Origin of the sequence: Streptomyces niveiscabiei (assembly GCF_033794345.1) — a bacterium.
GTDB lineage: Bacteria > Actinomycetota > Actinomycetes > Streptomycetales > Streptomycetaceae > Streptomyces > Streptomyces niveiscabiei.
The window spans coordinates 17,772-75,442 of the sequence record NZ_JARAYJ010000001.1 but is presented as its reverse complement, the minus strand read 5'-3'; the positions used below and the strand labels follow the sequence as shown (position 1 = coordinate 75,442).

Sequence of the window (57,671 nt, the reverse complement as noted above, 5' to 3'; positions counted from 1 at the left end):
AACTGGAGGAGGCCGCGATCATCGACGGCGCCGGATACGCGGGCATCTTCTGGCGGATCTTCCTCCCGCAGTCCTGGCCCGTCCTGTCCGCGAGCTTCATCATCGCCTTCACCTGGACCTGGGGCGACTACATCGCACCCCAACTCCTGCTCTCCACCGACCGGACCACCCTCGCGGTCGCCGTGATGACGACCTACGTCAACGACTCGGGGGCGCCGGTCCCCGAACTCCAGGCCGCCGCCTCGGTGATGTACGTCGTGCCGATCCTGCTGGTGTTCCTCGTCGCCCAACGCGGCTTCGTCGCCGGGATGTCGACGTCGGGACTCAAGTAACTCCTTCCTCCGCGCCTTTACCAGGAGCCGCTATGAACACGCCCCTCTCCCGCCGCACCGCCCTCCAGGCCGCCGGCGCCGCCACCCTCGCCGCCGGGCTCACCGGCATGACGGCCGGCGCGGCGGACGCAGCCTCGGACGACGCCAACTCGGCCCCGAAGCTGGTCACTTACCCCCGCCCCACGTCGATGCCGACCAACACCGGCTACAAGGTCCGCGTCCGCACCGCCCCCGACGGCGACTGGCAGACCCTCGACATCTGGCGCCCCCAGCTCGGCGAGATCAACGCGGCCACCGGCTCCGGCAAGGTCTACAACTCCTCCCTGGTCTCCTTCGACTTCCACGGCTCCGTCGAGATCGAGGTGACCTACCTCAAGGGCGGCACCACCAAGGCCCGCGTGAGACCCGACTCGTACGGCATCACGCCCGAACTCCTCGGCGACACCCTCCGGTTCACCCTCGACGAACCGCGCAACGTCGTCGTCCAGATCAACGACGACGTCTTCGACACCCTGCACGTCCTCACCGGCCGCCCCGACCCGCACGCCCCCAAGTCCGGTGACCCGGACGTCCTTTACTTCGGGCCCGGCGTGCACACCGTCTCCGGCGGCACCCTGAAGGTCGCCGAGGGCCAGACCGTCCACCTCGACGGCGGCGCCGTCCTCACCGCGACCGTCCTCTTCCAGGGCGTGAAGAACGCCCGCCTGACCGGCCGCGGGTTCATCAACTCCACCTCCGGGGGCGGGGCGTTGGTGGAGAACAGCGAGAACATCAGCATCGAGGGCGTCACGATGCTGAACCCGAACGGGTACGCCACCCAGCTCGGCAACAGCAAGAACGTCCACATCAAGGGCCTGCGCTCGTTCAGCTCGAAGGGCTGGGGCGACGGCATCGACGTCTTCTGTAGCGAGAACGTCGTCATCGACGGCGTCTTCATGCGCAACTCCGACGACTGCATAGCGATCTACGCGCACCGCTGGAACTACTACGGCGACACCCGCAACGTCACCGTGAAGAACGCGACCCTCTGGGCCGACGTCGCGCACCCCATCAACGTCGGCACGCACGGCAACACCGACAACCCCGAAGTCATCGAGAACCTGCACTTCCAGAACATCGACATCTGCGACCACCGCGAACCGCAGATGAACTACCAGGGCTGCATCGCCCTCAACCCCGGCGACTCCAACCTGATCCGTAACGTCCGCGCCGAGGACATCCGGATCGAGAACTTCCGCTGGGGCCAGGTCATCTACATGAAGGTCATGTACAACACGAAGTACAACACCTCCGTCGGCCGGGGCATCGAGAACGTCTACATCAAGAACCTCACCTACACCGGCACCAACGCCAAGCCGTCGCTGTTCCTCGGCTACGACGCCGAACACGCCATCAAGAACGTGACGTTCGAGAACCTGGTGATCAACGGGCAGGCCATCGCCGACTCGATGAAGAAGCCGGGCTGGTACTACACCACCGACGTCGTGCAGTGGTTCGCCAACGAGCACGTCATCAACCTGAAGTTCATCACCACCGCGGAAGCGCAGGCCCAGCAGTGAGCCCCATCAGCCGCCGCGGACTGCTGAGTTCGTCCGCAGCCCTGTTCCTCGCCGCCGGGACGAGCACCCTGACCGTCCCGGCGGCGAGCGCCACCATCCGTACAGCACAAGGGAGTTCGGGGTTCGCCCACCCCGGCCTGCTGCACACCGCCGACGACCTGGCCCGCCTGACGGCCGCCGTCGCCGCCAAGCAATCCCCGGTGTACGACGGCTACTTGGCGCTCGCCGGGCACGCCCGCTCGCAGAGCACGTACGCCGTCCAGAACACCGGCCAGATCACCTCCTGGGGCCGGGGCCCCACCAACTTCCAGAACCAGGCCGTCGCCGACTCGGCCGCCGCCTACCAGAACGCCCTCCTGTGGGCGGTCACCGGCAACCGGGCCCACGCCGACAAGGCCCGCGACATCCTCAACGCCTGGTCGGCCTCGCTGACGATCGTCACCGGCGCCGACGGACCGCTCGGCGCCGGGCTCCAGGGCTTCAAGTTCGCGAACGCCGCCGAACTCCTGCGCCACACCGGCTACGACGGCTGGGCCGAGGCCGACATCGCGCGCTGCGAACGGTCGTTCCTCGACGTCTGGTACCCGGCGGTCTCCGGCTACATGCTGTACGCCAACGGCAACTGGGACCTGACGGCCGTTCAGACGATCCTGGCCATCGGGGTGTTCTGCGACGAGCCCACCCTCGTCGAGGACGCCCTGCGCTTCGCGGCGGCCGGCGCCGGCAACGGCAGCGTCGCCCACCGCGTCGTCCAACCGGACGGCCAGGGCCAGGAGTCGGGCCGCGACCAGGGCCACGAGCAGCTCGCCGTCGGCCTCATGGGCGACATCGCGCAGGTCGCCTGGAACCAGGGCGTCGACCTGTGGGGCTTCGACGGCAACCGCATCCTCGCCAATGCCGAGTACGCGGCCCGCTACAACCTCGGCGGCGACGTCCCCTTCACCCCCGACCTCGACCGCACCGGCAAATACATCAAACAGACGGTCTCCGCGATCGGCCGCGGCAACCTGCCGCCGATCTACGAGATGTACCTCGCGCACTACCAGGGCGTACGCGGCATCGAGGCGCCCAACGTCCGGGCGGCCGTCTTCCGGGGCGCGAACGGCGCCCGCGCGGTCGAGGGCAGCAACGACGACCTCCCGAGCTGGGGGACCTTCGCCTACGCCGGTACGACGGCCCCCGCGCCGACGGTTCCGGCGCCCCCGGCCGGGCTCACCGCCGTGGGGGAGGAGCGCGCGGTCCGGCTGGCCTGGCTGCCCTCTGTTGCTGCAAGCGGTTACACCATCCGGCGCGCCACCCACCCCGCCGGCCCCTACACGGTGCTCGCGACCGGCGTGGGCGCACCGGAGCACACCGACACCGCCGTCCGGCCCGGACGGGCCTACCACTACACCGTCAGCGCCTCCAACGACCTCGGGGCGAGCGGGAGTTCGGCGGCCGTCGCCGCCAACGCCGGGCTGCCCGGGCCCTGGACGAGCGGGGACGTCGGGGCGGTGAAGATCCCCGGCTCGACCGCGTACGACGGGGAACGGTTCGTGCTGGAGGCGTCGGGCACCGCCGACACCCACCAGTTCGCCCACCTCCCCCTGCGCGGCGACGGATCGGTGACCGCGCGGATCGTGTGGCCGCTCAGCTCGCAGTACTCCAGGATCGGCGTCACGCTCCGGAACTCCACCGACCCCGACGCGGCCCACGCCTCCCTGCTGATCCAGGGACTGCCGCTGCACACCTGGAGCGGCGTGTGGAGCGTACGCCCCGCCCAGGGCGCCGCCGTTTCAGCAACCGGTTCCACACCCGTTCCCCCCACCCAGCAGGAGGCGATCACCACCAAGGCCGCCTTCCCCCTCGCCGGCCTCGGCACGCTCCCCGAGTCGGCGACCCCGCTCGAAGCGCCGTACGTCGAGGGCGCGGGCGACGGATACCGGCTGCGCGCCCCCTACTGGGTACGGGTGACGCGCACGGGCCGCCGCTGCACCGGAGCGATCTCCCCGGACGGCGTCCACTGGACCGAAGTCGGTTCCACGGACGTCGAGTTGGGCCGCACGGTCCGCGCGGGACTCACCCTCACCTCCTGCCTGGGCGTCGACGCGCCGTACGCCGGGACCGGGACCGGCGCCTTCGACAACGTCACCGTGACGGACGGCTCCGGAACCCTCTGGCGCACCCCGCGACCCACCCGCACCGCCACCGACCTCACGGCCGGGCCGAACGGCCTCACCTGGACCGACCCCGACCTGTCCGCCCGGTACACCGTCCTGCGCGCCCCCCGCCCCGGCGGCCCCTTCCGGGCCGTCGCCACCGACGTCGGACCCGTCGGCTTCGGCACCCGCATCCGCTGGACCGACCCGACCGCCGACCCCGGCACGACGTACCACTACGCCGTCGCCAAGACCAACTCCACCGGAACCGGCCCCTGTTCGGCGACCGTGGCGGCCCGTGTCGCGGCGGCGCCCGCACCCGTCGTCCAGGTCCCGCCGAGCCGGGTCCCCGCCCCCTGGACCGCCGCCGACCTCGGCGACACCGTCACCGACCGGTCCGCGTTCGGCACGCTCGGGGCCGTCGCGATCCTCACCCCCGGCAGCACCACGTACGCGGACGACACCTTCACCGTACGCGGCGCGGGCGTCGACCTCAGCGCCAACAACCAAGGGATGACAGGCCAGTTCGTACGGCGACAGGTCAGCGGGGACTGCACGGTCACCGCGCGGCTGCTGTCCCGGGAGGGCGCCACCGCCGACCGGGTCGGGCTGCTGATGGCCAAGTCCGCGAACCCCTTCGACCTCGCCGCCGGGATCGTCGTGACCGGCGGGAGCACCGCGCAGCTCATGCTGCGCCCGACGGTCGCCGGAGCCTCCGCGTTCAGCGGCGCCACGGCCGTACAACTCCCCACCCTGCTACGGCTGAAGCGCACGGGAACCGCTTTCGCCGCAGCCGTCTCCGCCGACGACGGCGCCACCTGGACCACCCTCGCCGAGGGCACGGTCCCGCTCTTCGGTGACGCCCCCTACCACGTGGGCCTGGTGGTCTGCTCGCGCAGCCAACTCGCCCTCGCCACCGCACGGTTCACCGAGGTGATCATCACCTCCGACTAGACGGGAGCCCCACCCCCATGAGCCGCACTCCCCAAAGCACTCCCCAGAGCACGCCCCAACTCCCCAGCCGCCGCACCCTGTTGAAAACGGCGGGCGGCCTCGGCGCCGCCCTCGCGCTCGGCTCGGCGGCCTCCGCGCTGACCCCCACCACCGCGGATGCCGCCCCGGCGACCTTCACCCACCCCGGCATGCTCCACAACGCCGGTGACATCAACCGCGCCAAGGTCCGCGTCGCCGCGGGCACCGACCCCTGGCTGGCCGGCTGGAAGAGGCTGACCGCCAACTCCCACTCCGCCTCCACCTGGACGAACCGGGCCACCGCCACCATCGTCCGCGGCGGCACCGGCGAGAACTACCCCCAGCTGTACAACGACATCGCCGCCGCCTACCAGAACGCCCTGCGCTGGCGGGTCGCCGGCACCGAGGCCAACGCGGCCTGCGCCGCGAACATCCTCAACGCCTGGTCGAAGACGCTGACGTCGGTCACCGGCAACGCGGACCGCTTCCTCGCCGCCGGCATCTACGGCTGGGAGTTCGCCAACGCCTGCGAACTCATGCGCGGCTACCCGGGGTTCGACCTCGCCGCCGCCCAGGAGATGCTGGCGCGGGTCTTCTACCCCCTCAACAACCAGTTCCTGACCGGCCACAACGACGCCTGCATCACCAACTACTGGGCCAACTGGGACCTCTGCAACATGGGCTCCGTCATGGCCATCGGCATCCTCAACGACGACGCGGCCAAGTACGACCAGGCCGTCACCTACTTCAAGTCCGGCGCGGGCAACGGCTCCATCAAGAACGCCGTCCCCTTCCTCCACACCGACTCCGACGGCTACGCGCTCGGCCAGTGGCAGGAGTCCGGCCGCGACCAGGGCCACACCGTCATGGGCATGGGCCAGATGGGCGCGATCTGCGAGATGGCCTGGAACCAGGGCGACGACCTGTACTCGTACGACGACCGCCGGTTCTTCAAGGCCGCGCAGTACGTCGCCAAGTACAACCTCGGCCTCGACGTCCCCTTCACGACGTACACCTGGGGTACGGGGCAGAACTGCGCCCGCCAGTCCCATACGGTCGTCTCCGCGACGTCCCGGGGCCAGGCCCGCCCGGTCTGGGCGCAGCTGCACTTCCACTACAACCGGCGCCTGGGCCTCGACGACAAGTACATCGCCCAGATCTACGCCGCCGTCGCCCCCGAGGGCGGCGGCGGGGACTACGGGACCACGAGCGGAGGCTTCGACCAGCTCGGCTTCGGCACCCTGATGTACGCCAAATAGGGCGATGTACGCCGAATAGCCCCCTGAACGGCTCGTGCACCGGAATACCGGGCGTCCCTGTGGTGCTCTGGTACTACCCGGTGCACGAGTGCGGCGAAGGGCTGGTGGCGAATGAGGCCGGTGGTCAAGACCCCTTACGGCGATGTACGCGGCAGGTATGAGAACGGCGTCTCGGTCTTCCGGGGTATCCCGTACGCGGCGCCCCCCTTCGGGGCCCTGCGGTTCAGGCCCCCGGCGCCGCCCGAGCCCTGGAGCGGCGTCCGGGACGCCGGGGCGTTCGGTCCCACGGCGCCGAAACCCCCGTACTCCGAAGCCTTCGCGCAGTTCCTGTCCGACCCCGACATCCCAGGGGACGACTGCCTCAATCTCAACATCTGGACGCCCGAGCCCGGCCCCGGCGCCCGGCTGCCCGTCGTCGTCTGGTTCCACGGCGGCGCGCTGACCAGGGGCTCCTCCGCCGTGCCGGTGTACGACGGGACGTCGTTCGCGCGGGACGGGATCGTGTTCGTGTCCCTCAACCACCGGCTCGGCGTCGAGGGCTACGGCCTCTTCCCGGACGCCCCCGCCAACCCCGGACTGCGCGACCAGCTCGCCGCGCTCCAGTGGGTGCACGACGCGATCGGCGCGTTCGGCGGCGACCCCGACCGGGTCACCCTGATGGGCCAGTCGGCCGGCGCGATCAGCATCGGCGCCCTCATCGCCGTACCGCGGGCGCAGGGCCTGTTCCGGCGGGCTGTGCTCCAGAGCGGGGCGCCCGAGGCGTCCGACCGGGACAAGGTGCGGCGGATGGTGCGCCGGATGGCGAACCGGCTGAAGGTGCCGGCGACCGCCGAGGCGTTCGCGGCCGTCGACCGGGAACTGCTGCTGCGCACGCAGTACGAGGTCGGGCGGCTCTCCAGCCCCGTCCTCGGCGGGCCCGCGTTCGGCATCGTCACCGACGGCGACCTCGTGCCCCGCGACCCGCTCCAGGCGCTGACCGACGGCGATGTCGCCCGTGACGTGGACCTGCTCGTCGGCTGGACCCGCGACGAGTACCGGCTCTGGCTCGTCCCCGGCGGACTCGTCGAGCGCGTCGACCGGCTCGGACCCGTCGCCCTCGCGGGGGCCATGGCCCGCTGCCACTGTGGCTCCGAGGTACCACGGGGCTACCGGGCCCTCCACCCGGACGCCGGGCCCGCCGAGGTCGTCGGCCAGATGGTCACCGACCACATGCTCCGCCGCCCCCTGCACCGCCTCGCGGACTCCCGCCCGGGTACGTCATACCTGTACGAGTTCGCCTGGCCCTCCGGACGCCCCGGACTCGGCGCCTGCCACTCCCTCGAACTCGGCTTCGTCTTCGACGCCGGCCACTCGCCGGACTCCGTGAAGCTCGCGGGAGGAAACCCGCCGAAGACGCTTGCCGTGGAGATGCACGGGGCGTGGACGCGGTTCGTCAAGACCGGCGACCCCGGCTGGGAGGCGTGGGACGCGACCCACCCCGTGCGGGTCTTCGGGGACGGGGAGACGCGGACGGTGCCCGGCCTGCGGGACGCCGATCTCGCGCTGTGGGACGCCGGGCCGGCCGTGCCGCACCAGGCCGAGGCCGTTGTGGAACCGCTTCCCGCCCGTTCTCTGCGGGGGACCGAGCTGCGGTCGGTGGTACGGAGGCTGCGGCGGACGGGGTCCGGTAAAGCGGGGTAACCGGTTACAGCCCGTTACTGCAAGCCTTTCGGCGGCTTCACCGAGTCCCGGACGACCACATGCGTCCCCAGCAGCAGATGCTCGTCCGACGCGCCCGGCGCGCGCCCCAGGGCCGTGCGGACCGCGACGCGGCCCAGCTCCTCGTACGGCACGTGCACCGTCGTCAGCGCCGGGTACAGGTCACGGGCGTACGGGATGTCGTCGTACCCGGCGAGCGAGACGTCGTCCGGGACCTTCAGGCCCGCCTCGTGCAGCGCCGTCAGAGCGCCCGCCGCGACCATGTCCGTCGCCGCGACGACCGCCGTGAAGTCGAGGCCGTCTGCGAGGGCCCGGCGCATCAGACGGTGGCCCGAGTCGCGGGTGAAGTCGCCGTGCAGGACGAGCGCCGGGTCGACCTCGACGCCGCGTGCCCGGTGCGCGCTGGTGTAACCGCGTTCCCGGCCCTGCGCCGTCGTGTGGTCCGGGCGGCCCCCGAGGAACAGCACCCGGGTGTGGCCCTGCGCGAGGACGTGGGCGACCAGGGCGTGGGCGCCGGACTCGTTGTCGTACTCGATGACCGTGACCGGCGCGCCCGGGTTCAGCGGGGGGCGCCCGCATAGCACCAGGCGCGAGCCCGCCGAGGCCAGCGAGTCGGCCATGCGCGTGGTGCGTTCCCGGTACTCGGGGGTGTCCGCCGTGCCGCCCACGAGGATGACGGCGGCGGCCCGCTGCGCCCGCATCATCTCCACGAACTCGGTCTCCTGGCGTACGTCGCCCTCCGTGCCGCACACCAGGCACAGGTGGCCGTGGCGCGCGGCCTCGCGCTCCACGCCGTACGCCATCAGCGCGAACGACGGGCCGGTGATGTCCTCCAGGACGAACGCGAGCGTGGGGGTGCCGACCCCGGCGACCGCCTTCGCGCGCGCGTCGGCGACGTAGTCCAGGTCCCGTACCGCGCGCATCACCCGCCCGCGCGTCTCCGCGCTCACCGGATACACCCCGCCCAGCACCCGCGACACGGTCGCCGCCGACACCCCGGCGCGGGCCGCGACGTCCCGGATCGTGCTGCGCTCCCCGCTCTTCCTGGTCATGTTCCGCCCCTCTTCGCCCCGTGCTGCGCCCGTGAGACCGGTGGAAACCCACGCAGTAACCGCTTTCCGCCGGGGGCCGGTCCGCGTCCCCGCGCAACTGCGGAAACGGTTCGGGTAAACGGTTCCCAGCGGGGAGGCTAGCAGCGTGCGAGGGGGTGGGGACGGGCCGGCGGGCGATCGGGGCCGGGGCGTTCCACGCGCCCGCCCCGACGGGGCGGCACCGCGCCCGCCCCAGCTAGTCCGCCAGCGTCTTCGCGATCGACGCGATGGCCTCCGGGCCGACCCGGCAGCAGCCGCCGATCAGGCGGGCGCCCGCGGTGCGCCAGCCCTCGACCTCCTCCGGGGCGAACGAGGAACTCCCCGTCCAGGCGCGGGCGTTCGCGTCCCAGCCTTCGCCGCTGTTCGGGTAGACGACCACCGGCTTGCCGGTCACGCGCGCCGCGATCTCCACCGCCCGCGTCGCGTCGCCGGGCGCGCAGCAGTTGACGCCGACCGCGACGACCTCGTCGACGTCCGCCGCCAGGGCGAACGCCTCCTCCAGGGGCTGGCCGGCGCGCGTGCGGTCGCCCTCGACGCTGTACGAGAGCCAGGCGGGGACCCCGAGGCCGCGCACGACCTCCAGGAGGGCCTCGGCCTCGTCGGCGTCCGGGACGGTCTCCAGGGCCAGGACGTCGGGGGCCGCCGCGGCCAGCGTCTCGATGCGGGGGCGGTGGAAGGCGGCGAGTTCCGCGACGGTGAGGCCGTAGCGGCCCCGGTACTCGGAGCCGTCGGCGAGCATGGCGCCGTACGGGCCGACGGAGGCGGCTACGTGGAGGGGGCGCCCGGCATCGGCCCGCCGTGCCGCTTCCCGCGCCAACTCCACGCTCAGGGTGAGGAGTTCGCTCGCCCTCTCCCGCTCGATCCCCCGCTTCGCGAACCCCTCGTACGTCGCCTGGTAGCTCGACGTGATCGCGACGTCCGCCCCCGCGAGGAAGTACGCGAGGTGCGCCTGCGTGATCGCCTCCGGCACCTCCGCGAGGAGCCGCGCCGACCACAGCTCGTCGCTCAAGTCGTGCCCGGCGGACTCCAGTTGGTTGGACATGCCGCCGTCGAGGACGAGGCAACCGGCGGCGAGGGCCTCGGTGAGGAGCGGGGAGGGCGTTTCGCTGGTCATGCTCCGACGCTAGTCGACACGGCGCGGGCGGGCCGATTGTGTCCAGTTCGTGAACGGACTGCCCACGATGTGGGATACGGGGATACGATCACGCCCCCTCGTCCCGAAACCGCCCCTGGAACCACGATGACCTCCGCCAGCGCCCCCGAAGCCCCCGCAGAGACCCCTCCCCGTCCGGCGTCCCCGCGCCGCACCTTCGGCCTCACCGCCGCCACCGCCCTCGTCATGGGCAACATCATCGGCGGCGGCATCTTCGCGCTCCCCGCCGCCGTCGCTCCCTACGGCACCCTCAGCCTCCTCGCCTTCGTCGTCCTCTCGGTCGCCGCCGTCCTCCTCGCTCTGCTCTTCGGCAAGCTGGCGAAGCGCAGCCCCGTCACCGGCGGCCTGTACGTCTATCCGCGCGACGCGTTCGGCCCGTTCGCCGGGTTCCTGTCGGCGTGGTCGTACTGGACGATGTGCTGGGTCTCCATCGCCGCGCTGGCCGTCGCGGTCGTCGGCTACGTCGACGTCCTGATCCCGCTGCACGGCAACCACGCGCTGGAGGGGCTCGTCGCGCTGCTCGCGCTGTGGCTGCCGGCCGCCGCGAACTTCGCGGGGACGCGCTGGGTCGGCACGGTCCAGATCGTGTCCACGGTGCTGAAGTTCGTCCCGCTGCTGCTCGTCGCGACGATCGGCCTCTTCTTCGTCGACACGGACAACTTCGGCCCGTTCAACGCGACCGGCGACAGCGTCCCGGGCGCGCTCGCCGCCTCCGCCGCCCTGCTCCTGTACAGCTTCCTCGGTGTCGAGTCGGCCGCCGTCAGCGCGGGCGAGGTCGAGAACCCGGAGCGCAATGTGGGCCGCGCGAGCGTACTCGGCACGCTGGCCTCGGCGTTGGTGTACATCCTCGGCACGGTCGCCGTCTTCGGCCTCGTCCCGCACGCTCAACTCGTCGAGTCCGGCGCCCCGTTCGCCGACGCGGTGAACGCCGTCACCGGCGGCACCTGGGGCGGCACCGCCATCGCGCTGGTCGCCGTCGCCTCCATCGTCGGCTGCCTCAACGGCTGGATCCTCCTCGCGGCTCAGATGCCGTACGCGGCGGCCCAGGACGGCCTGTTCCCGAAGCCGTTCGCGAAGGTCGGCAAGGGCGGCGTCCCCGGCTTCGGCGTGTGGGCGGTCGCCGTGCTCGGCACCGCGCTGATCGGCCTCAACTACACGGCGGGACCGGACACCACGTTCCGGGTCCTCGTGCTCATCACGACGTTCACCGGCTGCGTGCCGTATCTCCTGTCCGCCGCCGCCCAGTTGTACTGGCTGGCGCGCGGGACGCGTGAGCGCGTACGGCCCGCCGGGCTCGTCCGCGACCTGCTCGTCGCCGGGCTGTCGTTCGGGTTCTCGTTCTGGCTGATCGCCGGGGCGGGCTACGCGGCCGTGTACCAGGGCGCGTTGTTCCTGTTCGCGGGGATCCCGGTGTACGTCTGGCTGAGGGGACGCCAGGAGGGGCCCGAGACGCAGGAGTAGACCGCCCCGAAAGCCCTGGTCGAAAATCTTCGAAACAAGTTTTAGAAAACGCTTTCTCCCGAGTCACGTCAGACCCGTTGACCTTGTCGTAACGCGCACTTACCTTTTCGCCGATCGGAATGTCACGTTCTGTTCGCAGTGTCGAACACCGCTCGTGAGGTGCGCCCCCACATGAACCCCCTCGTCCTCAACCGCGCCGACCCCCAGGCGCTCCGGCACACGGACGGCCACTACTACTTCACGGCGACCCACCCCCAGTACGACCGCATCGTCCTGCGCCGCTCCCGCACCCTCGAGGGTCTCGCCGAGGCCCCCGAGTCGGTGATCTGGAACGCCCACCCCACGGGCGACATGGCCGCCCATATTTGGGCTCCGGAACTCCACCGGGTCGACGGCGCCTGGTACGTGTACTTCGCCGCCGCTCCCGCCGAGGACGAGTGGAGGATCCGCATCTGGGTCCTGGAGAACCCGAACGACGACCCCTTCGAGGGGAGTTGGACGGAGAAGGGCCGCGTCGAGACGGAGTGGGACACCTTCTCGCTCGACGCGACCACGTTCGTACACAAAGGGGTCCAGTACTTGGCCTGGGCCCAGGCGGACCCCACCCGCGAGGGCCACAACACGGCGATCCTGCTCTCCGCGATGGCGAACCCCTGGACCCTGAGGGGCCCTCAGGCGGTCCTGTCCGCACCGGAGTTGGAGTGGGAGTGCCGGGGCCACAAGGTGAACGAGGGCCCGTACGTCATCACGAGGGACGGCCGTATCCACCTCACCTACTCCGCGAGCGCCACCGACCACCACTACTGCGTCGGCCTCCTCACCGCCGACGCGGAAGCCGACCTGCTCGACCCGGCCGTATGGACGAAGTCCCCGCTCCCGGTCCTCGCCACCAGCGAGGCGAACGGCGTCTACGGCCCCGGCCACAACTCGTTCACGGTCGCCGAGGACGGCGAGACGGACGTGATCCTCTACCACGCCCGCTCCTACAAGGAGATCGACGGCGACCCCCTGGACGACCCCAACCGCCACACCCGCATGCAGCCGTTCGGCTGGAACCCGGACGGCACACCGGACTTCGGCGTCCCCAGCGCCGACACCGCTAAGGAGAGTGCGTGAGATGAGACGTGTGTACGCGATCCTGATCGCCCTCTGTACGGCCCTGGCCGGCGCCCTGGCCCTGGCCGGTCCCGCCCAGGCCGCACCCCAGACGCTCCCCAACGGCGTCCAGTTCACCGACACTTCGGGCAACGCCGTGCACGCCCACGGCGGCGGTGTCATCAAGGTCGGCTCCTACTACTACTGGTTCGGCGAGGACCGCAACGCCGACAACACCTTCCGCTCGGTGGACGCCTACCGCTCGACCGACCTGAAGACGTGGGAGTTCCGCAACCGCGTCCTGACCCAGTCCAGCGCGAGCGAACTGGGCACGGCGTACATCGAACGCCCGAAGGTCATCTACAACGCGTCCACCGGCAAGTTCGTGATGTGGATGCACAAGGAGAACGGCGTCGACTACGGCGAGGCCCGCGCGGCGGTCGCCGTCTCCGACACGGTCGACGGCAACTACAGCTACCAGGGCAGCTTCCGCCCCCTCGGCCAGCACATGTCCCGTGACATCACGGCGTTCGTCGACACCGACGGCACCGGCTACATGGTCTCGGCGGCGAACGAGAACTACGACCTCCACATCTACCGGCTCACGGCCGACTACACCGGCATCGCGAGCCTCGTCGCCAACCCCTGGGCGGGCGGCCACCGCGAAGCACCGGCCCTCTTCAAGCGGGGCGGCGTGTACTTCATGCTGACTTCGGGCGCCACCGGCTGGAGCCCCAACCAGCAGCAGTACGCCACCGCGACGAACCTCGCCGGTCCCTGGTCCGCGATGACGAACGTCGGCGACTCGACGGCGTACGGCTCGCAGACCGCGTACGTCCTGCCGGTCCAGGGGACTTCGGGCACCTCGTACCTCTACATGGGCGACCGCTGGGGCAACTCCTTCGGCGGCAAGGTCAACGACTCCCGTTACGTGTGGCTGCCGTTGACCTTCCCGAGCAGCACCTCGATGTCGATGTCGTGGTCCCCGGAGATCACCGTGGACACCGCCGCCGGGACCGTCTCCGGGGTCAGCGCCACCTACAACACCCTGGTCGCGCGCCACAGTTCGAAGTGCGCCGACGTCGCGAACCAGTCCCTGGCGACCGGCGCCGCGATCAGCCAGTACACCTGCAACAGCGGCGGCAACCAGAAGTGGTGGTTCAAGGACCTCGGCACCGGCTACTACCAACTGATCGGCCGCCAGAGCTCGTTGTGCCTCCAGGAGAACGCGAGCAACGTCACCCAGGAGAACTGCGGCAGCGCGACGACCCAGCAGTGGAGCGTCACCGCCTCCGGCAGCTACTGGCTCGTGAAGTCCCGGGCGAGCGGCGAGTGCCTCGACGTGAACGGGGGCTCCACCGCCAACTCGGCCGCGATCATCACGTACACGTGCAACGGCACGACCAACCAGCAGTGGACGCGCGGTAGTTGATACCGAGGAGGGTCCGGAGCCGTCGGCCCCGGACCCTCTCCTCTCACGTCAGCAGATCGATCGCGTCGATCGCCGTCCCCGCGCTCAGGAACCCGGTCGACCCCGACCCGCTCACCACGTTGATCTTCAACTGGTTGTACTGGCTCGTGTCGGTGAGCCACGCGCTCGCCGGAACGCTGTACGTGAACGTGTAGTTGTTCCCCCGGTACGACCCGTTCGTCAGCGACCGCGTGCTCGGCTGGGTGGGCGGCGTGGGGAGCGGCGACGTCCAGGAGTCGTTGACGACGACCTGCGGACGGCCGTTCGCGTACGCGGTGGTGACCCCGATCCGCAGCGTGTGCGCGGCGGCGGCCTGCGCGGCCGTCAGCTTGAAGTACACGATCAGCCCGGAGTTGACGTCCTTCCAGAGGTAGCAGGGGAAGGCGGACGTCTCGCCGCCGCTGCCGATCACGACGTTCCCGGTCCACGCCGAGGCGCGGGTGTCGGAGGGGTGCGCGTACGTCATCAGGTCGGCGTTCTTGAACCCGCTCGGCGTGCCGTTCCAGTCGCCGATGCGCCAGATCGTCCCCGCGTTGGAGGGGTCGTTGGAGGACGGGATCGCGATGGAGTTGAGGGTGGTCGTCCCGCCGGCGGTGACGTTCACCGGCTGCGTGTAGACGGCGAGTTCCCCCTTGAACACCGTCAACGTGTACGCCCCCGGCAGGACTTGCCCGATGGAGAAGAAGCCGTCCGAGGAGCGGACCGAACCCCAGTACTGGGCCGTCGAGTTGGCGAGGCCCACGGTGTACGGGTACGCCGTGTTGCGCCCGGTGATGCCGACGCCCGCGACCTTGCCCCGGCCGCCGGAGCCGACGTACCCGGAGATGCCGAGCGAGTCCGCCCAGGGTGTCGTCAGGGTGCCCGCGTACAGCGCGGAGGAGGGGGCGCCGCCGTCGGTGAGGGCGATGACGTACGGGCCCTGGAGGCCGAAGCGCTCGTTCTCGGTCTGGTTCTGGGCGTAGTGCAGGATCTCGTACAGGCCGCCGCCGTCGGCGCTCTGGTGGCGCAGCAGGGAGCGGTAGAAGGGGCCGCCGGACGCCTTCTCGTGGTTGGAGCGGACGATCCACAGGCCGACGCCGTTCGCGCTCCAGCCGACGTAGTTGTAGTCGATGACCCGCAGCTTCGAGTAGTGCTTCGAGCGGGTCTGGCCGTCGGACTTCCGGAAGACGTCCGACGCCTCGATGGTCGTCGGCGCGTACGTGTAGGAATCCGGCTCGTCGTTGAGGAACAGGCCCGCTTTGACGCGCAGGATGAAGCGGGTCGACGCGACCGAGGTGTCGGCGCGGTTGGTCCACAGGTAGATGTTGTTCTCGCCGCTGCGGGCCGCGTAGTAGTGCCGGAGCGTGCCGTAGGCCACCGAGACGAGGATCGTCGAGCCGGACTGCGCGATCGTCACCGTCGAGGAGCCGAGGCCCGACTCGATGTGCGAGTTCTTGCCGCCGTAGCCCTGGTACTCGGTGCCCTTGTAGACCAGCGAGGACAGGTCGCCGTTGGACTTGCTGACCTTGAAGACCAGGCTGGCGCCGGTGTCCACGACGTAGTTGGAGCCGTCGTCGCTCCAGCCGAAGCCCGCCGCCGAGGCGCCTGCGGCGAGCGGACCCGCGAGGGCGGCGGTCCCGGCGGCGGCTGCGGCGCCGACGACGAAGGCACGGCGGCCGACTCCCGTCGCGGTGGCGGCTCTCGCGTTTTCGGACACGGTGTTTTCGGACATCTGGGGAGCCTCCTGTGGGGTGGGGGGTCGAGATGCGGGGGTGGGTGCGGGTGCCGGGTCCGTGATCGGCTCGACCGGGCTCCGGCTGTCAGCAGAGTGACAGTTGAATCGATTTCGCGAAAGGGCTTTCGCTTGCAGGAGGTTGGCAATCATGTGAAATGGGTCCAGAGTCTAGAAAGCGCTTGCCGAAGCGGGTACGGTCCTGCCGCCAGGCCCTGTCCCACCCATCAGGAGCACCGAGTGAGACGTTTCAACATCGCTGTGCTGGCCGCGCTCACCCTGAGCACCGCCCTGTCCGCGGCCCCCGCCCAGGCCCACCCCGGCGGCCCGCGCCTCGGCCTCGCCAACTGCACCGCCACCGCCTGCCACTTCGACGTCCCGCCGGGCACCTACGACGTACAGGTGCTCCTCGGCGGCAGCGCCGCGTCCGCCACGAGCATCACCGGCGAGACCCGCCGCTCCCTCCTCCCGGAGACGGCCGTACCCGCAGGCGAGCGCACCGCCCGCAGCTTCACCGTCGACGTCCGTACGCCGGAAGGCGAACCGACCGGACCCGACGGCACCCCCGGCCTCGACCTCGCCCTCGGCGGCAGCGCCCCCGCCCTCGCCGGCATCCGGGTCACCCCCGCCCGGCACGCCCGCCAGATCTTCCTCGTCGGCGACTCCACCGTCTGCGACCAGCCCGGCGACCCGTACTCCGGCTGGGGCCAACAGCTGCCCCAGTACCTGCGCAAGGGCCTCTCCGTCGCCAACTACGCGGATTCCGGGGAGAGTACGGTCACCTATCTGTCGAACCCTCAACTCTGGGCCACCGTCCAGCCGTTGATCCGGCCCGGCGACCTCGTCCTCGTCCAGCTCGCGCACAACGACAAGACGACCGACGAGGCCACCTACCGCGCGAACCTGGAGGCCCTCGTCGCCGGGATCCGGGCGCAGCAGGGCCGGCCCGTCCTCGTCACGCCCATCGTCCGGCGCTGGTTCAACTCCGACGGCACCCTCAACAACGGAACCGCCCTGCTGGTCAACGGACTTGGCGTCGACCACCCCGCCGTGATCCGCTCCGTCGCGGCGGCCCAGGACGTCCCGCTGATCGACCTCACCGCCAAGACCAAGGCGCTCGTCGAGTCGCTCGGGCCCGAGGGGTCCAAGGCGGTCTACCTCTACAACGAGAAGCGCGACAACACCCACACGTCCGTGCATGGAGCGACCCTGTACGCGCAACTCGTACGGGACGAACTCACCGCACAACACCTCGTACCGGCGGGCTTGGTGAGGGAAGGGTGACTGGGGTGGCGTTCCCCGGGGAATGAGCCCGTACGAGCCCCTGGGGCGTCCCGACCGGAACCGGGGCGCCCCAGGTCCATGAACACCGCAGAGCCGCAGCCCGAGAAGAGCGTCCGCACATGCACCTCCCCCCTCCCGACCCCGCCCTCAGCCCGGCGACCGGCTACACCCGCGCCCACTGGGAACGCGCCGCCGACACCCTCCTCGCCGCGACCGAGCCGTACGCCACCCCCGACCGCGCCCTCTACCACTTCCCCGGCGACCGCCAGAGCTGGTCCGGCCGCCTCTCCGACGGCCTCGAAGGCTACGCCCGCACCCTCCTGCTGGCCGCGTTCCGCCGCGACGAGACAGCCCTCGAACGCTACGCGGACGGCCTCGCCGCCGGCACGGCAGGCGCCTGGCCGAAGATCGAACACCGCGGCCAGCCCCTCGTGGAGGCCGCCTCCATCGCCCTCGCCCTGCGCCTCACCCGCCCCCTCCTGTGGGACCGCCTCGACGACGCCGTACAGCAGCGCGCCGCCGCCTGGCTCACCGACGGCCTCACCGCCGAACCCTGGCCCTGCAACTGGGAGTTGTTCCCCGTCACCGTCGGCGGCTTCCTCGCGTCCATCGGCCACGAACCCGACGCCTCCCGCCGCGCCATCGACCACGGCCTCGAACGCGTCGAGCAGTGGTACGTCGCCGACGGCTGGTACACCGACGGCGACGGCCGCAAGTTCGACTACTACAACGGCTGGGCGATGCACCTCTACCCGGTCCTGCACGCGTGGCTCGCGGACGACGAGAAACTCCTCGACCTCTACGGAGGCCGCCTGGAACGCCATCTCGCCGACTACGCCCGCCTGTTCGGCGCCGACGGCGCGCCCATGCACCAGGGCCGTTCCCTCACCTACCGCTTCGCGACGACGGCCCCCCTCTGGCTCGGCGCCCTCACCGGCCGCACCCCCCTGAAGCCCGGCGAGACCCGCCGCCTGGCCTCCGGCGCCCTGAAGTACTTCCTGGACCGCGACACGGTCTCCCCGCAGGGCCTCCTCACCCTGGGCTGGCACGGCCCCGACTCCGGTGTCCTGCAAGGCTATTCGGGCCCGGCGTCCCCCTACTGGGCCAGCAAGGGCTTCCTCGGCCTCCTCCTGCCCCCGGACCACGAGGTCTGGACGGCCGTGGAAACCCCGTCCCCCTCGGAGCGCGAGGACGCCCTCACCCCGCTGCCCGCCCCCAACTGGCTGCTCCAGTCGACCCGTTCGGACGGCATCGTCCGCCTCCACAACCACGGCAGCGAGGACACCCGCTACGACCCGTACTACACGCGCCTCGCCTACTCGACGATCACGACCCCCGCGCCTGTTCCCGACAACAGCGTGCTCATCGGCGACGACCCCACCCGCACGGACATCACCCCCCTCGGCACGGGCCCCGACTGGATCGCGTCCCACCACACGACGGCCACGGACGCCCGCGTCACGAGCGTCACCCTCGCCCAAGGGGCCGTGGAAGTACGGGCGTTCCTGGTGTCGGGCGCCCCCGAAGGCACCCCCGTCCGCATCACGGGCTGGCCCGCGTCCGAAGGCACCCGCTCCGAACTCGTGACGGTGAAGGGCGAGCGCACCGGCCCCGACCCGACCCTGTTCGTCGCCCTGGCGAGGCTCACCGGCGAGGCGGAACCCGGGGAGTTGAGCGAGGCGGTCGACGTGGAGACCACCGGAGAAGGGGAGTTGACGGTCCGGTGGGCCGGAGGCGGTTCGGTGAACGTCCGGATCGGCGTCGGCGAGGTCACCGTCAGCCGCCGGGACCATCCGGCTGCCGGAGCGTGATCGCTTCGCTACAGTGGTCGATATCGCGGACGGGGGCCGGAGGTTGGCGATGCGGGAGGGTCGGCGTTTCTTCATCGCCCTGGGCGTCGAGCGCTACCTGAACCTTCCCGAGCACGAACAACTCGGGAGCGTACCCTCCGACATCCGCGCGGTAGGCGAACTCCTCGCCGGGTTCGGCTACCAGCACGTCCTGCCCGGACTCGGCGAGTACGCGAGCGCGGACCAGATCCGGCAGAAACTCCGCCACTGGTCCGCGGACGCCGCCCTCACCCCCGACGACGTCGTCGTCTTCTACTACGCCGGACACGGCCTCGTACAGGACCGGGACCGCCACTACCTGCTGTGCTGGGACTCACGGGACGACGAGGACGCCGCGACGACCGCCCTGGCCACCGAGGACCTGGTCCGTATCCTGTGCCGGGGCGACCTGAGCCACCTCCTCCTCGTCCTCGACACCTGCGCGGGCGCGGCGGGCAGCGCCGACGCGACGGCCCTCGCCCTCCAGACGATCGCCTACCGGCGCGGCGGCTCCGGAACCGCCGGCGGACTCTGGTTCCTGGCCTCCGCCCGCCGCAAGGACCTCGCCGAGGAAGGCCGGTTCGCCACCGCGCTGCCCGCCGCCGTCCAGGTCACCACCGAACGCACCGGCCAGCGCCAGCAGTTCCTCGACCTGACGGAACTGGTCAAGGCCGTCAACGAACGCTTCGAGGCCGACGGCACCGGCCAACGCGCCGAACTCGCCAGCGGGTTGGTCACCGGACTCGCCCCCTTCCTCCCCAACGCCGACTACCGCGAGGCACTCCCGCCCATCGGCACCGACCTCGAACTCCAGCGCAGAGCCGCCACGCTGGACCTCGTCGACCACTTCGGGCCCCGCTCGCGCGGCGTCGAGTTCGAGTCCGAGCACGGCCTCTACTTCAGCGGCAGAACCCGCGTCCTCACCGAACTCACCCAGTGGCTCACCGCCCCGGAGGGCGACGGCCGGGGCCGCGTCGTCACCGGACCGCCGGGCTGCGGCAAGTCCGCCGTACTCGGCCGGGTCGTCGCCCTCTCCGACCCCGGCTACCGGGCCCGCTTCGACCTCGACGCCCTCGACCCCGCCACCGTCGTCCCCGAGAGCTGCGTGACGGCCGCCGTGCACGCCCGGCACAAGCGGCTCGACGAGATCGTGGAACGCATCGCCGTCCACCTCGGCATCGACGCCGACGGCACGGCCGCGCTCCTCCAGGAACTCACCCGGCGCGGGCGCGCGGGCTCCCCGACCGTCATCGTCGTGGACGCCGTCGACGAGGCCGGCTCCGACACCGCCGCCGACGCGGGCGGCCACGGCGAACCCCGCCGCATCACCCGGGAGTTGCTGCGGCCCCTGTCCGAGATCCCCGGCGTACGGCTCCTCGTGGGCACCCGCCCCGAACTCGTCGGCCCGCTCGGCGCCACCTTCCACCCCATCGACCTCGACCGCCCCGGCTACCGCGCCGAGCGCGCCGACGTCGCCGGGTACGTCACCAAGATGCTCCTCGCCGAAGAGGAACCCCACGTCCTCAGCCCCTACCGGGACCGGCCCGCACTGGCCCGAGAAGTCGCGGCCGGAGTCGCCGCCAAAGCCGCCGGAGTCTTCCTCTACGCCCGCACCACGGCCCGCACCCTGCGCTCCGACCTCATCCCCGTCGACGTCCACCGCCCCGGCTGGGCCGACGACCTCCCCAGCGAGATCGGCGAGGCGTTCGACGACTACCTCGCCCGCTTCGGCCCCGACGAGACCCGGGTACGCCGCATGCTCCTCCCCCTCGCCTTCTCCGAAGGCACCGGCCTGCCCCGGGGCCGGATCTGGACGTCCCTCGCCACCGCCCTCTCCGGCAGAGAATGCACAGAAAGCGATATCACCTGGTTGCTGGACGTCGCCGGCGCGTACGTCGCCGAAGTCGTCGACGACGACCGGCGCTCGGTGTACCGGCTCTACCACAAGGCCCTCGCCGAACACCTGCGGCGAGCCGCCGCCGGGCGCACCACCTCGGAGGTCCAGGCCGCCGTCCACCGCGCCCTCACCGACGTCGTCCCCGCACTCCCCGACGGCGGCCGGGACTGGTTCTCCGCGCCGCCCTACGTACGCCAGCACCTCGCCACCCACGCGGCGGCGGCCGGGCTCCTCTCCGACCTCATCGGCGATCCCGGGTTCCTGCTGGCCTGCGAACCCCTGGGCCTGCTACGGGCGTTGGCGTCCGTCGACGGGGACGCGCCGCGCCGGATCCGGACCGCGTACGAACAGGTCGCCCACCGCCTCACTCCCGACCGGCCGTTGGGCGACCGGGCGGCCGACCTCCAGCTCTCCGCGCGGCGTTGCGAAGCCGACGAACTCGCCGAGCGCATCGACCGGTTGGGGGTCTCGCTGCCCTGGACCGCGCGGTGGGCCTGGTGGTCGGCCAGCGGTACGCATCGGTTGCTCAGCGGGCATGCGGATCGGGTGGACTGTGTCGCGGTCGGGGACCTCGACGATCGGCCCATCGCCGTAACCGGCAGCCCTGACGCGACAGTTCGGGTGTGGGACCTCACGACACAGCGGCAGATCGGGGAGCCGTTGCGGGCAGGGGTGGCGGTGGGGGCGGTGGCGATCGGTGAACTCGGGGACTACACCGTTGCGTTGGTGGGGCGGGTGGATGGGGTGATTCAGGTGTGGGATCTGTCTGCGGGACAGTTGTACGGGGGTGCGCTGACCGGACACACCAACAACGTTCAGGCGATCAGCATCGGGCTGCTCGGGGATCTGCCGGTGGCGCTGAGCGCGGGGAACGACGGGACGGCGAGGGTGTGGGACCTTGTCGAGCGGCGGCAGTTGGGGGAGGTGCTGCTGGGGCATCGCCGGACTGTGCGAGGGGTTGCGCTCGCGGAGGTCGAGGGGAGGGCGGTGGCGGTTACGGGTGGAGACGATCGGGCTATTCGGGTGTGGGACCTGAGCGGATTGACGGCGGGGCAGAGCGCTCGCCCTATTGGCAGCCCTTTGATCGGGCCGGCGGAGTTGGTCACCGCGCTGTGCGTGGGAGAAGTTGACGGCCGTACAGTCCTGTTGGCCGGAGACCGTAGCGGACTACTGGGCCTGTGGGACCTGGCACAGCGGCGTCAGATCGGCCAAGCTGTCGTTGCGCACCGGTACTTCGGGGCCAGCGGGGTTGAATCCGCAGTGCTCGGCCGCTTCGGCAGCCGGATGGTCGCGCTCACCTGCGGACGTAAAGAGGCCAGGTTGTGGGAACTGCCCGCCCTGCGCCCGGTCGGTCCGCCGCTGCGTGGACACGTGGACGACATCCGGGCCGCCGCGCTGGCTACCCACGGCGAGACCTCGCTCGCGGTCACGGTCGGCCGCGACCGCACCGCCAGGATCTGGGACCTTTCCTCCGATCAGCCGGAGGAAGGGCACAGCGGAGAGGTCCATAGCGTTGCCCTGTACCAGGCGGGTGATATGCCGGTGGCGATCACCGGAGGCGGCGACGGCACGGCCCGGCTCTGGGACCTTCGCGGGCACGTCCCGGTCGGGGTGCCTATGGCAGGGCACTTCGGGCGGGTCCGGGCAGTGGCTCTCGGCAGCGTCGAAGGACGACTGATCGCGCTCACCGGGGGAGAGGACACGGAAGTCAGGATCTGGGACGCGCTGACAGGCATGCCCGTAGGGGAGCCGCTGACCGGACACACCAACTCTGTGCGACGCGTAGCTCTGGGGGTCCTGCGTGACACGCCGGTCGTCGTAAGCAGCAGTGGGGACGGCACGATTCGTGTCTGGGACTACGTGACCGGACGCCTGCGGACACCCCCGCTGTCGGGACACATCGGCGGAGTGCACTACATGGCCGTACGCGCGGTCGGCCAGGGTATGGAGATCGCCGTCGCGACCGCCCTCGGACATGCCTACCTCTGGCGGGTTACGGGTCCTCGGATCGATTCGCCGGAAGCCCACTTCGACCTCAAGAAGCTCTCCCTGAATGCCGACGCGATTGGAGTGGCTTTCCTCGACGATCGCCCCGTGGTTCTGTCGACGTATGAGGGAAACGGCGTCCACATCTACGACATCGTGACCCGGGAACTCGTGGGGCCCCCGCTCCTTGGACACACTGCCTGGGCCTTGCGCGCGAATCTCGCCAAGGTCCAGGGCCGCACCCTGGTCGCTTCTGTGGGCTCCGACGACACCGTGCGGGTGTGGGACCTGGCTACAGGGAGCCCACTGGGGCCTGCGCTCGAAGGTTCGACCAGGGTGTCGGAGGCGAAGACGTGTCCCGCACCGGCTCTCGGGACGGTCAACGGCACACCGGTTGCCGTGAGCGCCGACAACCGGCAGGTGCGCGTGTGGAACCTGGCGACCATGCTTCCTTCAGGCGAGCCGCTCAGCGGCGCCGATCGGAGCCTCGTCTCGGCGGACATCGTCCAGCTTTCAGGCGGCCGTTCAGTTCTAGTGACCGGCAGCCGATTCAGCGGTGTACGACTGCACGCTCTTGAGGACGGGCGGCAGGTCGCGCCGCACATCACCTCCGCCGGCTCCGGGCTCTACGGCGCGGCGAGCGCGAGGGCGGGGGACCGCCCGGTGATGGTCACGAGCAGTTGGTCGGGCGTCGATGTATGGGCACTGGAGCCACGCGAGCGGTTGATCAGGCGCTTCGGCACCACGTGGGGAGCCTTGCCGCACACACTTGGTGGCGGAACGTTCGTGGTCTCCGTAGCGGGTGATTTCACCCTGCACGCCTGGGAGTTGGACACCCAAGCCCCGTACGGCCCTCCCATGACGGGTCACACCGCCCGCGTCACCGCCCTCCGCAGCGGCCCACCCGGCGCCGAACACCTCCTCGCCAGCGCCTCCCTCGACGGCACAGTCCGCCTCTGGGACCTCCGCACCGGCGCCCCCGCCGCACCTCCGATGGCCGACCACGCCATGGGCGCCCACAGTGTCGACTTCCTCCGCCTCGACTCCACCGACCTCCTCGTCTCCGGCGCGGGCGACGGCACCCTCCGCTTCTGGCACCCCCTCACCGGCGAACCGGCAGGCCACCACCTCGCCCCGTTCCCGTCCCCCGTCCGAGCCCTGGTCTGCGCCGAGGTCCACGGCACGCCCCTCCTCGTGGCTGGCGACGGCTTCGGTCTCCTGCGGATCTGGAACACCCGGGACCCCGGCTGGACGACGGAGTTGGACGTCGGCAGCGGCATCAACGACATCGCCGTTGCGGAAACCGGTTACGTCTGTCTCGCCACCGAGATGGGAGCCGTAGCACTGGGTCTCGCCTCGGCCGACCCCGGAGAGAGCCCATGACCCGTGTCGTCCTGGTCCACGGCATAGCCCAGCAGCACAAGGGCCCGGAGAGCCTGCTCGCCGACTGGTACCCGGCGCTCAGCGACGGAGTCACCCTGAACGGCGGCGAGTTGGCCCGCGAAGACGTGGCCATGGCCTTCTACGGCGATCTGTTCCGCCTCCCGGGCCACCGGGGCGTGGGGGTGCCGGACTGGGACGCCTCGGACGTCGAGGCGGGCCTGGAGGAAGACCTTCTGCTCGCTTGGTGGGAGGCGGCGGCGAAGGCCGAACAACCCGTACCGGGACCGGAGTTGGCGGCCAGAGCCCGCACACCCCACCGGGTGCAGCGGGCCCTGGACGCCCTGAGCCACTCGGCGTTCTTCGCCGGACTCGCCGACCGGCTCCTGATCTCGGACGCCCGCCAGGTACGCCGCTACTTCACGGAACCGGACGTCCGCACAGCGGTCCGCGCCCGTCTCCTCGACACGCTCAGCGAGCGGACGGAACTGGTGATCGCGCACTCCCTCGGCTCGGTCGTCGCGTACGAAACCCTGTGCGCGCACCCGGAGTTGCCGGACCTGGTACTGATCACCCTCGGCTCGCCCCTCGCCGTGCACGGCCTGGTCCTCGACCGCCTCGATCCGCCCCCGTACGTGGACCGGGCCCGCTGGCCCGCCTGTGTCATCCGCTGGACGAACATCGCCGACCGGGGCGACGCCGTCGCCCTGAACAAGGAACTCGCCCCGGTCTTCGGCCCCCGGGTCACCGACCGCCTCGTGCACAACGGCGCGAAGGCGCACGACGTACGGCCGTACCTCACGGCACGCGAGACCGGTGAGGCGGTCGCGACGGCGCTGCGGCGTCAGGGCTTCGGCCGCGAGTGGGGAAGGGGCCGCCGCTGAAAAGGAGTTCGCGCTCGTCGCCGCGGTGCACAAGGATCTCCGGCATGACCTCACTCATACGGCACACCACGATCGACTCCCAGGACGCCTTCGCCCTCGCGACGTTCTGGTCCCAGGTGCTCGGCCATCCGCTCCAGGACGAGGACCGCCCCGGCGACCCCGAGGCCCTCATCGCCGGCGCGGGGCTTCTCTTCCTCGCCGTTCCCGAGGGGAAGTCCGTCAAGAACCGCGTCCACTTCGACCTCCAGCCGCAGGACCGGACCCGCGACGAGGAGGTGGAGCGGCTGCTCGGACTGGGGGCGAAGCTGGCGGAGGACCACCGGAAACCCGACGGGACCGGGTGGGTGACGCTGCTGGACCCCGAGGGCAACGAGTTCTGTGTCGAGCGGAGCGCCGCCGAACGCGAGAGCTGACGCCGGAACGGGGCTGATGCCGAAGGGGGACTGACGACGCGCGGCAAGGCTGATACGGAAACGGCGTAGAAGGCGGTTACTGCGGGCACTCACTCACCCCTGTGCTCTCACGCCCGCGTCCCCTCACCCCCTGCCCTCTCGCCCCGCGGCCCCTCCCCCCGAGGCCAGTTCACCAGCGCCGAATGCAGCGCCTCCACCGCCCGGTCCCAGGACTCCCGGACGTCCCGCGACGCCCCGAACCCCCCGGCTGCCTCCAGCACGCAGTACCCGTGGAACGTACTGCGCAGCAGCCGCACGGCGTCCGTGAGGTCGGGCTCGTCGAGGTCGTACGCGCGCAGCATGCCGTACGTGATCTCGGCGGTGCGCCGCAGCGCGGGGGCCTGGGCGACGAGGTCCTGGTCGACGGGGATCTGTGTGGCCGCGTACCGGCCGGGATGGCGCAGGGCGTACTCCCGGTACGCGCCCGCGAACGCGACCAGCGCGTCCTTGCCGGCCCGCCCCGCGACCGCCGCCGAGATGAGGTCGATCATCTCGGCGCCGGCCAGGAACGCGAGGCGGGTGCGCAGCTCCTGGAGGTTCTTGACGTGCGAGTAGAGGCTCGCGTCCTTGACGCCGAACCGCCGGGCCAGCGCGGACAGGGTGACGTTCTCGAACCCCACCTCGTCGGCGAGCTCGGCGGCGGCCCCGACGAGCCGGTCCACCGTGATTCCCGCGCGTGCCATGGGGTGCCTCCGTCTGTGTCCTAGGCAGGATCCTAGGACACTTAGGCAGGCGGCGCGGGACCGCTCACGGCAACGCCGGGCAACCGGTTGCGGCAACGCCCCGGAAAACGGTTGCAGCAACACGGGCGTACGGCGCTTTCAGGGGTGCGGCGCCGCTCAGCCGATCGGCGCGTACAGGACGCCCAGCTTGTCGACCTCGTCCCCGGAGCGCCCGGTGAACCCGACGATCTGCCACCCGGCCGGCGCCGTGAACGTCCGCGCGTCCGACGTCGCCGTACCGGCGGACAGCGAACGCCCCTTGTCGGTGCCGAAGGACGCCGAGAAGAGCCGCGTACGGCCGTCCTTCTGACCCTGCGTCAGCTTGACGGAGGTCAGGTGCTCGCCGCTCGCGAGGGTGAGGGACGTGGCCGTGCCGCCGGTGCCGCCGTGCGTGAGGGCGGTGCCGTCGGAGAGGCTCAGGGAGACCGCGTCCAGGCGGGAGGCGCCGCGCAGGGTGAGCGTGCGGGGCGCGGGCGCCGAGGGCAGGTCGTCCGCGTCGTTGAAGGCCGTGCCGTGCGGGCCGCCGGTGAAATCACTCGCCCGCAAGGAGGAGTTGAGGGTGTAGGAGAAGTCGACCGCGTGCGGGAAGTGGTCGGAGAGGTTGCCGCCCGCCGAGTCCAGGAACTTCGCCCAGTCGTTGCTGTAACGGGTTGCTGCAAGGTCCACCAGCCGGCTGCCCCGGTACAGGACCTTGTCGACGACCTCGCAGGTGTTCGGCGGCGCGCTCGTCGGGCACACGATCGCGTCCGCGCCCTGCGTCGGGGGAGTGCCGCCCTTGACCAGCTGCACCCACGCGTCGGTGAGGCCGTTCACGGACGTCAGGGTGCGGATGTTGTCCCCGGCGCGGGTGTAGCGCGTGTTCGTGTCGCCCATCACGATCACCGCGTTGCCCGCGGAGTTCGCGGTGATGAAGTCGGACAGCTGCGTGATGTTCGCGCGGCGCGCGGCGAGGGCGTCCGCGGAGTCGTCCGCGTTGGTGTGGACGTTGTACAGGTCCACGAAGACGCCCTCCGCGAGCCGCACCCGGGCCAGCGAGAAGCCCTTCGGCGTCAGGCAGTTGGTGCCGGTGCACTGGTTCCACCGGACCCGCTCGAAGTCCTCGAAGGGTACGTCGGAGAGCGTGTTGAGCCCGTCGCCGAACGGTACGCCGCCGCTCGTCGGCGTGCGGTACGCGTGGTCGTCGTTCGCGTACAGCGCCGCGTGGTAGTTGAAGTCCTCCTGCACGTTCACGATGTCGTACGCGCCCAACCGGGGCGAGATCAACGGCGTGTTGGTGGCCGGCTTGCTCGAACTCAAGGGCTCCGGCAGGCCCGCGACGTTGTACGTCAGGACGTTGAACGTCCCCGAGGGCGCGGCCTGCGCGGGTGCCGCCGAGGCGACGGTGAGCCCGGCGAGGCCGAGCACGGTCGCCGCGAGGGTGCCGATGATGCGTCTCATGGTGGGGGAGTCTCCGGTCGACGAAAAGAAGACGGAAAGGAAGGGGAAGTGAAGCGTAAAGAGACTTGAACAATGCTCAGGTTGGAGGCGGCCGGTGTGACGCACAAGAGTGACGGATGAAACGCCGGAAAACTGTGAGCAAGCGGTTACTGCAACGCGCCTGGTTTCCGCTCTTTACGCCGCTTACGCCGGTCCCGGCGAGACATCCGACGAACCGGCAACTCCCCTACGGCGCCCCGCACATGACCGCCACCACCGCTGCACCACCACACCGCGCGCCCCGCCTCCTCTCCCTCCCACACGCCGCCGCAAGCTGAATTGTCCGTCCGACTCTGAGAGTTGACTCTCACAGTTTCTGAGAGAACACTCTCAGACCATGGATTCGGGAAACCGCCTCGGCGACCTCCAGCTCACCGACCCCAAAGCGATGCGCGCGCTCGCACACCCCGTCCGGCTCGCGGTGCTGGAGCGGCTCCAGCGGTACGGCCCGGCCACCGCCTCGCAGCTCTCGCCGCACGTCGGCGCCACCCCCTCCGTCACGAGCTGGCACCTGCGCCACCTCGCGGGCTTCGGCCTGGTGCGGGACGCGGAAGGCGGTACGGACCGCAGGGAGCGGCGCTGGGAAGCGGCTGCCCGGGGTTTCCGGTTCACGGTCCCGCCGGACGGCGAAGGCCGCTCGGCCGCACAGCTCCTCGCCGGTGAGGTGTTCACCCGCACCGCCGAACTCCCCCTGCGCTGGCTGACGGAGACGGCCCCGGAGCTGGAACCGGAGTGGGTCGAGCTGGCGGGCGGCCTCAACACGAGGATCGCGGTCACCGCCCCCGAACTCGCCGCCCTCCGCGACGCGATCGAGGCCCTCGTCGCCCCCTACGTCCACCGCCCCGCCGCCGAACGCCCCCAAGGCGCCCGCCACGTGGCCCTGTTGACCAACGCCCTCCCCGAACTCCCCGAAGACGACCCCACCTCCCCCCGATGACCGCCCTCCTGCGCGCCAACCCCGGCTTCCGCCGCCTCTGGACCTCCCAGGCCATCTCCCAACTCGGCGACAGAATCACCGAGTTGTCCCTCCCCCTGACCGCCGCGACCACCCTCGAAGCCACCACCTCCGAAGTAGCCCTCCTCACCGCCCTCACCTCGGCCCCCAACCTCTTCGCCCTGCTGCTCGGCGTCTGGGCCGACCGAAGATCCAAGCGCCGCCTGATGATCGCGACGGACCTGGTCAACGCGGCGACCCTCCTCACCCTCCCGATCGCCTACGCCCTGGGCGCCCTGACGATGACCCAGCTCTACGCGCTCGCCGTCATCACCGGCACCTCGTCCGTCGCCGGCGGCACCGCGACGTCCGCCGTGTTCGCCCGCCTGGTCCCGCCGGAGGCGTACGTGGAGGCCAACAGCCTGCTCAGCGCGGGGCGTTCGGCGACGTACGTGGCGGGCCCGGCGGCGGGCGGGGCACTCGTCCAGGCGCTCACCGCCCCGATCGCCGTTCTCGTGGACGCGCTCTCGTTCCTCGTGTCCGCGTCCCTGATCGCGAGGATCGGGATGGACGAACCGCCCCCGGCGAAGGGCGACCGGCAACTCCGCGAAGGCGTGCGACTCGTGCTCGGGGAACCGGTGTTGAAGTACGGCCTGGCCTGCACGACGACCGTCAACTTCTTCACCTACCTCACGGGCACCGGCATGATCGTCCTCTACGCCGACCGGGAACTCCAGCTCGCCCCGGGGATCATCGGAACGGCGTTCGGCGTCGGTGCGCTCGGCGGGCTCGGGGGCGCGTTCGCGGCCCCGGTGCTGGCCCGAAAGTTCGGTTCGGGCAAGGGAGTTGTGATCGGATCCGTTCTCTTCCCGCTCCCGTTCGCGCTCGGGGCCGCGGCCGGCGGCCCGCCCTGGGCGAGGGCGGTCATCCTCTCCGCCTCCCTCTTCCTCTCCTTCTTCGGCGTCATGCTCTTCGACGTGAACCTCAACTCCCTCCAGGCGGCGGCCGTTCCGGACGGCATGCGGGCGAGGGTCGCCGGCGCGTACAGCACCGTCAACTACGGGGTCCGTCCTCTCGGCGCACTGGCGGGCGGCGCACTCGCGAGCGCGGTGGGGCTGCGAACCACACTGATCGTCGCGGCAGTCGGCGGCGCCCTCTCCGTGCTGTGGCTGCTCCCGTCACCGATACCGAGGGCGCGTGAGCCGCACCTCACGCCCTCGCGCGGTGGAAGCGGCGACACGGACGACGGCGTGGGCCTCGATACGCGCCCCGCGCCGTAGGGTTCGACCCGATGGACGACGCCCGCAGTGAGCAACCCCTCTGGAAACAACGCGACTTCACCGCCTTCTGGCTCGCCCAGACCCTCTCCGTCCTCGGTGACTCCTTCGCGCTGATCGCCCTCCCCCTCCTCGTTCTCGAAGCCACCGGCTCCATCGCGAGCATGGGCCTGCTCACGGCGGCGGGCGGCGCGGCGCTCGTGCTCTCGGCGGTCTTCGCGGGCGCGGTCGTCGACCGGGTCGACCGGCGCAAACTCCTCATCGCCTGCGACCTCGCGCGCATGGCCCTGTACGGGGTGATCCCGCTGGCCTGGCTGGCGGGACCCCAAGTCTGGCTCCTGTACGCCGTGTTGCCGGTCTGCGAGGCCATCGGCATGCTCTTCGCGGTCGGATACGTCACCGTCGTGCGCGGGCTCGTCGGCACGGGCCGCCTCACGGAGGCGAACGGCCGCCTCAACGCGACGGCCGCTGCGGCCGGGGTGCTCGGGCCGCTCGGCGCGGGCGCGGTCGCCGCGTGGACGGGGCCCGCGGCGGCCGTCGGCGTGGACGCGGCCAGCTTCGGTGTCTCCGCCGCGTGCCTCATGGCCGTACGGATCGAGAAGGTGCCCCGCGAGGACGTACAACACCCCGGGATCTGGCGGGACTTGAAGGCCGGCGTCGCCTTCCTCTACAGCCATCCGGTGCTGCGCTCGGTCACCGCCCTGCTGTTCCTGTTCAGCTTTCTCACCCTCGGGCTCGTCGACCTGCTGATCTACCACCTCAAACACGATCTCGGGCAGGACGACGGGACGGTCGGTGCCGTGATGGGGGCCGGCGCGCTCGGTACGGTGACCGGGTCCCTCCTCGTCGCCCGCCTGCGCCGCCGCCTCGGCTTCGGGCCCGTGTGGACGGCGTCGGTCGCCGTGTCCGGGCTCGCGGTCGTCGGGCTCGGCCGCGCGGACTCCGTGCCTCAAGTCGCCGTCCTGGCCGCCGCGTTCCTCGCGTCCGTCGCCGTCGGCGGCACCTGCTCGATGTCCCTGCGCCAGGAGGTGACCCCCGAACACCTCCTGGGCAGGGTGACATCGGCGTTCTGGACCCTCCAGTACTCGGCGGCCCCGATCGGCGCGGCCGTCCTCACCTGGACGGCGGAACACCACGGCACGGCCAGGGCGGCGGCGGTGGCGGGCTGCTGCTGTCTGCTGATCGCCGGGGCGGCCCTGTTCACGCCGATACGACGGGCAGGCCACGACAACACGCGAACACACCCCAACGGGGCGATCCCGCCACCCCACGAACCGGCCGACACGAACGCCGCTCGACCGGCAGGCGTTGACGCACCTCGCCGTCCGGCCCCGGCGCCAGCCGAGCGGCCTATCCCGGTTCTGCCGAGCCTGGCCGATACGAACGCCCCTCGACCGGCAGGCGCCGACGCGCCTCGCCGTCCGGCCCCGGCGCCAGCCGAGCGGCCTATCCCGCCACCCCACGAACCGGCCGACACGAACGCCCCTCGACCGGCAGGCGCCGACGCGCCTGGCCGTCCGGCCCCGGCGCCAGCCGAGCGGCCTATCCCGGTTCTGCCGAGCCTGGCCGACACGAACGCCGCTCGACCGGCAAGCGCCGACGCACCTCGCCCTCCGGTCCCGCCCCCCGCCGACCCGCCCGCCCCGGCTCCCCCGAACCCGGCCCAAACCGACGCCCCCGCCCCACCACCCCGGCCAACTCCCCCCGGTCCCGCCCCGATCACATCCCCCCACCCCGCCGCCCCGGCAGTCTCAGCGCTGGAAGTACCGCCAGCGCAGGCAACCCCGCCGCCACCAGGAACACCGTCCTGAACCCCGAGGGACTCACCCCCGCCGCGCCCAGCAGGACCGACAGGAACGCCGTCCCCACTGAAGCCGCGACCTGCTGGTTGATCGCCAGCGCCGTGCTCGCCGCGCCCAGCCGCTCCTTCGGCAGGTCCCGGCTCGCGACGGTCATCGTCGGCATGATCACCATCCCGACGCCGACGCCCATGAGCAGGGATGTCGCGAGGATCCGCCAGGCGGCCACGCCCTCGATCCCGGCCTGAACTCCCGTACCGGCCATGCCCATCGAGGCCAGCACCGCCCCGCACACGATCATCGTCCGGGGCGACACCTCGTCCACCCGGCGCGAGGCGATCTGCATGGTCCCCCCGATGGCCAGCCCGACGGGCACCCCCAGCAGCCCGGTCCCGGTGGCACCCCAACCCCGCACCTGCTGCCAGTACATGGGCCCGAGCAGCGCCGACCCGAAGTACCCGCAGGCGAAGAGCGCGAGCGTCCCGATCCCGAGGGCGAACGTACGGTCACCCAACAGCCGCAGATCCAGGAGGGGTTGATGGGCCGTCAGGGCGTGCCGCACGAACGCCGCGACGAGGACGCCCCCGACCGCCACGAACCCCAGCACTTCCGGCGACGCGAACTCCCCGCGCTCTCCGCCCCGGGCGAGCCCGTACAGCAGCAGGGCCAGGCCGGGCGGCAGCAACACCAGCCCCCGTACGTCGAGTCGAGGCACCTCACCCCGGGGCGTGTCGGCGCGCAGCAGCCGTACGGCGAGCCCCAGGGCGACCGCCCCGACCGGCAGGTTGACCAGGAAGATCCAGTGCCAGGACGCGGCGTCGATCAGCCACCCGCCCAACACCGGCCCGGACACGGGGCCGATGAGAACCGGCAGCCCGATCAACGCCATCGTCCGCCCGAACCGCTCCCGGTCGGCCAGCCTCAGCGCCATCGCCATGCCGACCGGCATCAACAGCCCGCCCCCGAGGCCCTGTACGACCCGGAAGGCGATCAACGACCCGGCGTCCCAGGCGAACGCGGCGAGCCCGGAACCGAACGTGAACAGCGAGAGCGCCAGCAGATACGCCCGCTTGGCCCCCAGCCGGGCCATCACCCACGCCGCCGTGGGGATCACGGCGGCCAGCGCGAGCGTGTACCCGGTGAGCGTCCACTGGATCGTCCCCAGCGAGGCGCCGAACGCGCTCGACAGACTCGGCAGCGCGACGACGACGATCGTCCCGTCGAGCACGACCATGAGCGAGCCGACGAGAATCACCCCGAGCGTACGGTTGAGCGCGCCGGCATCGGAAACCGGCGCCGACGACATACCGACCGTCATGACCCCCCACCCCTCACAAGCCCCACCCCTCCGCGAGCCCGGCCTCCCAACAGCCGCACCCCGTCACGAGCCCCGCCCCTCACGACCCCCACCCCTCAGCCCTGGTAAGGGTGTTCGGCCCGCGCGCCCCGCAACGCCCGTCCCCACCACGACAGTTGCCCCAGCATCCCCTTCGCCGCCCCCTCGCACACCGCACTGTCCCGCGGCCCCCCGTCCTCCCCGAGCCCGGACCACGGCGCGTGCAGACTCACCGCGTCGCGCATGCTCACCGCGTGCAACTCGGCGAAGACCTGCCGCAGATGCTCGACGGCCCGCACTCCGCCGGCCAGGCCCCCGTAGGAGACGAACCCGACCGGCTTGGCCTGCCACTGCGGCCCGTGCCAGTCGACGAAGTTCTTCAGCGAGGCCGGGAAGCTGTGGTTGTACTCGGGCGTGACGACGACGAACGCGTCGGCGGCGGCGAGCCGGGGACCGACCTCGCCGAGCACGGCGGCGACGGCGTCGCTCACCTCGCCGCCCCAGCCCGGCATCACCATCGGCAGCTCGATGTCCGCGAGGTCGACGACGTCGATGTCCAGCCCCTCGTGCTGGGCGGCGACGCCGAGGAACCAGTCGGTGACGGCGCGCCCCTGGCGGCCCTCGCGGACGCTGCCGACGATGACGGCGACGCGCAGTGGAGTGGTGTAAGCAGGCATGGGTGTCCCCCTGTTCGTGCCCCGGCTCGACTGCCGGGGTCGGCTCACATCCGGTAAAGTACAACGTGCGTTGTCTGAAGCACAACGGGCGTTGCACACAACTGTCAGGCACGAGGAGAGCGCGTGGGTACGACCAACGAAGCCCGGTGGGAGGCCGCCCTCAAGGACCACCCGCCCCGCAAGGTCCAGAAGTGGGCCGCGATGGCGGGCGCCGCCTGCACCCTCTTCGGCCGCGAGGGCTACACCCGCGCCTCGGTCGACGCGGTCGCCGCAGCCGCCGGCGTCTCGACCCGCACCCTCTACAACCACTTCCCCGGCGGCAAGGCGGAACTGTTCCGCACGGTCGTCACCTGGACGTCGGCCGAGGTGAAGGATGCCCAACTCGCCTGCCTGGCCAGCGTGCTGCCCCCCGGCAGACCCCCGCACCCCGACAACCTGGAACGCGACCTGACCGCCCTGGCCGAAGGCTTCGCCGACCTCCTGACGAGGTACGCCGACCACTTCGCCCTGGTCCGCCACATCCACGCGGAGGCCGACCACGTCCCGCCCGAGGTCCTGAGGTCCTGGCAGGAGGCGGGCCCGATCCCGGTCACCGCCGCACTCACCGAGGCGTTCCAGACCCTCCACGACGAGCACCTCATCGACACGCACGGCGACACGGCGCTCGCGGCGGCCCACTTCGTCGCCCTGACCTCTCAGACCCTCACCCTCCGCACCCACTACGGCGTACTCCCGCTCCCCGAGGAGGACGCCCGGCACCTGCTCCGCGGCGGGGTCGCCGCGTTCGTACGCGCGTACCGGGCCGCATGAAGAAGCGGGGGGTCCCGAGAAAGGACCCCCCGCACGCACCCGCACGGATCAGCCGTTCACCCCGCTGTAGTGCCGCAGGCTCCACCGCCACAACACCCGCGTCCCCACATACGCGAGCAGCCCCAGCAACGGCGACGCGGCGGCCACCCAGTACGGCACGGCGGTCCCGTGCCCGTGCCCCGTGAGCACGGCCGCCGGGAAGTACGCCACGAACGCGAGCGGCAGCCCGTACGTGAGCATCCCCCCGACCGCCTTGGGCAGCACGTTCAGCGGGTAGCTCCCGAACGTCCCCAGCAGCTCCTCCAGCCACCGCCCCCAGTAGTCGGCGGCGGGGAACCGCAGGGACGCGCACGCGATCAGCGTGAACAGCGACGCCTCCAGCAGCATCCCCCCGAGCACGGCCGCCACCAGGTACCCGACGCGCGCCAGGTCCCAGTCCAGCTGGCTCCGGCTGAGCGCCCCCACCATCAGCCCGACCGCGACCGTCAGATCCCCGATCGCGTTGGTGGGGAAGTACTCCAGCTGCACCTGCCGGTAGACAGGGAGCGGACGCAGCAGATAGGCGTCGATCTTCCCTTCCTGAATGTGCCGGCCGAGTCCGTGGACCCGCCCGAGGAACAGCACGAACAGCCCGTGCGCCAGCATCCGGATCGCCGGGATCATCAGCACGTCCTGGCTGTCCCACCCGCCCATCCCGCTGAACCGCGTGAGCAGTACGGTCGCGAACACGATGACCGACACTTGCCACACCGCGCCGATCGCGATCATCAGCAGGAACTCTGCGCGATACTCCAGCTGCGCACGGAAGTTGAGCCGCGTGACCTGCCACATGATCCGCGTGGCCTTGAGCAGGGAACCCATCCGGATCAGCCTCCTTGCGCGACGACCCGGCGGGCGGCGCGCGCCCACAGGAACCGGGTGAACAGGGCCAGCACGACCACCCACCCCGCCTGGACGGCGAGCTGGAAGCCGGCGTCGGACAGCGGGATGCGCCCGATGTAGAGGGAGAGCGGCACGCTCAGCGTCGCCTGGAACGGCAGGTAGGAGCTGAGCGTGACGAACCAGTCGGGGAAGAACCACAGCGGCGCGTACACCCCGGACAGCAGGTTCTGCGCGAACACGAGGATCAGCAGAGCGGCCCCGTTGCGCAGCGCCCAGAAGCACCACTGGTCGATGACCAGCATGATGTAGTACAGCACCCACTGCCCGAGCAGCAGACTGAGCGCGAACACCCCCGCCACGGCGGCCGACTCGGGCGGATCGACGACACCCGCCGCGAGACACACCGCGTACCCGAACAACGCCCAGGCCAGCCCGTACAGTTGCTCGCCCAGCGCCCGCAGCGCGTAGTACCGGCGCGGCGGTATCGGCCGCATCCACCAGTACACGATCGTCCCGAAGTGCATGTGCTGCTGGACGGTGTCCCGCCCCGAGTACTGGTCCAAGTCCCGGATCCGGGAGCTGAGCACGGCCAGCACGGCGTACGTCACCGCCTGCCCCCGGTCGAGCCCGGCGGTCGTCCCGGTCTGCGCGTACAGCCCGTGCCACAGCGAGGCGACCAGCACGATCTGGACGGCGAGCCGCAGCAGCGCCCCCGTCATCCGGGGCGGCGTGTACAGCTCGCCGAGCGGCGTGACCCACGCGGCCCGCCAGGCGTACCCGCTCATCGCTCGCCCTCCGCGTGGACGTACGCGGCCCGCATGACGTCTTCGAGGTCGGCCTCGTCGAGGGCGACGTCCGTCACCTCGTACCGTTCGATGACCGCCTTGAGGGCCTGGTGGACGGTCGGCGCGTCCGGGCCCTCGGGGCCGAACACGACGACCGGGCCATCGTGTTGGACGACGGCTATCCCGCGCAGCGGTGTGACCTCGGTGTGCGGGTCGGCGAGCGTGGCCCGCACCTGCCAGGTCGAGCCGAACTTGCGCCGGATGTCCTCCAGCGGCCCGTCCAGCACCAGACGCCCGTGGTTGATCAACACCACGCGTTCCGCGAGGCGTTCGACCTCCGTCATGTCGTGCGTCGTCAACAGGACGGTACGGCCCCGCTGTTCGACCTGGTGGCGCAGGAACTCCCGGACCTGTTCCTTCACCACGACGTCCATGCCGATCGTCGGCTCGTCGAGGAACACCACGGCCGGGTCGTGCAGCAGCGCCGCCGCGAGGTCGCAGCGCACCCGCTGGCCCAGGGAGAGGTGACGCACCCGGGTCGACCAGAACGAGGACAGGTCGAGCAGGTCGTCGAACTCCTTGAGGCGCGCGGCGTGTTCGGCCCTCGGCACCTCGTAGATGTCCCGCAGGATCATGAACGACTCGCGCACCGGCAGGTCCCACCACAGCTGGGTGCGCTGCCCGAACACCGCGCCGATGTTACGGGCGTTGCGCTCGCGCTCCCGGTACGGGACGACGCCCGCGACCCGCGCCTCGCCCGAGGTCGGGGTGAGGATGCCGGTGAGCATCTTGATGGTCGTGGACTTGCCCGCGCCGTTCGGGCCCAGCAGGGCGAGGAGTTCACCCTCGGCGACGTCGAAGCTGATGTCGGACACGGCGTGCTTGGCGACCCGCTCGGGGTCGACCAGCGAACGCAGCGCGCCCGCGAAACCCGGCCGGCGGACGGTGGTGTGGAAGGTGCGGGACAGCCCGCGCACCTCGATGCTGCCGCTCACTCGATGAGCCTCCATACGACGGGGACGGACACGAAGGGGGAACGAGCACACCGAGGCCGGCCCGGAGAATGCCGGACCGGCCTCGAAGGGGAAGAGGGGAGAGCGGGACGACCCTAGAAACTCTCGGTGAACACGAACGAGAACTCCGCGGGCGCGGCCTCCAGTACGTACTGCGGGAGCGGACCGGGACCGCACGCCTGCGTTCCCACGCCGTGCACCGCGTGGTCCAGGTGGACCCACACGGTCTCGCCCGGCACCAGGTCGGTGCGGTGGCGCGCGGCGTCCAGCTCCTCGGTGGTCCAGCGGCGTGCCGTGAACCAGAACTCCGGGTCGCCCTCGACCTGGAGCCCGCCCAGCGTAGCCCTGCGCACATCGGCCCGCGAGCCGTTTTCCTGCGGGAACACGTACGGCGTCTGGAGCGCGTCCACCGTCGACTCGTACCGCCCGATCGCCGACGCCTCCCGGGTGTCCGGGTACGCCTCCAGCGGCCCGCCGCCGAACCAGCTCACCGCGTCCGTCGTCCCCGGCAGCCCGAACCGGACGCCGAGGCGCGGCAGCGGGATCGTCCAGCGCCCCTCGGGCGTCACGGACACCGTGAGCCTCAGCCGCGAACCGTCGGACGTCCAGCGGTAGACGGTCGCGATGCCGATGTCGGCGGCGGCCGGCGCGACCCGGGTCCGCACGGTCAGCGCGTCCCCCTCGACCTCCACCGCGTCGATCCGGTGCCGCATCCGGTGCAGGCCCGCCTTGCGCCACAGCTCGCTGTAGTTGGTCCCGGAGAACCACTCGGTCCCGTTGTCGTTGTCGGTCGTCGCCCGCCACACGTCGAGCCGCAGCCCGCCCGTCACCGGCACCGACCCGATCGAAATCAGCTCACCGGTACGGGAGTCGAAGACGCCAGGCCCGAGCGTGATCCCGCCCTCGCCGACGACCGGCGCGACCGACGCGCCCAGCGTCGGCAACGCCCGTGCCGCGACCGGCACTTGACCCCACGCGACGACGTGACCCCGCGCACCCCACAGCGTGTCGGCGGCCAGCGCGGCCCGCACGGTCCACGCCGTCTCCACGCCCTCGGGCGCCTGCACCGGCACCGGCGGCAGCTTCACGTCCGCCGACGCGCCGGCCGGAAGCGCGGGCACCTCCAGCGCGCCCGACGCGACCTCCTCGCCGTCCACCTGGAACGCCCAGCTGAACTCCAGCGCCGAAAGGTCCGCGAAATCCTGCTTGTTGGCGATCCGGACACCCTCGCCACACGGCACGACCGAGACCGGCTCGATGACCTTCTTGAACTCCAGGAGCCCGGGGGAGGGCGTGCGGTCCGGGAAGATCAGCCCGTCGCAGACGAAGTTCCCGTCGTGCAGCTCCTCGCCGAAGTCGCCGCCGTACGCGTACCCGAACTCGTCGTGCACGATGCCGTGGTCGATCCACTCCCAGACGAACCCCCCTTGCAGGCGGTCGTACTTCTCGAACAGCCGCTGGTAGTCGGCGAGTCCACCCGGGCCGTTGCCCATCGCGTGCGCGTACTCGCACTGGATGAAGGGGAGTTCACGCCGTTTCGCGGCGCCCCCGTCGAGCCGCTTGCCGATCTCCTCGGTCTCGCCGTGGAAGGCGTACATCCGCGAGTAGACGTCGGTGTCGCGTGAGGACCAGTCGCCCTCGTAGTGCACGAGCCGGGAGGAGTCCCGGCCGTGGATCCACTCGGCCATCGCGGTCAGCCCGCGCCCGGTGCCCGCCTCGTTGCCCAGCGACCAGAAGACGATCGAGGGGTGGTTCTTGTCGCGCTCGACCATGCGCTCGGCGCGGTCCAGGAGGGCCGGGGTCCAGCGGTCGTCGTCGACGGGGTTGTCCCGCCACTTCTGCTCGACGAAGCCGTGCGTCTCCAGGTCGCACTCGTCGATGACCCACAGGCCGTACTCGTCGCACAGGTCCAGGAACGCGGGGTGCGGCGGGTAGTGGGAGGTGCGCACCGCGTTGACGTTGTGCCGCTTCATCAGCAGCACGTCCTCGCGCATCGTCTCCAGGTCCAGCGCGCGGCCCGTCTCGGGGTGCCACTCGTGGCGGTTGACGCCCTTGAAGAGGACCGGCGTCCCGTTGACCTTGATCAGACCGTCCTCCAGGACGACGGTCCGGAACCCGATCCGCAGCGGGACGCGCTCGCCGGAGGTGGCCAGGACGGCGTCGTACAGCTTCGGCGTCTCGGCGGTCCACGGCTGGACGGCGAGGGAGACGGCCTCCCCAGTGGAAAGGTCCAGGTCCAGCTCCGGGACGGTCACGCGGCCGGGTACGTCGGAGTCGACGCGCAGGGTGCCGGTGCCGGTGAGGTGGTCGTAGGAAGCGGTTACAGCAAAGTCCTGGACGGCGCCTTCGGGGCGGTGCAGGAGGGTGACGTCACGGAAGATGCCCGGGAGCCACCACTGGTCCTGGTCCTCCAGGTAGGAGCCCGCCGACCACTGGTGGACGCGGACCGCGACAACGTTGCCTTCGGGGCGCAGCAGGCCGCCCACCGCGAACTCGTGGGCCAGGCGCGAGCCCTTGAACTCGCCGAGTTCCGTGCCGTTCAGCCAGACCCGGGCGCAGGACTCCACGCCGTCGAAACGCAGGACGGCGTCCCCGCCCGCCGGCCAGTCGCCGGGGAGGTCGAAGACGCGCAGGTGGTCACCGGTCGGGTTCTCGGTCGGGACGTGCGGCGGGTCCACCGGGAACGGGTACAGCACGTTGGTGTAGATGGGGGCGCCGTGGCCCTGGAGCACCCAGTGCCCCGGGACCGAGACCTCCGCCCACCCCCCGGCGTCGTATCCGGGCGCCGCGAACGCGTCGTCCTCGGCGCCGGCCGTCGGCGACAGCCTGAAGCGCCAGCGGCCGTTCAGCGACAGCGTGGCCGCGTCCGAGGCCGCGTACCAGGCGCGGGGCGGGAGTGCCCCGCGGCCCGGCGAGACGTCCTCGACGTAGGCGACATCCGTGGAGGTGGTGCGGAAAGACATCGGTCTCCAGCTCTTCAGCGGTGGTTCAGCCCTTGATGCCCGTCTGTGCGATCCCCTGCACCAGCCAGCGCTGGAGGAAGAGGAAGACGAACACCAGCGGCAGGATCGACACGGCGGTGGCCATGAAGATCAGGTGGTAGTTCACGGTCTGGTTGGTCATGTACGAGGACAGCGCGACCTGCACCGTCCACGAACTGGGATCCTGCCCGATGACCAGGGGCCAGAGGAAGGAGTTCCAGCCGTTGATGAACGTGATGGTCGCCATGGCCGCGAAGAAGTTCAGCGAGTTCGGCACCACGACACGCCAGTACGCGCCCCAGTAGCCGAGCCCGTCCACCCGCGCCGCCTCCTCCAGCTCCTTGGGGAACCCCAGGAAGTACTGCCGGAACAGGAAACACGTGAAACCGCTGAACAGCCCCGGAACGATGAGACCCCGGTAGGAGTCCACCCAGCCGAGGGACGACACCAGGACGAAACTCGGCACGAAGGTGACGGCCGTCGGCACCATCAGCGTCGCGAGGACCAGGTAGAACACCTTGTTCGCGTGCTTGAACGGGATGCGCGCGAGGCCGTACCCGGCCAGCGAGCACACCAGCAGGATGCCGGCCGTCGACAGGACCGCGACGACCGTCGAGTTCCACAGCGAGCGCGCGAAGTCGACCGTCGGGTCGTCGAACAGCTCGCTGACGTTGCCCCACTGGATGCTGGTCGGGAACCACTTCCAGTTCTCGCCGGTGATCTCCTGGTCCGTCATCAGCGCGTTGCGGATGATCAGATAGAAGGGGATCAGGAAGAGGAACGCGGCCACGGCGGTGGCTATGTACAGTCCGGTGTTGCCGAGGACAGAGCCACGCTTACGACTGCTCACTTCGACTCCTCCCCCCTTCCGAAGCCCATGATCTTGCCCTGCACCAGCGTGACGACGCAGATCAGGAGGGTCAGGACGACCGCCCCCGCGCTGCCCACGCCGTAGTTCTGGTTCTCACCCAGCGCCATCTTGTACAGCTCGACCAGCGGCGGCTGGCCCCAGGTGGCCTTGGTGAGCAGGTTGAAGAACTCGTCGAACGCCTGGTACGCCGCGATCAGCAGCAGCAGGATCACCGCGGTCGAGGTGGCCCGCAGCTGCGGCAGCGTGATGTACCGGAACGTCTGCCACCCCGGCTTCGCGCCGTCGATGGCCGCGGCCTCGTACAGCTCCTTGGGGATGTTCTGGAGCGCCGCGATGAACAGGATCATGTAGAAGCCCGACTGGAGCCACAGTCGTACGGTGACGATGACCAGCCAGTACCACGGCGGGTCGGGGCTCGCGAGCCAGGCGATGTTGTCGATCCCGAACCAGCCGATGACCGTGTTGGCGAGGCCGAAGCGCACGCCGTTGAAGAGGGACATCTTCCAGATCAGCGAGGCGGCGACGTAGCTGACCGCGGTCGGCAGGAAGAACGCCGACCGGAAGAACGCCCGCGCGATCTTGATCCGGTTCACCATCAGGGCGAGTCCCAGCGAGACCGCCCAGGTCAGCGGCACGATGAACGCGGCGAAGACGGTGAACGTGACGAGCGAGTTGCGGAAGTCGACGTCGGTGAGGATCTGCTTGTAGTTGTCGAAGCCGACGAACTCGCTCGGCGTGACGGTGAAGCGCGCCTCGAAGAAGCTGAGCCAGACGCTCCAGCCGATCGGCACGAAGACGAAGACGATCAGGCCGATGAGGAAGGGCCCGGTGAAGAGCCAGAAGTTCGCGGTGGGGGAGGCGGCGAACCCCCGCCTCGGCCGCCGGCCCGAGGGGGCCGGGACCGGGGCGGAGGAGCCGGCCTTCCGCGTGGTGGTGGTCGACATGTCGTGGTCTCTCCGCGGCCTATCCGAAGAGCTTCTTGAGCTCGGCGTCGACCTTCTTCTCGGCGGCGGCGAGCTGGGCCTTCGGGTCGTCGTCCTTACGGATGGTGTTCGCGATCACGTCGTTGATCGCGGAGATCATCGCCTGCGTCCAGCCGATGTTGTCGAAGTGCCCGAACTGGTTGAAGAGCTTGACGCCCTCGGCGGGCAGGCCCGTCTTCAGCTTGGTCGCGCTCTCGGCGAGCGAGGTGCGCGGCGGGATGTGGAAGCCGTAGGAGGTCGCGAAGTCCTCCTGGTACTCCTTCTGGTCGATCCACAGCCACTTCACGTACTCCTTGGCCGCCTCGACGTTCTTGCCCTTGGCGTTGACGAACATCGACCAGCCGCCGTTGATCACCGACTCCTTGCCGGCCGCGCCGATCTTCGGGAACGGGAAGATGCCGATGTCGTCGCCGAGCGCCTGCTGCATCGCGGGCATCGCCCACATGCCGCACCACTGGATCGCCGTCAGGCCCTGCGTGAACGCCGACGGGTCCCACCAGTCGGTCGGCGCGCCGAGCAGCAGGTTGCCGCTGGTGAACAGCCCGCGCATCTGCTTGAGGCCGGCCGCGACCGCGTCCGTGTTGAACGCCGGCTTGTTGTCGGGGGTCAGCGTGTCCGCGCCCGCCGACCAGATCAGCGGCGACTGCACCGGGGTGATGTCGTTGCCGAGGTACGCGCCCTTGACCTTGCTCGTGGTCAGCGCCTTCGCGGCCTCTATGAACTCGTCGAGCGTCTTCGGGACCTCGACCTTCGCCTTCTCGAACATCGACGGGCGGTAGAAGAAGAACTGCGGGTCGTCGATCATGCGGACGCCGTAGATCTTGCCGTCGACCGTGTGCGAGGTGATGTCGGCCTGGTTGAAGTCGCTCTTGACCGGCGCGATGATGTCCGTCAGGTCGGCCACCTGACCGCTTTTGACGAGCTGGATCTGCGGGTGGAACTCGAAGACGTCGGGCGCGTTGTCGGTGAGCAGCGCGGCGAACAGCTTCTGCTCGAAGTTGTTGCCGGTGATCCACTGCGTGGTGACGTTCGCGCCCTTGTACGCCTTCGCGTACTTCTTCACGGCGGCCTCGACGCCGTTCTCGCCGTACGCGTGGAAGTACTGCACGAGGTCCTTGCCGGAACCGGAGCCGCCGCCGCGGCCGGTGTTCCCGCCGCACGCGGCCAGTCCGCCGGCGGCGGCCAGGCCCATCGCGGCGCGCAGCACGGATCGACGGTTCCAGTTGCTCATGTTCGATGCCGACATGCTTGACGTCCTTGTCTTGAGTGCGGCTGCGACGCAACGGCTCAGGCACGGTGGCTCGAAACCGGTTGCGGAGCGGGACGTTAACCTTCGGCTAAGGCTTCGGCAAGGGGTTGAACAAAGTCTGTTCGAAGCGTTGTGACTGTTCGACCGGACGAACAAGGCGCCGGAGCAGGGGTGTTGGGACCGCCGGACCAGGCACCCGGCGGCCCCGGGTCAGGGCCGTGCCCCGTCGCCCGTCATGCGGACGGCGCGATACGGCTCCTCGCCGGGTTCGCGCGCCTGCCCCCGCTCTGACCTGCGGACCGCAACGCGTCCTCCAGGGCGAGCGTCGCCGCGCCGAGGCAGACCGAGTCGGTGAGGATCGGGGACAGGACGATCTCCGTGGCGGCCATCGGCCGCTTCAGCGCGTGCCGGGCGACGGCCTCGCGGACCTCGCGCACCAGGGGCTCACCGAGCCGCAGGGCGACCCAGCTGCCGAGCACGACGACCTCCGGGTTGAGGACGTTCACCAGGTCCGCGACGGCCGCGCCGAGATACCGCGCCAGATCCCGGACCACCTTCACCGCCACCGGGTCCTGCTCGGCCAGCCCGGCGGCCAGCGCGTCCAGCGTGGCCGACTGGTCCTCGGGGTGCAGCAGCGCGCTGCGCGGGCTGAACTCCCGGATGTTCTGCATGATTCCGGGCGCTCCGACGTACGTCTCGACGCACCCGTGGTTGCCGCAGTGACACAGCCGCCCGTCCAGCACCAGCGTCGAGTGCCCCCACTCCCCGGCGCTGGAGCTGACCCCCCGGTGCACCGCCCCGCCCAGGATCAGCCCGGCGCCGACGCCCGTCCCGAGGATCAGCACGACCGCGTCACCGCGCCCGCGCGCCGCCCCGAACCACAGCTCGGCGACCGCGCAGGCGCGCAGCGGGTTGTCCAGGTACAGGGGGTACGCGATGTGGTCGGAGAGCAGGTCGAGCAACGGCACGTCGTGCCAGTCCCAGTTGGGCGCGTACTCCGAGACGCCGGTCGTCCGGTCCACCTGGCCCGGCATGCTCACCCCGACGCCGAGCACCCGCGCCGCGTCCACCCCGGCCTGGGCGACGACCGAGCCGGTGGCCGTCGCGATGAGCGCGACGACCTCCTCGGGGCGGCTCTGCCCCGGGCGCACCTGCTCCGTGGCCCGCGCCAGGACGTTCAGACCGAGGTCGTACAGCTCGACATGGACGTACGTCTCCGCGATGTCCACGCCGATCAGCGCGCCGCCCTGGGCGTTCACCGCGACCAGGCCGCGCGGCCGGCCGCCCGCCGAGTCCTCGAAACCGACCTCCGTGATCATCCGGAGGTCGAGCAGCTCCCCGACGAGGGTCGCGACCGTGGCGAGGCTCAGGCCGGTCTCGGCGGCGAGCTCCTGCCGGGAGGTGGGCGAGCGGGCGATGATCTGGCGCAGCACCTCGTAGCGGTTCGCGGTGCGGATGTCGCGTGATGTGCGCTTCACCGGAGTTGCCCCCATCCCTTCCACCGGCGCGGGAGCAGCGTCGCTCCGGCGCCGCGCCAGGCTATGGGGGTGCCCTGTGATTCGACAAGGGTTCGGAAAGGGGGTTTATAAAGTCAGCCCGCCAGCACCTCGCGAACGAACGCGTTCGTGAACTTCCCGGCCGGGTCCAGCTCGTCCCGGAGCGTCCGGAAGGCGTCGAGCCGGGGGTAGCGCTCGCGCAGCGCCGCCGGGGCGGTGGTGAAGACCTTGCCCCAGTGCGGGCGGGCGCCGAAACCGTCGAGAGCGCTCTCCACCGCGCGTACGGCGGGGAGTACGGCGTCCATGTCGTCGATCCACGTGAAGTGCAGGGCCACCGAGTCGTGGCCGTACGCCGGGCTGAGCCACTGCTCGTCGGCCGCGATCGTGCGGACCTCGCAGACCTGGAGCACCGGGGAAACCGTTTTCCGGACGTTTCCGACTGCACTGAGCGCGGCCGTCGCGTGCTCGCGGGGGAGCAGGTACTCCGACTGGAGTTCGTCGCCGCTGCTGGGCGTGAACTCGGCCTTGAAATGGGGGAGCCGCTCGTGCCAGGGGCCTGCCGCGCCGAACTGGTCCGTGCAGTTCTCCGCCGGCATCCCCGGCACCGGGTGCAGCTTCTCCGTCGCCGGCGCGGCCCACGGGAAGCCCGCGTACGGCTCGTCGGTCCGCCGCTTCACCCACACCTGCCGGAACCCCGCCTCCCGCCAGTCCGTGAACAGGCTCACGCTGTACGCCGCACCCGCCACCGCCTCGAAGTCCAGCCCCTCCATGGGGAGTTCGGTGAACGTGTACTGCTCGACGCCGTACGCCGGTTCCAGGTCCAGCGTCAGCGCGACGACGACACCGAGGGCGCCCAGCGAGGTGACGGCGCCGGGGAATCTCGCGTCCCCTCTGCCGATCGTCACCAACGAGCCGTCGGCGGTGAGGAGTTCGACCTCACGGACGGGCGCGGCGAGGGGGCCGTTCCTGACGCCGGACCCATGCGTCCCCGTCGCGACGGACCCGGCGACCGAAATATGCGGCAGAGACGCCATGTTGGGCAGCGCGAACCCCGACTCGTCGACACGCCGGGCGAGTTCGGCATACCTCACACCCCCACCGACCCGCACGGTACGCCGCTCCGTGTCGACGTCGATCACCTGCGGCAGAGCGTCCAGCCGGACGAGCACCCCCTCGCCCCCCGGCTCGGCGATCCGGTTGAACGAGTGCCCGCTCCCCAGCACCCGCACCCGGTCGTTCCCCGCGACCGCCTTCCGCAGCGCCTCGACGCCGTCCGGCCGCACCACATCCTTCGCCACGAACCTGATGTTGCCCGCCCAGTTGGTCACGCTCGCGGTCATACGTCGTCCTTCCGGCTTCCGAGGGGATGCGGGGGAAACCTACCTCGCCGGACCGAACGCCGGGGCTGGCGGACCGCTTCTTGCGAAAGGGTTGCAACTACTTGGTAATAGGTGCAAGGCTCTTGGGGTCGTTACGTCGATGTGGAGCCCCATGCCCCGACTCCTCCCCGCACCCGGTCCCCGGCGCGTCCTCGCCGTCTCCAACCTCGTCTACACCCTCGGCAGCGGCCTCTACCTCACCGCCGGTGTCCTCTACTTCACCGAGGCCGCCGGAATCCCGCCCGGCCGGGTCGGCCTGGGCCTCGCCCTCGCCGGGCTTCTCGCGCTGGGTGCCGGGATCGTCGTGGGGCACCTTGCCGACCGTCTCGGCGCGCGCGGCGTCTACGTCGTCACCCTCGTCGCCCAGGCAGCCGCCACCGCCGGCTTCCTTCTCGCCGACTCCTTCGCCGCGTTCGTCGTCGCCGTCTCCCTCGCCGGGGGTGCGAAGGCCGCCGGGATCGCGGCGCGGGGGCCACTGATCCGGGCGTTCGGCGGGGAGCGGCCCCAGGAGTTCCGGGCGTATCTGCGGGCCGTCACCAACGTCGGGATCTCCGTGGGGGCGGTCGGGGCGGGGTGGGCGGTACAGGTCGGGAGTGTCGGGGCGTATCAACTCCTCGTCGTGGCCAACGCGTTGGCGCTTGCCGGGTCGGCGGTGGTGCTGGTGTGGCTGCCCCCTGTGCCGCCCGCGAAGACGCCCCTCGGTGGCCCTCGCTGGATCGCTCTGCGCGACAGGCGGTACCTGCTGGTCACCCTCCTCGACGGGGTCATGGCCGTCCAGTTCAAGGTGCTCACCGTCGCCCTGCCCCTCTGGCTCGTCGGCGCGACCAGCGCCCCGCACTGGCTTGTGGGCGCGTCGATGGTCGTCGGGACCGTGATCGTCGTGGCGTTCCAGGTGCGGGCGAGCCGAGGGATCGACACGCCGAGGGCCGGGGGAAAGGCGTACCTGAAGGCCGGGGTGGCGTTTCTGGTCGCCTGCTTGATCATTTCGGCGGCGGCCGGAGTTCCGGGGTGGATCGCCGGGATCTTGATCATTTCCGGGGTCGTCGTGCATACCGTCGGGGAGCTGTGGCATTCCGCCGCCGGGTTCGAGGTGTCGTTCGCGCTCGCGCCGGAGCACGCCACCGGCCAGTATCTGGGCGTGTTCGGGCTCGGCGCGGGGCTCGCGGAGGCGTTCGGGCCGGGGGCGCTGATCGTGCTGTGCGTCGAGTGGGGGAGGGCGGGGTGGGTGGTGGTCGGGGGGATGTTCGCGGTCACCGGAATGCTGGCGCCGCGTATTGTCGGCGGGCGGAAAGAAGGGCGGGGAATTACGCGGGAGGGTGCGCGGAGCGGCGTATAGGAAACAGGTGCGTGGCCTATGAAATCGTTTGCCGGAAAACCTTGCCGGTTCCGTAGACGGACCCCGCCCCCGCGTCACTTCTCGCGGGGGCATACCGTGAGGAGTCGTACGTGTGTAGCGGGAGGAGTGACGGGATGGGCAGCCGTACCGCGCTGGTCGAGGATCTGATGGAGCGGTTTCCTGAGGTTCCTCGGGAAGCCGTCTTCAAGGAGGACCTGCTGCGCGGGGGAGTGGCCTTCGACCCCTCCGCGCTGAGCGACAACGAGGGCGGGGAGGTGAAGCCGAAGTCGTACTTCATCTTCTCGTTCGACCACGGGACCCTGCCCGAGCTGGGGGAAGCCGCGCTCAGGAGGCCGCCGGAGGAGATCATCCTCACCGGAGGACCGTACGACCTGCGGCGGACGGTCGTGTCCGTGCGGGTCAACCCCGCCTCGCCGTACCGGGTCGCGGCCGACGACTCGGGGATGCTCGGGCTGTACCTGGACGGGAAGCGGATCGCGGACGTCGGGGTGCCGCCGATGCCGGAGTACTACCGGCACAAGCTCTCCAACGGGAAGTCGGTGATGGAGGTCGCGCCGACGATCCAGTGGGGTTATCTCATCTACCTGACGGTCTTCCGGGTGTGCCAGTACTTCGGCGCCAAGGAGGAGTGCCAGTACTGCGACATCAACCACAACTGGCGCCAGCACAAGGCGGCCGGCCGCCCGTACACCGGGGTCAAGGACGTCGAGGAGGTCCTGGAGGCGCTGGAGATCATCGACCGGTACGACACGGCGAAGGCGTCCACCGCCTACACGCTGACCGGCGGCGCGATCACCAAGACCGTCTCGGGCCGCGACGAGGCCGACTTCTACGGCCACTACGCGAAGGCCATCGAGGAGCGCTTCCCGGGCCGCTGGATCGGCAAGGTCGTGGCGCAGGCCCTGCCGAAGGACGACGTCCAGCGGTTCAAGGACTACGGCGTGCAGATCTACCACCCCAATTACGAGGTGTGGGACGAGTACCTGTTCAAGATGTACTGCCCCGGAAAGGAGCGGTACGTCGGCCGTGACGAGTGGCACCGCCGCATCCTGGACTCGGCGGAGATCTTCGGCGCCCGCAACGTGATCCCCAACTTCGTGGCCGGCGTGGAGATGGCGGAGCCGTTCGGCTTCAAGACGGTCGACGAGGCCATCGCCTCCACCACGGAGGGCCTGCGCTTCTTCATGTCGCAGGGCATCACCCCCCGGTTCACGACCTGGTGCCCGGAGCCGACGACCCCGCTCGGCAAGGCCAACCCGGCGGGCGCCCCGCTGGAGTACCACATCCGCCTGCTCCAGGCGTACCGGCAGACGATGGAGGACTTCGGCCTCTCCTCCCCGCCCGGCTACGGCGACCCCGGCCCCGGCCGCGCCGTCTTCTCGGTCAGCTCCTTCATGGACAGCCTCCCGGCGAAGGACGAACTTCCGGCGCAGGACGGAGCAGCGGTACGGTAAGCGCTTGCCGTGCCGGGTCTGTGTAACGGATGGGGCACGAGGTGAGCATCGGCGCGGCCGGCGCCGTATGGAGGACCGGAAGTCGGGTCTCTCGTACGGCGTCGGCCGCGCTTTTGAATACCGCGCTTGTCAGTTGTGCGGATGACGTGAAAAGCTTCGGCCCTGCCGCGAGGTTCCCCCCAACTCCTTTACCGCTATGGTGAGTTGATCTCGCATTCGAATGCAGGAGACCCATGCCCGACCTGCCGACCCCGAAGGACGCCGCGGAAGCCGCGCTGTTCTCCGAGTGCTGGGACGCCGTCCTTTCGTACGCCGACCTGTGCACGGCCGGCTCCACCGCCGCCCACCAGCTGGCCCGCGAGGCGTTCGCCCTCGGCATCCGCGAGGCCCGCGCCGCCGAGGACGGCACCCGCAGCATGGGCCGCCGCTCCGCCCGGCTGCCCCGCATACCCCTGCTGCTGACGGCCGTCCGCACCACCGCGGCCGGCTGGGAGGCCGGCGGCCACGGGCACCGCCTCGACCCCGACCTGCGCCTGTGGCTCAACTCGGACAAGGCCGCCCGCTACACCGGCCCGCCCCTCAGCCGCCCCATCGCCCTGCGCGGCCTGCGCGACATGCAGGAACCGGACGCCGCGCTGCTGTGGCTCGCCGAGGTCGAGGCGCTCCCGCTGCGCGCCGTCGCCCGCCGCCTCGGCCTCGACCCGCAGGACGCCGCCGAGCAACTCGGCGAGGTACGCGGCCTGTTCCGGGACCGCTGCCACCGCAACCACCTCGACACGCCGCTCGACGCGGAGTGCCGCTCCTACGTCCGCCTCCTCGACGCGGTCACCCGCTCGACGACCGCCGACACGCCCGAGGACCTCTCCCGCCACCTCGCGACCTGCGTGGAGTGCGCGGAGGCCGCCGCGTGTCTGCGCCTGCACGGCGGCGGACTGCCCGCCGCGCTCGCGGGCGGCGTCATCGGCTGGGGCGGCCTCGCCTACCTGGAGCGCCGCCGCCGCGCCGCCGAGGTGCGGCTCGGCGCCGGACGGCCCGACCTGAACGACTCCGAGAGCGAGGCGGCCCAGGCCGCTGCGGCCAAGGCGAAGGCACTGCGCGGCGGGCTGCTCGTGGCCGCCGTCCTGGTGTCGGTCCTGGCGCTCGGCGTGTCGCTGATGCCGTTCGGCGGGGGCGACACGCGCGACGAGAAGGCCTCGCGGGGGACGCCGACCGACTCCACGCCGGTCGTCGGGGGCGTGGGGGGCGTGCCCTCCTTCGAGACGCCCACGCCGAAGTCGGACAGCCCCTCGCCGTCCGGCGCGGACGGGCGCACCGACCCGGAGCCGCAGGGGACCTCGTCGGCCGCGGCGAGCGTGTCCCCGAGCCCGTCCGAGGGCGGCGGCGGGGCCGGCGGGTCCTCCGGGGGCAGCGGCGCGCTGTGCGCGGTCACCTACGACCTCGTCAACCAGTGGCCCGACGGCTTCCAGGCGACCGTCACCGTCACGACCGTCGAGAAGCTCACCGACTGGCACGTGTCCTGGTCCTTCAAGGACGGCCAGCACGTCGACCAGATGTGGGACGCGTCCGTCGCGCAGATGGGCTCGCGGGTCATCGCGACGGCCGCCGACTACAACAAGTCGGTCGCCGGGGGCGGCACGCTCTCCTTCGGGTTCCTCGCGTCCTGGGAGGGCAAGAACACGGCACCGTACGGGTTCACGCTGAACGGCCACCCCTGCGACTAGGGGGTCGAGCAGGGAACTTCGCGAACGCCCCGGACCTGTGACGGTCCGGGGCGTTCGGCCGTGTGGGGCCTGCCTCTGGCAAGTTCAGTTACTCATCGGTATGTGTGACGATACGTTGCGTAGATGTTGATAACTCAAGCACGGAGGGGCAGGACATGACCACCCCTGTCTCCGCGCGCATCCTCGTCGTCGACGCCGAGGACAGCGTCCGGGGCATGCTCACCATGGCGCTGGAGTTCGCCGGGTTCCGGGTGAGCGCCGCTTCGACCGGCCGGCAGGCCCTCGAACTCATCGCACGCGCGGCACCCGACCTCGTCCTGCTCGACGTCCGCCTCCCCGACATCGACGGCTTCCAGGTCTGCCGCATCCTGCGCGCCCGGGGCGTCACCGTCCCCGTCCTCTTCCTCGCCGGACGCGGCGGCGTCGACGACCTCGTACGCGGCCTCGACCTCGGCGGCGACGACTTCGTCACCAAACCCTTCGAACTGCGGGAAGTCGCCGCGCGGGTACGGGCGTTGCTGCGGCGCAGCGGCATCCGGGGGGCCGCCCCGGGGCCCAGCCACCTCAGCGCCGGGGAGGTCGAGATGGACCTCGACGCGCACCAGGTCCGGGTGTCGGGGCGGCCTCTGGAACTCACCGGCACCGAATTCGCCCTGCTGCGCTGCCTGTTGGAGAACCCCGGGCGGGTGCTGACCCGGGAGCAGCTCCAGGACCGGGTGTGGCAGCGCAGGACGGAGTCGGGGAGCGTCGAGACGTATGTCTACTACCTGCGGCGGAAGCTGGGCGACCCGGGGCACACGCTGATCAGGACGGTACGCGGAGTCGGCTACCGGCTCTGCGTGGACTGACCCCGGCCGTACGGGACGTCACCGGTAGAGCCCCTCCACCTCCGCCGCGAAGTCCCCCAGCACCCGGTCCCGGCGCACCGTCCCCGTCGGCGTCAGGTGCCCCGACGTCTGGGTGAACTCCCCCGGCAGCACCGCGAACCGCTGGATGCCCGCGCCCGTCGCCGTGTTCGTCTCGTCCACCGCCTCCTGGAGCACGGCCCGCAACTCGGCGTCGTCCAGGAGCAGTTCGTACGGTGTGGCGGTGCGCTTCGCGGTCCGGCGCCAGTGGGTGAGGCCGGGCGGGTCGAGGGTGAGCAGCACGGTCACGTACGGGCGGGCCTCGCCGATCAGGACGGCCCGGGAGATCAACGGGTGGGCGCGCAGCCGGTTCTCGGCGGCCAGCGGCTCGACCCGCTGTCCGCCGAAGGTCGTCAGCGTGTCCGAGCGCCGCCCCGTGACGATCAGGTACCCCTCCTCGTCGAGCCGCCCCAGGTCGCCGGTCGCCAGCCAGCCGCCCGGCGCCGCGGGCAGCAGCTTGGTCGCGCCGGGATCCCAGCGGCCGTGCAGGACATGACGGCCGGAGAGGTGGATCTCTCCGTCGTCCGCGATCCGTACGGCCGTCCCCGGCAGCGGGTGGCCGACCGTGCCCAGGCGGGGCCGCAGGGGCGGCGCGAGGGTCGCGATGCCGGTCGCCTCGGTCAGCCCGTACGTCTCGTACACGGGGACGCCCGCGCCCGTGTAGAACCCCGCCAGCTGCCGCCGCATGGCCGAACCACCGCACACCACATGCCCCACCCGGCCGCCCAGCGAGGCGCGCAGCCGCCGGTACACGCTCTGGTCGTACACCGCGCGCGCCGCCCGCAGCGTCCGCCCCGGACCCTCGCCCCGGCCCAGCCGGTGACGCTGCTCCGCCTCCGCGAAGCGCGACGCGATCCGCGCCGACCGGTCGAACGCGGTCAGCTTCCCCGACTCCTGCGCCCGCGCCCGCAGATGGTGGAACACCCCCTCCAGCACCGACGGCGTCGCGAACACCGCCGTCGGCCTGAACTCCTCGCACAGCGGGAGGAGTTCCTCCGGTACGGCGCTCGGCGCGTGCCCCGTCCGCACCCGGGCCCGGACGCAGGCCAGCGCCGCGACCCGGCCGAACGCGTGCGCCGACGGCGCGCACAGCAGGGCCGAAGTGTCCCGGCCCGCCGCCGACTTGAACGCCGGGAACAGCAACTCCACGACGTTGTCGACCTGCGCGAAGAAATTGCCGTGGGTCAGCGCGCAGGCGGTGGGCCGTCCCGTCGTGCCGGACGTGTACACGAGCGACGCGGGCGTCTCCGGGCCGAGCATCCCGCGCCGCACCCCGACCTCCGCGTCCGGCACGTCCTCGCCCAGCTCCGCGAGCCGCTCCAGGTGCCCCCGGTCGATCACCCACACATGCCTCAGCCCCACCGACTCCGGTGCCACCGCCGTGACCTGGGAGACGCTCTCCGCCACCAGCGCCGCCGCGCCCGAGTGCCGCAGCACCCACTGGATGCGGCGCGGCGAGAACGACGGGTGCACCGGCACGGTCACCAGACCCGCCGCCCACGCCGCGAAGTCCGTCAAGGTCCACTCGTACGAGGTACGCGCCAGCACCGCGATCCGGTCACCCGGCGAAAGCCCTTCCGCGATCAGGCCCTTGGCGAGCGCCGTCACCTCGCGCGCGAATTCCTCCGCCGACACGTCCAGCCAACGGCCGTCCCCTGTACGCCTGCTGAACACCACGTCCCGCGGCGCCCGGGTCGCGTTGTCGAACGGCAGGTCCGCGAGCGAGCCGTACCCCACCGCCGGCACCAGCGCGGGCACCGAGACCTCCCTGACCTCCCCGCCGTCGTACCGGACCAACTCCGGCTCCACGACCGGCGGTTCGATCCCGTCGATCAGCGTGGACGCGAGCGGATAGAGCGAGGACACGGGCAGCTCCGGGGGGAGAGCGGTGGGGGGGAGTGGATCGTACGGTCGCCGTGTGATGAACTCGTGCCGTTACCCGGGGTATTGGAAGGGGAGGCCCGGCGCGACAGGGCGCCGACGGCAAACTCCGAGACGATTCTGACGGGGCTCTGATGCGGCTCTGAGGAACCGGGTGCGCGCGTGGAAAACCAGTGGTGAACGCATTCCCCGGTTCTCTACGCTGTGCCGGTCTCGTACAGGACGTCGACGAAAGACCGGGAGGTGGGAGTCATGGCTGCTCTCCAGGCGGGTGTGTCCCGCGGCAACCAGGTGTTCTTGCTCCACTTCCGCGGTCGTCGGCTCACTGTCTAGCGCTCAACGAGCGTCGCCGGGGCCGCCCTTGTGAAGGGTTTCCCTTGAGTTTCTCCGTTTCTTCCGACGTTTCCTCGCATCCGCTCGCCGCCTATGGGTGGGACGCGGACTGGGAGGACGCTTTCGCGCCCCACCGTTCGATGGGCGCTGTTCTCGGGCGCGTTGTGCGTGTCGACCGGGGCATGTGCGACGTCGTCACCGCCGAGGGTGTCGTGCGCGCCGACACCGAGTTCGTCGTGCCGCGCGATCCCATGAAGGTCGTGTGCACCGGGGACTGGGCCGTCGTCGACCCCGCGGGTGAAGACCCGCGCTACGTACGGACGTTGCTGCCCCGGCGGACCGCGTTCGTGCGGTCCACGTCCTCCAAGCGGTCCGAGGGGCAGGTCCTCGCCGCCAACGTCGACCATGCCGTGATCGCCGTCTCTCTCGCCGTCGAGCTCGATCTCGGGCGTGTGGAGCGGTACTTGGCCCTGGCCTGGGAGTCCGGGGCGCTGCCCGTCGTCGTCCTCAGCAAGGCCGACCTCGTGTCCGACCCCGTCGTCCTCGCGCACCTCGTGAAGGACGTCGAGAGCACCGCGCCGGGGGTGCCGGTGCTGACGGTCAGCGCGCTCGCGGGCGAGGGGGTGTCCCAGCTCGCCGGGCTCGTCGGGCGCGGCACCTGCGTCCTCCTCGGCGCCTCCGGTGCGGGCAAGTCCACCCTCGCCAACACCCTCGCCGGCGCCGACATCATGGACGTCCGGGCCGCCCGCGACGTCGACGGCAAGGGGCGCCACACCACGACCACCCGCAACCTCCTCACGCTCCCCTCCGGGGGCGTCCTCATCGACACCCCCGGCCTCCGCGGCGTCGGCCTCTGGGACGCGGGCAGCGGTGTCGGCCAAGTCTTCGCCGAGATCGAGGAGTTGGCGGCCGGCTGCCGCTTCCAGAACTGCGCCCACGACGCCGAGCCGGGGTGCGCCGTCCTGGAGGCCCTCTCCGAGGGCGCCCTGTCCGCCCGACGCCTCGACAGCTACCGCAAGCTCGTCCGCGAGAACCAGTGGATCGTCGCCAAGTCCGATGCGCGGCTGAGGGCGGAGATCCGGCGTGAGTGGAAGGCGAAGGGGGCAGAGGGGCGGGCCAAGAGGGCGGCCAAGCGGGGGTGGGAGGGGTGAGGGGGCGGTAGCCCGGCCGGGAGAGGGCGGGTGCGGCCGGCCGTCGGGAAGCCCGGCCTCCCGCCGAACCCCATGTCGGATTTCTGCCAGCGGTGGGCTTCCTCACCGCTCACACTGGACGGTACGAAGGCCCGGATCGGGTCGTTCCGTTCGACATGAGGAAGTGCGATGCGTACGTACACCAGGATCTCCAGCCCGCTTGGGGAACTGCTCCTCGTCGCCGACCCCGATGGCGTCATCACGTCCCTCTCGGTGCCGGGGCAGAAGGGCGGGCGTAGCCCTGAGGCGGGGTGGCGTGAGGATGCCGGGCCCTTCCGTGCCGCCCGGGAGCAGCTCGATGCCTACTTCGCGGGGGAGCTGAAGGACTTCGAGCTGCCGATGCGGGCCGAGGGGACGGAGTTCCGGGAGCGCGTGTGGAAGGCCCTGGACGGCGTGGGGTACGGCACGACCACGACGTACGGGGAGATCGCGGCCGGGATCGGGGCGTCGCGCGCCGCCGTACGGGCCGTGGGCGGGGCGATCGGGGCGAATCCGTTGCTGATCCTGCGGCCGTGCCATCGGGTGATCGGGGCGGACGGGTCGCTCACGGGGTACGCCGGGGGGCTGGAGCGGAAGGTGAGCCTGCTGACGCTGGAGGGCAGCCTGTAGCGATGCCGGTGCCGGTGACCGGACCTTCCGGAACCCCCGGAATCCCGGCGCCCCCCGCGCGTTGCCACCCCCCGGCCTCACCCCCACAACACCGCCCCCACCCAGGCCCCCGCGATCAGCAGACACGTGAACAACTCCGTCAGCACACTCGACCCGCCCGCCCGCATCACCGTCCGCAGCGCCGCCCTCGCCTCCCCGTGCCGCCCCAGGCGGAGCCGCTCGCTGAGGTAGACGCCGCCGAGGAAACCGGGGATCGCGCCCAGCACGGGGACGAGGACGAAGCCGAGAAGGGCACCCACCCCCGCGTACACGGCCATCCGCGGCGTCGCCCCCGACCCCCGCCACCGGCGTGGCGGCAGGGCCCAGCGGATCACCTGGGCGAGGAACAGCGCGACCGTCGCCCCCACCAGCACCGCCCACGCGACCGGCTGGGGATCCTTCAGCGCCCACCACAGGACCCCGGCCCACACCAGCCACGACCCCGGTACGCCGGGCACCAGTACTCCGCACAGGCCGAGCAGGATGACCAGACCGACCAGCAGGAGTTCCCACACTCCCATCTGCCCAGGGTGCCGGAGGCGGGTGCGCGGCGCAGGTCAGGAAGTGCTCGCGGCGGATTGTCAGCGGGAACCCGCGGACGCGGCACGGTTCCCGCGACGTCGCCGGGTGGCTCTCCCGTGGGGGTGGGACCACCCAGCGGCCCACGCCCCCGAACGCCCGTCCGTATCCCCTCCCGACACGCCGCGTCTTCCGTTCCTCATGGCTCGCATTTTCCCGTTGCCCCGTTTTCTTCCGGCCCTCGCGGTGGACAATTAGGGGCATGAGCCAGCAGGGGGGAAGTCCCACGGGTCACCAGGACGACTGGTGGGGCCAGCTGTACGACGACACCGCCGACACGGGCCCCGCACCCACACCCGATTCCCTGGACGACCGCTTCGCCTCGGCGTCGGACGCGGTGCGGACGGGGGAGCGGCGGCAGGCACCGGGCCCGCGAGGAGCCGTACCACGCCCTCGCAACGAGCCCAGCGCCCCCGGGGAGCCCCCAGAGGCTCAGGCCCCCGACCCGTACGACACCGCCGAGCCCGGCCCGCCACCGGAAGACACCGCACCGGAGCAGCAGTGGGAACCCGCGGGCAAGTGGGAACCCACCGGGCTGTGGGAACCGACGGGGGAATGGGAACCGGGAGAAGCCCACCCGAACCGCCCGACCACACCGGGCACGCCTGAGGCGTGGGGGGACCCGGGCCCGCTGGGAACGCCGGAAGAACGGCGGGAGCCGGGAACGCCGGAGACGCCGGAAGCGACGGAGACGCGTTGGGGACCGAGGACGTCGGAAACCTCGGGGACGCAGGCTCGACGGGGGGCGTTGCAGGAGCCGGGAGCGCCGGGAGCGCCGGGAGAGGCGGGAGCGCCGGGAGAGGCGGGAGCGCCGGGAGCGCGGGGCGCGTCGGGTCGGCCGGGGGAGTCATGGGGGCCGACGACGCCGGAAGAGTCGAGCGGGCCGGGAACCCAGGAGCGCCCCGGGGCTGTCCAGCAACCGTGGGCGCCGGAGAAGTCGGCGCCAGCGCAGCGATCGGCGGAGCCCCGAACGCCGGAGGAGTGGAGGGAGCCGGGCGCGCCGGAGGATCCGGGAGCCACGGTCCAGCTGATCCCGCCCCGGCCTAGTTCACCGCCCTCGACCCCACCCCGGCCCTCTTCGTCTCCCTCCGCTTCAGCCCAGCCCGCACCGCCCTCGACCACCCACCTGCCCCCAGTTCCACGTCAGCCCGCTTCCGCGCAGCCCCCGACACCCTCGGCCGCTTCCGCGCAGCTCTCGTCGCCTCCGGCAGACTCGCCCCAGCCCTCGCCGCCGCCGGCCGCTTCTGTGCCGCCCTCGGTCGCTTCCGCGCAGCCTTCCTT

40 protein-coding genes and 1 pseudogene (1 of these 41 only partly in view) are annotated in these 57,671 nt (G+C 71.2%); 23 read left to right on the top strand and 18 right to left on the bottom strand.

The window, feature by feature from the left end; all coding sequences use genetic code 11:
- The 5 genes from PV682_RS00285 to PV682_RS00265 all read left to right on the top strand — a co-directional run.
- Positions 1-332, top strand: the end of a protein-coding gene (locus PV682_RS00285; protein ID WP_109362767.1) for a carbohydrate ABC transporter permease. The gene continues 505 nt to the left of window position 1, outside the view; the window shows 332 of its 837 coding nt (coding positions 506-837); its start codon lies off the left edge, out of view; its stop codon occupies positions 330-332.
- A 32-nt stretch (positions 333-364) separates the two neighbouring features.
- Positions 365-1,891 carry a glycosyl hydrolase family 28 protein gene (locus tag PV682_RS00280; RefSeq protein ID WP_319722694.1) on the top strand — a complete coding sequence of 509 codons (1,527 nt, stop codon included), beginning with the start codon at positions 365-367 and terminating at the stop codon, positions 1,889-1,891.
- Positions 1,888-4,983, top strand: a complete 3,096-nt coding sequence (locus tag PV682_RS00275; protein ID WP_319722692.1) for an alginate lyase family protein — start codon at positions 1,888-1,890, stop codon at positions 4,981-4,983. Before PV682_RS00280 ends, PV682_RS00275 begins: the two co-directional genes overlap by 4 nt.
- A 17-nt stretch (positions 4,984-5,000) precedes the next feature.
- Positions 5,001-6,260 carry an alginate lyase family protein gene (locus PV682_RS00270; RefSeq protein WP_319722689.1) on the top strand — a complete coding sequence of 420 codons (1,260 nt, stop codon included), beginning with the start codon at positions 5,001-5,003 and terminating at the stop codon, positions 6,258-6,260.
- A 120-nt stretch (positions 6,261-6,380) separates the two neighbouring features.
- Positions 6,381-7,940, top strand: coding sequence for a carboxylesterase/lipase family protein (locus tag PV682_RS00265; RefSeq protein ID WP_319722687.1), 1,560 nt, complete (start codon positions 6,381-6,383; stop codon positions 7,938-7,940).
- Between the two features lie 14 nt (positions 7,941-7,954).
- Here the strand turns inward: PV682_RS00265 and PV682_RS00260 are convergent, their stop codons facing one another.
- A complete protein-coding gene (locus PV682_RS00260) occupies positions 7,955-9,010 on the bottom strand; it encodes a LacI family DNA-binding transcriptional regulator (protein ID WP_319722685.1) in 1,056 nt (351 codons plus the stop codon).
- A 235-nt stretch (positions 9,011-9,245) separates the two neighbouring features.
- Positions 9,246-10,163: a homocysteine S-methyltransferase gene (gene mmuM / locus PV682_RS00255; RefSeq protein WP_319722683.1), complete on the bottom strand. Its 918-nt coding sequence runs from the start codon at positions 10,161-10,163 to the stop codon at positions 9,246-9,248.
- A gap of 126 nt (positions 10,164-10,289) precedes the next feature.
- On the opposite strand from mmuM, the gene PV682_RS00250 reads away from it, so the two are divergent.
- The 3 genes from PV682_RS00250 to PV682_RS00240 all read left to right on the top strand — a co-directional run bounded on the left by PV682_RS00250 (position 10,290) and on the right by PV682_RS00240 (position 14,190).
- Entirely contained in the window at positions 10,290-11,663 is a 1,374-nt protein-coding gene (locus tag PV682_RS00250) for an amino acid permease (protein WP_319722681.1), read from the top strand.
- Positions 11,664-11,792: 129 nt separating this feature from the next.
- Positions 11,793-12,779 (top strand): glycoside hydrolase family 43 protein, encoded by a 987-nt coding sequence (locus tag PV682_RS00245; protein WP_319723323.1) that lies wholly within the window; start codon positions 11,793-11,795, stop codon positions 12,777-12,779.
- A 1-nt stretch (position 12,780) separates the two neighbouring features.
- The gene (locus tag PV682_RS00240; RefSeq protein WP_319722679.1) at positions 12,781-14,190 is read left to right on the top strand and encodes an RICIN domain-containing protein; all 1,410 of its coding nucleotides are present in this window, start codon (positions 12,781-12,783) and stop codon (positions 14,188-14,190) included.
- A 43-nt stretch (positions 14,191-14,233) separates the two neighbouring features.
- On the opposite strand, the gene PV682_RS00235 is transcribed toward PV682_RS00240, so the two are convergent.
- Positions 14,234-15,940 carry a rhamnogalacturonan lyase B N-terminal domain-containing protein gene (locus PV682_RS00235; RefSeq protein WP_319722677.1) on the bottom strand — a complete coding sequence of 569 codons (1,707 nt, stop codon included), beginning with the start codon at positions 15,938-15,940 and terminating at the stop codon, positions 14,234-14,236.
- A 240-nt stretch (positions 15,941-16,180) separates the two neighbouring features.
- Here PV682_RS00235 and PV682_RS00230 point away from each other — a divergent pair, with 240 nt between their 5' ends.
- The 5 genes from PV682_RS00230 to PV682_RS00210 all read left to right on the top strand — a co-directional run bounded on the left by PV682_RS00230 (position 16,181) and on the right by PV682_RS00210 (position 25,613).
- Positions 16,181-17,224, top strand: a complete 1,044-nt coding sequence (locus tag PV682_RS00230; RefSeq protein WP_319722675.1) for a rhamnogalacturonan acetylesterase — start codon at positions 16,181-16,183, stop codon at positions 17,222-17,224.
- A gap of 119 nt (positions 17,225-17,343) precedes the next feature.
- Complete coding sequence (locus PV682_RS00225) at positions 17,344-19,035, top strand: DUF2264 domain-containing protein (protein WP_319722673.1); 1,692 nt, start codon at positions 17,344-17,346, stop codon at positions 19,033-19,035.
- Positions 19,036-19,084: 49 nt separating this feature from the next.
- Positions 19,085-24,319, top strand: a complete 5,235-nt coding sequence (locus tag PV682_RS00220; RefSeq protein WP_319722671.1) for a caspase family protein — start codon at positions 19,085-19,087, stop codon at positions 24,317-24,319.
- Positions 24,316-25,200, top strand: coding sequence for a hypothetical protein (locus PV682_RS00215; protein WP_319722669.1), 885 nt, complete (start codon positions 24,316-24,318; stop codon positions 25,198-25,200). Before PV682_RS00220 ends, PV682_RS00215 begins: the two co-directional genes overlap by 4 nt.
- A gap of 44 nt (positions 25,201-25,244) precedes the next feature.
- The gene (locus PV682_RS00210; RefSeq protein ID WP_319722667.1) at positions 25,245-25,613 is read left to right on the top strand and encodes a VOC family protein; all 369 of its coding nucleotides are present in this window, start codon (positions 25,245-25,247) and stop codon (positions 25,611-25,613) included.
- Between the two features lie 107 nt (positions 25,614-25,720).
- Here PV682_RS00210 and PV682_RS00205 read toward each other — a convergent pair whose 3' ends face one another.
- Complete coding sequence (locus PV682_RS00205) at positions 25,721-26,335, bottom strand: TetR/AcrR family transcriptional regulator (RefSeq protein WP_319722665.1); 615 nt, start codon at positions 26,333-26,335, stop codon at positions 25,721-25,723.
- A 156-nt stretch (positions 26,336-26,491) separates the two neighbouring features.
- Positions 26,492-27,811, bottom strand: a complete 1,320-nt coding sequence (locus tag PV682_RS00200; RefSeq protein WP_319722663.1) for a jacalin-like lectin — start codon at positions 27,809-27,811, stop codon at positions 26,492-26,494.
- 376 nt (positions 27,812-28,187) lie between these two features.
- Between PV682_RS00200 and PV682_RS00195 the strand changes: the two genes are divergently transcribed.
- The 3 genes and pseudogenes from PV682_RS00195 to PV682_RS00185 form a co-directional block, all read left to right on the top strand.
- Positions 28,188-28,787 carry an ArsR/SmtB family transcription factor gene (locus PV682_RS00195; RefSeq protein ID WP_319722661.1) on the top strand — a complete coding sequence of 200 codons (600 nt, stop codon included), beginning with the start codon at positions 28,188-28,190 and terminating at the stop codon, positions 28,785-28,787.
- On the top strand, positions 28,784-30,064 hold the full coding sequence (locus PV682_RS00190; protein ID WP_319722659.1) for an MFS transporter: 1,281 nt from the start codon (positions 28,784-28,786) through the stop codon (positions 30,062-30,064). Before PV682_RS00195 ends, PV682_RS00190 begins: the two co-directional genes overlap by 4 nt.
- An 11-nt stretch (positions 30,065-30,075) precedes the next feature.
- A pseudogene (locus PV682_RS00185) lies at positions 30,076-31,353 on the top strand (MFS transporter); the annotation flags it as partial.
- Between the two features lie 427 nt (positions 31,354-31,780).
- On the opposite strand, the gene PV682_RS00180 reads toward PV682_RS00185, so the two are convergent.
- Positions 31,781-33,178 (bottom strand): DHA2 family efflux MFS transporter permease subunit, encoded by a 1,398-nt coding sequence (locus tag PV682_RS00180; RefSeq protein ID WP_319722657.1) that lies wholly within the window; start codon positions 33,176-33,178, stop codon positions 31,781-31,783.
- A gap of 95 nt (positions 33,179-33,273) precedes the next feature.
- A complete protein-coding gene (locus tag PV682_RS00175) occupies positions 33,274-33,873 on the bottom strand; it encodes an NADPH-dependent FMN reductase (RefSeq protein WP_109362782.1) in 600 nt (199 codons plus the stop codon).
- A 123-nt stretch (positions 33,874-33,996) separates the two neighbouring features.
- Here PV682_RS00175 and PV682_RS00170 point away from each other — a divergent pair, with 123 nt between their 5' ends.
- Positions 33,997-34,683, top strand: coding sequence for a TetR/AcrR family transcriptional regulator C-terminal domain-containing protein (locus tag PV682_RS00170; RefSeq protein WP_319722651.1), 687 nt, complete (start codon positions 33,997-33,999; stop codon positions 34,681-34,683).
- Positions 34,684-34,731: 48 nt separating this feature from the next.
- On the opposite strand, the gene PV682_RS00165 is transcribed toward PV682_RS00170, so the two are convergent.
- The 9 genes from PV682_RS00165 to PV682_RS00125 form a co-directional block, all read right to left on the bottom strand.
- Positions 34,732-35,544 (bottom strand): ABC transporter permease, encoded by an 813-nt coding sequence (locus PV682_RS00165; RefSeq protein ID WP_319722649.1) that lies wholly within the window; start codon positions 35,542-35,544, stop codon positions 34,732-34,734.
- Between the two features lie 5 nt (positions 35,545-35,549).
- Positions 35,550-36,350 (bottom strand): ABC transporter permease, encoded by an 801-nt coding sequence (locus PV682_RS00160; RefSeq protein ID WP_319722647.1) that lies wholly within the window; start codon positions 36,348-36,350, stop codon positions 35,550-35,552.
- Positions 36,347-37,345, bottom strand: a complete 999-nt coding sequence (locus PV682_RS00155) for an ABC transporter ATP-binding protein (protein ID WP_319722645.1) — start codon at positions 37,343-37,345, stop codon at positions 36,347-36,349. The genes PV682_RS00160 and PV682_RS00155 overlap by 4 nt, the downstream gene beginning before the upstream one ends.
- A 113-nt stretch (positions 37,346-37,458) precedes the next feature.
- Positions 37,459-40,326 carry a glycoside hydrolase family 2 TIM barrel-domain containing protein gene (locus tag PV682_RS00150; RefSeq protein WP_319722643.1) on the bottom strand — a complete coding sequence of 956 codons (2,868 nt, stop codon included), beginning with the start codon at positions 40,324-40,326 and terminating at the stop codon, positions 37,459-37,461.
- Between the two features lie 25 nt (positions 40,327-40,351).
- Positions 40,352-41,194 carry a carbohydrate ABC transporter permease gene (locus PV682_RS00145; RefSeq protein WP_319722641.1) on the bottom strand — a complete coding sequence of 281 codons (843 nt, stop codon included), beginning with the start codon at positions 41,192-41,194 and terminating at the stop codon, positions 40,352-40,354.
- Entirely contained in the window at positions 41,191-42,159 is a 969-nt protein-coding gene (locus tag PV682_RS00140; RefSeq protein ID WP_319722638.1) for a carbohydrate ABC transporter permease, read from the bottom strand. Before PV682_RS00140 ends, PV682_RS00145 begins: the two co-directional genes overlap by 4 nt.
- Positions 42,160-42,178: 19 nt before the next feature.
- The gene (locus PV682_RS00135; RefSeq protein ID WP_319722636.1) at positions 42,179-43,444 is read right to left on the bottom strand and encodes an ABC transporter substrate-binding protein; all 1,266 of its coding nucleotides are present in this window, start codon (positions 43,442-43,444) and stop codon (positions 42,179-42,181) included.
- A 236-nt stretch (positions 43,445-43,680) separates the two neighbouring features.
- On the bottom strand, positions 43,681-44,925 hold the full coding sequence (locus tag PV682_RS00130) for an ROK family protein (protein ID WP_319722634.1): 1,245 nt from the start codon (positions 44,923-44,925) through the stop codon (positions 43,681-43,683).
- Between the two features lie 113 nt (positions 44,926-45,038).
- Positions 45,039-46,283: a D-arabinono-1,4-lactone oxidase gene (locus PV682_RS00125; RefSeq protein ID WP_319722632.1), complete on the bottom strand. Its 1,245-nt coding sequence runs from the start codon at positions 46,281-46,283 to the stop codon at positions 45,039-45,041.
- 151 nt (positions 46,284-46,434) lie between these two features.
- Here PV682_RS00125 and PV682_RS00120 point away from each other — a divergent pair, with 151 nt between their 5' ends.
- From PV682_RS00120 to PV682_RS00105, 4 genes are all read left to right on the top strand, one after another.
- Entirely contained in the window at positions 46,435-47,658 is a 1,224-nt protein-coding gene (locus PV682_RS00120; protein WP_319722630.1) for an MFS transporter, read from the top strand.
- Positions 47,659-47,792: 134 nt separating this feature from the next.
- Positions 47,793-49,133, top strand: coding sequence for a radical SAM protein (locus tag PV682_RS00115; protein ID WP_319722628.1), 1,341 nt, complete (start codon positions 47,793-47,795; stop codon positions 49,131-49,133).
- A 233-nt stretch (positions 49,134-49,366) separates the two neighbouring features.
- On the top strand, positions 49,367-50,854 hold the full coding sequence (locus PV682_RS00110; protein ID WP_319722625.1) for a cellulose-binding domain-containing protein: 1,488 nt from the start codon (positions 49,367-49,369) through the stop codon (positions 50,852-50,854).
- 155 nt (positions 50,855-51,009) lie between these two features.
- Positions 51,010-51,702, top strand: coding sequence for a response regulator transcription factor (locus tag PV682_RS00105; RefSeq protein ID WP_319722623.1), 693 nt, complete (start codon positions 51,010-51,012; stop codon positions 51,700-51,702).
- Between the two features lie 18 nt (positions 51,703-51,720).
- Here PV682_RS00105 and PV682_RS00100 read toward each other — a convergent pair whose 3' ends face one another.
- The gene (locus PV682_RS00100; RefSeq protein ID WP_319722621.1) at positions 51,721-53,625 is read right to left on the bottom strand and encodes an AMP-dependent synthetase/ligase; all 1,905 of its coding nucleotides are present in this window, start codon (positions 53,623-53,625) and stop codon (positions 51,721-51,723) included.
- A gap of 392 nt (positions 53,626-54,017) precedes the next feature.
- Here PV682_RS00100 and rsgA point away from each other — a divergent pair, with 392 nt between their 5' ends.
- Together rsgA and PV682_RS00090 are read left to right on the top strand one after the other, a co-directional pair.
- Positions 54,018-55,124 carry a ribosome small subunit-dependent GTPase A gene (rsgA, locus tag PV682_RS00095; protein ID WP_319722619.1) on the top strand — a complete coding sequence of 369 codons (1,107 nt, stop codon included), beginning with the start codon at positions 54,018-54,020 and terminating at the stop codon, positions 55,122-55,124.
- Between the two features lie 168 nt (positions 55,125-55,292).
- Positions 55,293-55,772, top strand: coding sequence for a methylated-DNA--[protein]-cysteine S-methyltransferase (locus tag PV682_RS00090; RefSeq protein ID WP_319722617.1), 480 nt, complete (start codon positions 55,293-55,295; stop codon positions 55,770-55,772).
- 77 nt (positions 55,773-55,849) lie between these two features.
- Here the strand turns inward: PV682_RS00090 and PV682_RS00085 are convergent, their stop codons facing one another.
- Complete coding sequence (locus tag PV682_RS00085) at positions 55,850-56,332, bottom strand: DUF456 domain-containing protein (RefSeq protein ID WP_112475875.1); 483 nt, start codon at positions 56,330-56,332, stop codon at positions 55,850-55,852.
- Positions 56,333-57,671: the final 1,339 nt, after the last annotated feature.

Coding starts and splice junctions, on each gene's coding strand:
- PV682_RS00280 (WP_319722694.1), top strand. CDS start 365: ATGAACACGCCCCTCTCCCGCCGCACCGCCCTCCAGGCCGCCGGCGCC.
- PV682_RS00270 (WP_319722689.1), top strand. CDS start 5,001: ATGAGCCGCACTCCCCAAAGCACTCCCCAGAGCACGCCCCAACTCCCC.
- PV682_RS00260 (WP_319722685.1), bottom strand. CDS start 9,010: ATGACCAGGAAGAGCGGGGAGCGCAGCACGATCCGGGACGTCGCGGCC.
- mmuM (WP_319722683.1), bottom strand. CDS start 10,163: ATGACCAGCGAAACGCCCTCCCCGCTCCTCACCGAGGCCCTCGCCGCC.
- PV682_RS00250 (WP_319722681.1), top strand. CDS start 10,290: ATGACCTCCGCCAGCGCCCCCGAAGCCCCCGCAGAGACCCCTCCCCGT.
- PV682_RS00240 (WP_319722679.1), top strand. CDS start 12,781: ATGAGACGTGTGTACGCGATCCTGATCGCCCTCTGTACGGCCCTGGCC.
- PV682_RS00235 (WP_319722677.1), bottom strand. CDS start 15,940: ATGTCCGAAAACACCGTGTCCGAAAACGCGAGAGCCGCCACCGCGACG.
- PV682_RS00225 (WP_319722673.1), top strand. CDS start 17,344: ATGCACCTCCCCCCTCCCGACCCCGCCCTCAGCCCGGCGACCGGCTAC.
- PV682_RS00220 (WP_319722671.1), top strand. CDS start 19,085: ATGCGGGAGGGTCGGCGTTTCTTCATCGCCCTGGGCGTCGAGCGCTAC.
- PV682_RS00215 (WP_319722669.1), top strand. CDS start 24,316: ATGACCCGTGTCGTCCTGGTCCACGGCATAGCCCAGCAGCACAAGGGC.
- PV682_RS00210 (WP_319722667.1), top strand. CDS start 25,245: ATGACCTCACTCATACGGCACACCACGATCGACTCCCAGGACGCCTTC.
- PV682_RS00205 (WP_319722665.1), bottom strand. CDS start 26,335: ATGGCACGCGCGGGAATCACGGTGGACCGGCTCGTCGGGGCCGCCGCC.
- PV682_RS00200 (WP_319722663.1), bottom strand. CDS start 27,811: ATGAGACGCATCATCGGCACCCTCGCGGCGACCGTGCTCGGCCTCGCC.
- PV682_RS00195 (WP_319722661.1), top strand. CDS start 28,188: ATGGATTCGGGAAACCGCCTCGGCGACCTCCAGCTCACCGACCCCAAA.
- PV682_RS00190 (WP_319722659.1), top strand. CDS start 28,784: ATGACCGCCCTCCTGCGCGCCAACCCCGGCTTCCGCCGCCTCTGGACC.
- PV682_RS00180 (WP_319722657.1), bottom strand. CDS start 33,178: ATGACGGTCGGTATGTCGTCGGCGCCGGTTTCCGATGCCGGCGCGCTC.
- PV682_RS00175 (WP_109362782.1), bottom strand. CDS start 33,873: ATGCCTGCTTACACCACTCCACTGCGCGTCGCCGTCATCGTCGGCAGC.
- PV682_RS00165 (WP_319722649.1), bottom strand. CDS start 35,544: ATGGGTTCCCTGCTCAAGGCCACGCGGATCATGTGGCAGGTCACGCGG.
- PV682_RS00160 (WP_319722647.1), bottom strand. CDS start 36,350: ATGAGCGGGTACGCCTGGCGGGCCGCGTGGGTCACGCCGCTCGGCGAG.
- PV682_RS00150 (WP_319722643.1), bottom strand. CDS start 40,326: ATGTCTTTCCGCACCACCTCCACGGATGTCGCCTACGTCGAGGACGTC.
- PV682_RS00140 (WP_319722638.1), bottom strand. CDS start 42,159: ATGTCGACCACCACCACGCGGAAGGCCGGCTCCTCCGCCCCGGTCCCG.
- PV682_RS00135 (WP_319722636.1), bottom strand. CDS start 43,444: ATGTCGGCATCGAACATGAGCAACTGGAACCGTCGATCCGTGCTGCGC.
- PV682_RS00125 (WP_319722632.1), bottom strand. CDS start 46,283: ATGACCGCGAGCGTGACCAACTGGGCGGGCAACATCAGGTTCGTGGCG.
- PV682_RS00120 (WP_319722630.1), top strand. CDS start 46,435: ATGCCCCGACTCCTCCCCGCACCCGGTCCCCGGCGCGTCCTCGCCGTC.
- PV682_RS00115 (WP_319722628.1), top strand. CDS start 47,793: ATGGGCAGCCGTACCGCGCTGGTCGAGGATCTGATGGAGCGGTTTCCT.
- PV682_RS00110 (WP_319722625.1), top strand. CDS start 49,367: ATGCCCGACCTGCCGACCCCGAAGGACGCCGCGGAAGCCGCGCTGTTC.
- PV682_RS00105 (WP_319722623.1), top strand. CDS start 51,010: ATGACCACCCCTGTCTCCGCGCGCATCCTCGTCGTCGACGCCGAGGAC.
- PV682_RS00090 (WP_319722617.1), top strand. CDS start 55,293: ATGCGTACGTACACCAGGATCTCCAGCCCGCTTGGGGAACTGCTCCTC.
- PV682_RS00085 (WP_112475875.1), bottom strand. CDS start 56,332: ATGGGAGTGTGGGAACTCCTGCTGGTCGGTCTGGTCATCCTGCTCGGC.